61 protein-coding genes and 1 riboswitch (2 of these 62 running past the window's edge) are annotated in these 56,587 nt (G+C 54.5%); of the genes, 57 read left to right on the top strand and 4 right to left on the bottom strand.

Going from position 1 to position 56,587, the window contains the following annotated elements; translation table 11 throughout:
• The 13 genes from nusB to AB1S56_RS11195 form a co-directional block, all read left to right on the top strand.
• Positions 1 to 27: the final stretch of a transcription antitermination factor NusB gene (nusB, locus tag AB1S56_RS11135; RefSeq protein WP_340867766.1), read on the top strand. It extends 417 nt beyond the left edge of the window; only the last 27 of its 444 coding nucleotides appear in the window; the start codon falls outside the window, past its left edge; the stop codon is at positions 25 to 27.
• Between the two features lie 46 nt (positions 28 to 73).
• Positions 74 to 934 (top strand): bifunctional methylenetetrahydrofolate dehydrogenase/methenyltetrahydrofolate cyclohydrolase FolD, encoded by an 861-nt coding sequence (gene folD, locus AB1S56_RS11140; RefSeq protein ID WP_340867764.1) that lies wholly within the window; start codon positions 74 to 76, stop codon positions 932 to 934.
• An 8-nt stretch (positions 935 to 942) separates the two neighbouring features.
• On the top strand, positions 943 to 2,319 hold the full coding sequence (gene xseA / locus AB1S56_RS11145) for an exodeoxyribonuclease VII large subunit (protein ID WP_340867763.1): 1,377 nt from the start codon (positions 943 to 945) through the stop codon (positions 2,317 to 2,319).
• A complete protein-coding gene (gene xseB, locus AB1S56_RS11150) occupies positions 2,297 to 2,551 on the top strand; it encodes an exodeoxyribonuclease VII small subunit (protein ID WP_340867762.1) in 255 nt (84 codons plus the stop codon). Before xseA ends, xseB begins: the two co-directional genes overlap by 23 nt.
• Before the next feature lie 2 nt (positions 2,552 to 2,553).
• Positions 2,554 to 3,468 carry a polyprenyl synthetase family protein gene (locus tag AB1S56_RS11155; RefSeq protein ID WP_340867761.1) on the top strand — a complete coding sequence of 305 codons (915 nt, stop codon included), beginning with the start codon at positions 2,554 to 2,556 and terminating at the stop codon, positions 3,466 to 3,468.
• A 76-nt stretch (positions 3,469 to 3,544) separates the two neighbouring features.
• Positions 3,545 to 5,497, top strand: coding sequence for a 1-deoxy-D-xylulose-5-phosphate synthase (gene dxs, locus AB1S56_RS11160; RefSeq protein WP_340867758.1), 1,953 nt, complete (start codon positions 3,545 to 3,547; stop codon positions 5,495 to 5,497).
• A 16-nt stretch (positions 5,498 to 5,513) separates the two neighbouring features.
• Positions 5,514 to 6,338: a TlyA family RNA methyltransferase gene (locus tag AB1S56_RS11165; RefSeq protein ID WP_340868013.1), complete on the top strand. Its 825-nt coding sequence runs from the start codon at positions 5,514 to 5,516 to the stop codon at positions 6,336 to 6,338.
• A 154-nt stretch (positions 6,339 to 6,492) separates the two neighbouring features.
• Entirely contained in the window at positions 6,493 to 6,957 is a 465-nt protein-coding gene (locus AB1S56_RS11170; RefSeq protein WP_340867756.1) for a hypothetical protein, read from the top strand.
• Between the two features lie 22 nt (positions 6,958 to 6,979).
• Positions 6,980 to 7,429: a transcriptional regulator ArgR gene (argR, locus tag AB1S56_RS11175; protein WP_340867754.1), complete on the top strand. Its 450-nt coding sequence runs from the start codon at positions 6,980 to 6,982 to the stop codon at positions 7,427 to 7,429.
• Between the two features lie 29 nt (positions 7,430 to 7,458).
• A complete protein-coding gene (recN, locus tag AB1S56_RS11180) occupies positions 7,459 to 9,171 on the top strand; it encodes a DNA repair protein RecN (RefSeq protein WP_340867752.1) in 1,713 nt (570 codons plus the stop codon).
• Between the two features lie 123 nt (positions 9,172 to 9,294).
• Positions 9,295 to 10,632 (top strand): SpoIVB peptidase, encoded by a 1,338-nt coding sequence (gene spoIVB, locus AB1S56_RS11185; RefSeq protein ID WP_340867750.1) that lies wholly within the window; start codon positions 9,295 to 9,297, stop codon positions 10,630 to 10,632.
• Positions 10,633 to 10,910: 278 nt separating this feature from the next.
• Entirely contained in the window at positions 10,911 to 11,723 is an 813-nt protein-coding gene (spo0A, locus tag AB1S56_RS11190; RefSeq protein WP_340867749.1) for a sporulation transcription factor Spo0A, read from the top strand.
• 146 nt (positions 11,724 to 11,869) lie between these two features.
• Positions 11,870 to 12,967, top strand: coding sequence for a diguanylate cyclase (locus AB1S56_RS11195; RefSeq protein WP_367903462.1), 1,098 nt, complete (start codon positions 11,870 to 11,872; stop codon positions 12,965 to 12,967).
• A gap of 1 nt (position 12,968) precedes the next feature.
• Here the strand turns inward: AB1S56_RS11195 and AB1S56_RS11200 are convergent, their stop codons facing one another.
• Positions 12,969 to 13,133: a mechanosensitive ion channel protein MscL gene (locus tag AB1S56_RS11200; RefSeq protein ID WP_340867746.1), complete on the bottom strand. Its 165-nt coding sequence runs from the start codon at positions 13,131 to 13,133 to the stop codon at positions 12,969 to 12,971.
• A 136-nt stretch (positions 13,134 to 13,269) separates the two neighbouring features.
• The gene (locus AB1S56_RS11205) at positions 13,270 to 13,563 is read right to left on the bottom strand and encodes a DUF2627 domain-containing protein (RefSeq protein WP_340867744.1); all 294 of its coding nucleotides are present in this window, start codon (positions 13,561 to 13,563) and stop codon (positions 13,270 to 13,272) included.
• A gap of 233 nt (positions 13,564 to 13,796) precedes the next feature.
• On the opposite strand from AB1S56_RS11205, the gene lpdA reads away from it, so the two are divergent.
• The 42 genes from lpdA (at position 13,797) to AB1S56_RS11415 (ending at position 52,878) form a co-directional block, all read left to right on the top strand.
• A complete protein-coding gene (gene lpdA / locus AB1S56_RS11210) occupies positions 13,797 to 15,224 on the top strand; it encodes a dihydrolipoyl dehydrogenase (protein ID WP_340867742.1) in 1,428 nt (475 codons plus the stop codon).
• Between the two features lie 102 nt (positions 15,225 to 15,326).
• Complete coding sequence (locus AB1S56_RS11215; protein WP_340867740.1) at positions 15,327 to 16,364, top strand: thiamine pyrophosphate-dependent dehydrogenase E1 component subunit alpha; 1,038 nt, start codon at positions 15,327 to 15,329, stop codon at positions 16,362 to 16,364.
• Positions 16,364 to 17,347, top strand: a complete 984-nt coding sequence (locus AB1S56_RS11220) for an alpha-ketoacid dehydrogenase subunit beta (protein ID WP_340867738.1) — start codon at positions 16,364 to 16,366, stop codon at positions 17,345 to 17,347. The genes AB1S56_RS11215 and AB1S56_RS11220 overlap by 1 nt, the downstream gene beginning before the upstream one ends.
• Before the next feature lie 47 nt (positions 17,348 to 17,394).
• Positions 17,395 to 18,723, top strand: coding sequence for a dihydrolipoamide acetyltransferase family protein (locus AB1S56_RS11225; RefSeq protein WP_340867735.1), 1,329 nt, complete (start codon positions 17,395 to 17,397; stop codon positions 18,721 to 18,723).
• Between the two features lie 20 nt (positions 18,724 to 18,743).
• Positions 18,744 to 19,439 carry a lipoyl(octanoyl) transferase LipB gene (gene lipB, locus AB1S56_RS11230; RefSeq protein WP_340867733.1) on the top strand — a complete coding sequence of 232 codons (696 nt, stop codon included), beginning with the start codon at positions 18,744 to 18,746 and terminating at the stop codon, positions 19,437 to 19,439.
• A 210-nt stretch (positions 19,440 to 19,649) separates the two neighbouring features.
• On the top strand, positions 19,650 to 20,783 hold the full coding sequence (locus tag AB1S56_RS11235; RefSeq protein ID WP_340867731.1) for a M20/M25/M40 family metallo-hydrolase: 1,134 nt from the start codon (positions 19,650 to 19,652) through the stop codon (positions 20,781 to 20,783).
• Between the two features lie 48 nt (positions 20,784 to 20,831).
• Positions 20,832 to 21,395, top strand: a complete 564-nt coding sequence (locus tag AB1S56_RS11240; protein ID WP_340867730.1) for an NUDIX hydrolase — start codon at positions 20,832 to 20,834, stop codon at positions 21,393 to 21,395.
• Positions 21,396 to 21,544: 149 nt separating this feature from the next.
• A complete protein-coding gene (gene spoIIM, locus AB1S56_RS11245; protein ID WP_340867728.1) occupies positions 21,545 to 22,162 on the top strand; it encodes a stage II sporulation protein M in 618 nt (205 codons plus the stop codon).
• A 106-nt stretch (positions 22,163 to 22,268) separates the two neighbouring features.
• A complete protein-coding gene (locus AB1S56_RS11250; protein ID WP_340867727.1) occupies positions 22,269 to 22,730 on the top strand; it encodes a Fur family transcriptional regulator in 462 nt (153 codons plus the stop codon).
• A 142-nt stretch (positions 22,731 to 22,872) separates the two neighbouring features.
• Complete coding sequence (gene ald, locus AB1S56_RS11255; protein WP_340867725.1) at positions 22,873 to 23,991, top strand: alanine dehydrogenase; 1,119 nt, start codon at positions 22,873 to 22,875, stop codon at positions 23,989 to 23,991.
• An 84-nt stretch (positions 23,992 to 24,075) separates the two neighbouring features.
• Positions 24,076 to 24,309 carry a DUF4227 family protein gene (locus AB1S56_RS11260; protein ID WP_340867723.1) on the top strand — a complete coding sequence of 78 codons (234 nt, stop codon included), beginning with the start codon at positions 24,076 to 24,078 and terminating at the stop codon, positions 24,307 to 24,309.
• Positions 24,310 to 24,432: 123 nt separating this feature from the next.
• Complete coding sequence (gene xerD, locus AB1S56_RS11265; protein WP_340867721.1) at positions 24,433 to 25,323, top strand: site-specific tyrosine recombinase XerD; 891 nt, start codon at positions 24,433 to 24,435, stop codon at positions 25,321 to 25,323.
• A gap of 45 nt (positions 25,324 to 25,368) precedes the next feature.
• Positions 25,369 to 26,553 carry a phosphopentomutase gene (gene deoB / locus AB1S56_RS11270; protein WP_340867719.1) on the top strand — a complete coding sequence of 395 codons (1,185 nt, stop codon included), beginning with the start codon at positions 25,369 to 25,371 and terminating at the stop codon, positions 26,551 to 26,553.
• A gap of 51 nt (positions 26,554 to 26,604) precedes the next feature.
• Entirely contained in the window at positions 26,605 to 27,429 is an 825-nt protein-coding gene (locus AB1S56_RS11275) for a purine-nucleoside phosphorylase (RefSeq protein ID WP_340867717.1), read from the top strand.
• Positions 27,430 to 27,535: 106 nt separating this feature from the next.
• Positions 27,536 to 27,709 carry an aspartyl-phosphate phosphatase Spo0E family protein gene (locus AB1S56_RS11280; protein ID WP_340867716.1) on the top strand — a complete coding sequence of 58 codons (174 nt, stop codon included), beginning with the start codon at positions 27,536 to 27,538 and terminating at the stop codon, positions 27,707 to 27,709.
• 28 nt (positions 27,710 to 27,737) lie between these two features.
• Positions 27,738 to 29,063: a pyrimidine-nucleoside phosphorylase gene (locus tag AB1S56_RS11285; protein ID WP_340867714.1), complete on the top strand. Its 1,326-nt coding sequence runs from the start codon at positions 27,738 to 27,740 to the stop codon at positions 29,061 to 29,063.
• 244 nt (positions 29,064 to 29,307) lie between these two features.
• Positions 29,308 to 30,432 carry a D-alanyl-D-alanine carboxypeptidase family protein gene (locus AB1S56_RS11290; RefSeq protein ID WP_340868012.1) on the top strand — a complete coding sequence of 375 codons (1,125 nt, stop codon included), beginning with the start codon at positions 29,308 to 29,310 and terminating at the stop codon, positions 30,430 to 30,432.
• A 157-nt stretch (positions 30,433 to 30,589) separates the two neighbouring features.
• Positions 30,590 to 30,943 carry an anti-sigma F factor antagonist gene (spoIIAA, locus tag AB1S56_RS11295; RefSeq protein ID WP_340867712.1) on the top strand — a complete coding sequence of 118 codons (354 nt, stop codon included), beginning with the start codon at positions 30,590 to 30,592 and terminating at the stop codon, positions 30,941 to 30,943.
• Positions 30,940 to 31,386, top strand: a complete 447-nt coding sequence (spoIIAB, locus tag AB1S56_RS11300) for an anti-sigma F factor (RefSeq protein WP_340867710.1) — start codon at positions 30,940 to 30,942, stop codon at positions 31,384 to 31,386. Before spoIIAA ends, spoIIAB begins: the two co-directional genes overlap by 4 nt.
• A gap of 19 nt (positions 31,387 to 31,405) precedes the next feature.
• On the top strand, positions 31,406 to 32,161 hold the full coding sequence (gene sigF, locus AB1S56_RS11305) for an RNA polymerase sporulation sigma factor SigF (RefSeq protein ID WP_340867709.1): 756 nt from the start codon (positions 31,406 to 31,408) through the stop codon (positions 32,159 to 32,161).
• A gap of 107 nt (positions 32,162 to 32,268) precedes the next feature.
• The gene (locus tag AB1S56_RS11310) at positions 32,269 to 32,922 is read left to right on the top strand and encodes a stage V sporulation protein AA (protein ID WP_340867707.1); all 654 of its coding nucleotides are present in this window, start codon (positions 32,269 to 32,271) and stop codon (positions 32,920 to 32,922) included.
• Complete coding sequence (locus AB1S56_RS11315; RefSeq protein ID WP_340867705.1) at positions 32,915 to 33,343, top strand: stage V sporulation protein AB; 429 nt, start codon at positions 32,915 to 32,917, stop codon at positions 33,341 to 33,343. The genes AB1S56_RS11310 and AB1S56_RS11315 overlap by 8 nt, the downstream gene beginning before the upstream one ends.
• A gap of 60 nt (positions 33,344 to 33,403) precedes the next feature.
• Positions 33,404 to 35,047 (top strand): spore germination protein, encoded by a 1,644-nt coding sequence (locus AB1S56_RS11320; RefSeq protein WP_340867703.1) that lies wholly within the window; start codon positions 33,404 to 33,406, stop codon positions 35,045 to 35,047.
• A gap of 133 nt (positions 35,048 to 35,180) precedes the next feature.
• On the top strand, positions 35,181 to 36,512 hold the full coding sequence (gene lysA / locus AB1S56_RS11325; RefSeq protein WP_340867702.1) for a diaminopimelate decarboxylase: 1,332 nt from the start codon (positions 35,181 to 35,183) through the stop codon (positions 36,510 to 36,512).
• Positions 36,513 to 36,564: 52 nt separating this feature from the next.
• On the top strand, positions 36,565 to 36,996 hold the full coding sequence (locus AB1S56_RS11330) for a peptidylprolyl isomerase (protein ID WP_340868010.1): 432 nt from the start codon (positions 36,565 to 36,567) through the stop codon (positions 36,994 to 36,996).
• A gap of 33 nt (positions 36,997 to 37,029) precedes the next feature.
• Positions 37,030 to 37,234: riboswitch (FMN riboswitch) on the top strand.
• Between the two features lie 273 nt (positions 37,235 to 37,507).
• On the top strand, positions 37,508 to 38,638 hold the full coding sequence (gene ribD, locus AB1S56_RS11335) for a bifunctional diaminohydroxyphosphoribosylaminopyrimidine deaminase/5-amino-6-(5-phosphoribosylamino)uracil reductase RibD (protein ID WP_340867701.1): 1,131 nt from the start codon (positions 37,508 to 37,510) through the stop codon (positions 38,636 to 38,638).
• Between the two features lie 3 nt (positions 38,639 to 38,641).
• Complete coding sequence (ribE, locus tag AB1S56_RS11340; RefSeq protein WP_340867699.1) at positions 38,642 to 39,307, top strand: riboflavin synthase; 666 nt, start codon at positions 38,642 to 38,644, stop codon at positions 39,305 to 39,307.
• 64 nt (positions 39,308 to 39,371) lie between these two features.
• A complete protein-coding gene (locus AB1S56_RS11345; protein WP_340867698.1) occupies positions 39,372 to 40,607 on the top strand; it encodes a bifunctional 3,4-dihydroxy-2-butanone-4-phosphate synthase/GTP cyclohydrolase II in 1,236 nt (411 codons plus the stop codon).
• A 26-nt stretch (positions 40,608 to 40,633) separates the two neighbouring features.
• Positions 40,634 to 41,104: a 6,7-dimethyl-8-ribityllumazine synthase gene (gene ribE, locus AB1S56_RS11350; protein WP_340868009.1), complete on the top strand. Its 471-nt coding sequence runs from the start codon at positions 40,634 to 40,636 to the stop codon at positions 41,102 to 41,104.
• 32 nt (positions 41,105 to 41,136) lie between these two features.
• Complete coding sequence (locus AB1S56_RS11355) at positions 41,137 to 41,916, top strand: segregation/condensation protein A (RefSeq protein WP_340867696.1); 780 nt, start codon at positions 41,137 to 41,139, stop codon at positions 41,914 to 41,916.
• Positions 41,885 to 42,487 carry an SMC-Scp complex subunit ScpB gene (gene scpB / locus AB1S56_RS11360; RefSeq protein ID WP_340867694.1) on the top strand — a complete coding sequence of 201 codons (603 nt, stop codon included), beginning with the start codon at positions 41,885 to 41,887 and terminating at the stop codon, positions 42,485 to 42,487. Before AB1S56_RS11355 ends, scpB begins: the two co-directional genes overlap by 32 nt.
• Before the next feature lie 63 nt (positions 42,488 to 42,550).
• Positions 42,551 to 43,249: a DUF2953 domain-containing protein gene (locus tag AB1S56_RS11365; RefSeq protein WP_340867693.1), complete on the top strand. Its 699-nt coding sequence runs from the start codon at positions 42,551 to 42,553 to the stop codon at positions 43,247 to 43,249.
• Positions 43,222 to 43,704 (top strand): GerW family sporulation protein, encoded by a 483-nt coding sequence (gene ytfJ, locus AB1S56_RS11370; protein ID WP_340867692.1) that lies wholly within the window; start codon positions 43,222 to 43,224, stop codon positions 43,702 to 43,704. Before AB1S56_RS11365 ends, ytfJ begins: the two co-directional genes overlap by 28 nt.
• A gap of 158 nt (positions 43,705 to 43,862) precedes the next feature.
• A complete protein-coding gene (locus AB1S56_RS11375; protein ID WP_340867691.1) occupies positions 43,863 to 44,975 on the top strand; it encodes a D-alanyl-D-alanine carboxypeptidase family protein in 1,113 nt (370 codons plus the stop codon).
• 97 nt (positions 44,976 to 45,072) lie between these two features.
• Complete coding sequence (locus AB1S56_RS11380; protein WP_340867688.1) at positions 45,073 to 45,744, top strand: nucleoside recognition domain-containing protein; 672 nt, start codon at positions 45,073 to 45,075, stop codon at positions 45,742 to 45,744.
• A complete protein-coding gene (locus tag AB1S56_RS11385) occupies positions 45,737 to 46,273 on the top strand; it encodes a spore maturation protein (RefSeq protein ID WP_340868008.1) in 537 nt (178 codons plus the stop codon). Before AB1S56_RS11380 ends, AB1S56_RS11385 begins: the two co-directional genes overlap by 8 nt.
• Positions 46,274 to 46,328: 55 nt before the next feature.
• Positions 46,329 to 47,072, top strand: a complete 744-nt coding sequence (locus AB1S56_RS11390; protein ID WP_340867686.1) for a pseudouridine synthase — start codon at positions 46,329 to 46,331, stop codon at positions 47,070 to 47,072.
• A gap of 109 nt (positions 47,073 to 47,181) precedes the next feature.
• On the top strand, positions 47,182 to 47,712 hold the full coding sequence (locus AB1S56_RS11395) for a redoxin domain-containing protein (protein WP_340867685.1): 531 nt from the start codon (positions 47,182 to 47,184) through the stop codon (positions 47,710 to 47,712).
• Between the two features lie 12 nt (positions 47,713 to 47,724).
• Positions 47,725 to 49,395, top strand: coding sequence for a cytochrome c biogenesis protein ResB (locus AB1S56_RS11400; RefSeq protein ID WP_340867684.1), 1,671 nt, complete (start codon positions 47,725 to 47,727; stop codon positions 49,393 to 49,395).
• Positions 49,392 to 50,651 carry a cytochrome c biogenesis protein CcsA gene (gene ccsA, locus AB1S56_RS11405; RefSeq protein ID WP_340867683.1) on the top strand — a complete coding sequence of 420 codons (1,260 nt, stop codon included), beginning with the start codon at positions 49,392 to 49,394 and terminating at the stop codon, positions 50,649 to 50,651. Before AB1S56_RS11400 ends, ccsA begins: the two co-directional genes overlap by 4 nt.
• A 40-nt stretch (positions 50,652 to 50,691) precedes the next feature.
• Complete coding sequence (locus tag AB1S56_RS11410; RefSeq protein ID WP_340867681.1) at positions 50,692 to 51,408, top strand: response regulator transcription factor; 717 nt, start codon at positions 50,692 to 50,694, stop codon at positions 51,406 to 51,408.
• Positions 51,409 to 52,878, top strand: a complete 1,470-nt coding sequence (locus AB1S56_RS11415; protein ID WP_340867680.1) for an ATP-binding protein — start codon at positions 51,409 to 51,411, stop codon at positions 52,876 to 52,878.
• 180 nt (positions 52,879 to 53,058) lie between these two features.
• Here AB1S56_RS11415 and serA read toward each other — a convergent pair whose 3' ends face one another.
• Positions 53,059 to 54,651, bottom strand: coding sequence for a phosphoglycerate dehydrogenase (serA, locus tag AB1S56_RS11420; RefSeq protein WP_340867678.1), 1,593 nt, complete (start codon positions 54,649 to 54,651; stop codon positions 53,059 to 53,061).
• Positions 54,652 to 54,884: 233 nt separating this feature from the next.
• Positions 54,885 to 55,799: a hypothetical protein gene (locus AB1S56_RS11425; RefSeq protein ID WP_340867676.1), complete on the bottom strand. Its 915-nt coding sequence runs from the start codon at positions 55,797 to 55,799 to the stop codon at positions 54,885 to 54,887.
• A 72-nt stretch (positions 55,800 to 55,871) separates the two neighbouring features.
• On the opposite strand from AB1S56_RS11425, the gene AB1S56_RS11430 reads away from it, so the two are divergent.
• Positions 55,872 to 56,486 carry a type II CAAX endopeptidase family protein gene (locus AB1S56_RS11430; RefSeq protein ID WP_340867674.1) on the top strand — a complete coding sequence of 205 codons (615 nt, stop codon included), beginning with the start codon at positions 55,872 to 55,874 and terminating at the stop codon, positions 56,484 to 56,486.
• On the top strand, positions 56,464 to 56,587 hold the 5' portion of the coding sequence (locus AB1S56_RS11435) for a hypothetical protein (protein WP_340867673.1). It continues 113 nt past the right edge of the window; the window shows 124 of its 237 coding nt (coding positions 1-124); the start codon lies at positions 56,464 to 56,466; the stop codon falls past the right edge of the window. Before AB1S56_RS11430 ends, AB1S56_RS11435 begins: the two co-directional genes overlap by 23 nt.

The following is a 56,587-nucleotide window of genomic DNA, read 5'->3' on the forward strand; positions in this document are numbered from 1 at the left end:
CAAGAAGTGGACGAGCTGAAATCGTAAAGGCACAGGATTGGGATTCATATAGACAAAGGAGACGGGGAAACAGATGAGCGCATCCATTATCGAAGGTAAAAAAATATCGGACCTCATTCGCGTTGAGCTGAAGGATGAGGTTGTCGCGCTGCGGGAACGCCAAGTCGTGCCAGGACTGGCTGTTATACTTGTGGGGGAGGACCCGGCATCCAAGGTGTATGTGGGCTCCAAAGAGAAGGCATGTCAGCAGCTGGGCATCTACTCGGAGGTGCATCGTCTCCCTGGGGATACATCCGAAGCGGATTTGCTGGAGCTGATTGCGAAGCTTAACGGACAGGGAAGCATTAACGGCATTCTTGTTCAGCTGCCGCTTCCGGAGCATATTAACGAAAAAGCGGTTATTGACGCTATTAGCGTAGAGAAGGATGTGGACGGGTTCCATCCGGAGAGCGTGGGCAATCTGACAATCGGCGACGACAGCCTGCTGCCATGTACGCCGGCTGGCGTTATTGAGCTGATTAAGCGAAGCGGTGTAGCTATTGCCGGCAAACACGCCGTTGTTATCGGAAGAAGCAACATTGTAGGGAAGCCAGTCGCGATGCTTCTGCTTCGCGAGAACGCTACGGTTACGATCTGTCATTCCAGAACGGCGAACATGGAGGAGCTGGCGAAGCAGGCCGATATATTGGTTGTCGCCATTGGCAAAGCCAAAGCGATTGACAGCAAATATGTGAAGCCGGGTGCGGTTGTTATCGACGTCGGCATTAACCGTCTGCCAGACGGCAAGCTGGCTGGCGATGTTGATTATGAGGATTGCTTGGAAACGGCAGGCTATATTACACCGGTGCCGGGCGGGGTTGGACCCATGACGATTACAATGCTGCTTCAGAATACGGTTGCTGCAGCGAAGAGGGCTCACGGAATCGAGGTGTAGATCCCGGAATGTCGAATCAGCCGAAAATTTATTCCATTAAGGAATTGAACAAATATATTCGAATGAAGCTGGAATCCGACGCCGTGCTGGGAGACGTATGGCTGCGCGGCGAAATATCCAACTTCACGCATCACTCCAGCGGACATATGTATTTCACGCTGAAGGACAGCGACTCCCGACTGAAATGCGTCATGTTCGCCTCTCACAATGCACGGCTTCCCTTCATGCCGAAGGAAGGGACCAAGGTTATCGCAAGAGGGAATATATCCGTATTTGAGCGGGATGGCAATTATCAGTTTTACGTGATGGCGATGCAGCCCGACGGGATTGGCAGCCTCTATCTGGCATTCGAGCAGCTTAAGCGCAAGCTGGAGGAGGAAGGGCTGTTCGCGGCGTCGCGCAAGCGCGCCTTGCCGTCTTACCCTGGGGCGATTGGCGTCATTACATCGCCTACCGGGGCAGCGGTAAGGGATATCGTGACAACGCTTCAGCGCCGATATCCTCTTATTCCGGTATATATTTATCCAGCGGTTGTGCAAGGCAAAGGAGCCGCTCCGTCCATTGTAGGCGCAATCGAGGCGATGAACCGCTTCGCGGCCTGCGATGTGCTCATTGTCGGCCGCGGCGGCGGCTCGCTGGAGGAGCTTTGGGCGTTCAATGAGGAGACGGTCGCTAGAGCGATTGCTGCCTCCGATATTCCTATTATCAGCGCCGTGGGCCATGAAACGGATTATACGATCGCGGATTTTGTTGCGGACCTCCGGGCGGCCACGCCGACAGCGGCCGCTGAGCTTGCTGTACCGCATGTTGGGGAGCTGAAGCAGCAAGGGGAACGGCTGAAGCAGAGACTGTACGCAGCGGTGAGAACGCAGGCGCAAGCTGAGAAGGAGCGTCTAACGCGGCTCAAGCGTTCGCCGTTTTTCCTGCAGCCTAAACGTTATATGCTTGATCAGGCTCAGCGCCTGGACCGGCTTAGCGAGCAGCTTCACGTTCGGCTGCGGGGTACGGCCTCTCGTGAAAGCGCTCGTCTAGCTCGGCTGGAGACGAGGCTGTCAGGGCATCACCCTGGCGAAGCCGTTCAGTTCGCGGCGAAGCGGCTGCGCAGCGCGACGCGGGGACTCGAGGTGGCTTCGGGCGCCTTGCTTAAGGAGCATAAGCTGCGTCTTCATGCTGTTATGGGACAGCTTGACGCGTTAAGTCCGCTGAAAGTGATGGCTAGAGGGTATGGACTGGTATATGCCTCTGCGGACGGGGAGCTCATCAAGTCTGTGCAATCCGCCGGCATTGGCCAGCAGTTGACGGTGAAGCTGTCAGATGGTCAGCTTCATTGCAGCGTACATTCAATTGAAGGAGGAAGCGGCGATGAAACCGGATCAGCTCAATGAGCTTAGCTTCGAGGAAGCGATGCAGCGACTTGAAGGCATCGTGGCAAAGCTGGAGAATGGAGACGTGCCACTGGAGACGGCGATTGATTTGTTCCAGGAGGGAATGCAGCTTTCGCGTCTGTGCGGAGGCAAGCTGGAGCAGGTTGAAAGCAAAATCGAGCTGCTGATGGAAACCGAAAACGGCTTCCAGAAAAAACCGTTTGTTGCGGCAAACGAGGATAAAGGGGAATAACTTTGGACGTTGGCGTTGGCATTCGCGAATATTTGAAGACATGTGCAGAAGCGACGGAAACGGCGCTGAAATCCTCAATTCCAGCTCAATGGGACGTGCCCTCCGCGTTGCGGGAAGCAATGTTGTATTCGCTGGAAGCCGGTGGCAAGCGGATACGTCCCGCGCTTGTGCTTACCGCCGCCCAGGCGGTGAAGGGAGCCCCGCAGTCATGGGAGGCGGCGCTGCCTGTCGCGTGCGCGGTGGAATATATACATACTTATTCTCTCATTCATGATGATCTGCCCGCCATGGACGATGATGATTACCGGCGCGGCAAGCTGACAAACCATAAGGTGTTCGGAGAAGCGATGGCGATACTGGCGGGCGACGCGCTGCTTACACACGCGTTCCGTCTCATACCGCAAGCAGCCCGGGTTCACGGGGTCTCAGCCGATACCGCACTGGCCATTGTGGAGGAGCTGTCGACTTACGCCGGAGCTTCAGGCATGGTTGGCGGTCAGGCGGCCGACATGCTGGGCGAGCAAGGCATTACGACAGTAGAGCAGCTGGAGTATATCCATCTTCATAAAACAAGCGATCTCATTGTGTTTTCCGTGAAGGCGGGGGCTCGAATTGGCGGAGCGACAGATAGACAGCTGGAGCTCCTTGCTCTGTATGCCCGCAATATCGGACTGGCCTTCCAGATTCAGGACGATATTCTGGATCTCATCGGAGACGAAGCGAAGCTTGGGAAGCGGGTGAACAGTGATGTTGCCCAGGAGAAGGTCACTTATCCCTACTTGATCGGTCTGGATGCCAGCAAGGCTGCGGTGGCCCGTCTGACGAATGAAGCCAAGGATGCCATTGCGGAAGCAGGACTTGCCGAGCCGCATCGGCTTGGACAGATTGCCGATTACTTGGTGCAACGCGACCATTGATCCTCGCGTATAGAAGGTTGCGGTTCTTTGGTATGCGGCCGCAATTATGCTATAATAGGTAAAATGTAGACGTTTCATGGACGACAGTAAGCTGAGGTCGTTCTGTACAGCGGAAAGCGAGGAAAGCAACGTGCTGCTGAATCAAATTAACGGACCACTCGACTTAAAGGATTTGTCGATCGCCCAGCTCGAGCAGGCGGCTGAAGAAATCAGGCAATTTCTGATCGAGAAGCTGTCGGTTACGGGCGGCCATCTGGCCCCGAATCTGGGCGTCGTGGAATTAACCTTGGCGATGCATTATTTGTTCAATAGTCCCGAAGATAAGTTTATATATGATGTGGGCCATCAATCCTATGTGCACAAGATTTTGACGGGCCGCAAGGATCAATTCGATACGCTGCGCAAATACAAAGGCTTGTGCGGGTTTGTGAAGCGTGCGGAAAGCGAGCATGACGTCTGGGAGGCCGGACACAGCTCGACGTCGCTGTCCGCCGCAATGGGCATGGCGCTGGCCAGAGATCTGAAGGGCGGCAGCAATCGTGTTGTCGCGGTTATTGGCGATGGTGCATTAACAGGCGGAATGGCGCTTGAGGCGCTTAACCATATCGGTCACGAGAAGCGGAACATGATCGTCATACTGAATGACAATGAGATGTCAATCGCTCCGAACGTAGGCGCGCTGCATCATTATTTAGGCAAGATCAGAACGGATCGCCATTATCAGAAGGCAAAGGATGAGCTTCAGCATCTGCTGAACAAAATACCGGCGATTGGCGGCAAGCTGGCGAAGACAGCGGAGCGGTTCAAGGACAGCTTAAAATATTTGCTGGTCAGCGGCATTTTGTTCGAGCAATTCGGATTAACTTATCTAGGTCCTGTAGACGGACATGACTTGGAGGGCTTGCTCGACATTCTGAAGCAGGCAGATACAGTGCAGGGACCGGTGCTTGTTCATGTTCTGACGATTAAGGGCAAGGGCTACAAGCCTGCCGAGATTGACTCCCACAAATGGCACGGCGCGACGCCGTACAAGATTGAATCCGGACAAATGGTAAAGGCCGTAGGTCCGCCGATGTATACGACGATATTCGGCGATATGCTCATTGAGCTTGCCGACAAGGACGATCGCATTGTAGCGATTACGCCGGCTATGCCTGGCGGCTCGGGCTTGATGGATTTTGCCGCCAAATATCCCCACCGGATGATTGATGTTGGCATTGCGGAGCAGCATGCGGCGACGTTATCCGCAGCCATGGCTATGGAAGGCCTTAAGCCGGTGTACGCTGTATATTCCACATTCCTGCAGCGCGCTTACGATCAAGTCGTACACGATATTTGCAGGCAGAACGCCAATGTCGTGTTTGCGATTGACAGGGCGGGCTTCGTTGGCCCAGACGGCGAGACGCATCACGGGGTATATGATATCGCGTTTCTGCGCCATGTGCCCAATCTCGTGCTGATGATGCCCAAGGATGAAAACGAGCTCAGACGTATGATGAAGACGGCTGTCGATTATAATGACGGACCGATTGCGGTCAGATATCCCCGTATTCATGGTGTAGGCGTGGAGCTGGAGGCCGACCCGCAGCCCATTCCCATTGGCACTTGGGAGACGATTCGCTCAGGCGATACGTACGCGATTTTGGCGCTTGGCCCCATGATTGAAGTGGCGGAGCAAGCGGCTGAGGTGCTGAAACGGGAGGGGCTCAGCGCAGAGGTGGTCAATGCGCGCTTTATTAAGCCTCTGGATGAAGCTATGCTGGACCGAATTGCCGATGAAGGGAAAAAGGTGTTAGTGCTGGAAGAAAGCTCCCAGCAGGGCGGCTTTGGCAGCGCTGTGCTGGAATATTATTCACAGCGCAGCAGCTTTGATGTGCAAGTCAAAATTATGGGCGTGCCGGATCTGTTCGTGGAGCATGGCTCCATCGCGCAGCAGCGCGAGGAAGTCGGCTTAACGTCAGAACGTGTTGTGAGCGAGCTTCGCGGCATGATGCCCCGCATGATGAAACGCGCCACAGGGCATTCTTAGGACGCAAGGGAGCATGATGACAACGGCCGGTAAAGAACGTATTGATGTATTGCTGGTGGAACGCGGTTTTTTCGACAGCAGGGAAAAAGCCAAGAAGGCGCTGATGGCAGGTCTTGTGCTCGTGGATAACGAGCCGATTGACAAAAGCGGGATGAAGGTGCCGCGCCTTGCCGATATTAAGGTAAAGGGCGCGCTTCATCCTTATGTCAGCCGTGGCGGCTTGAAGCTGGAGAAAGCGATTAAGGTGTTCGGTCTCGATATGTCGAACAAGGTGATGCTGGATATTGGCGCATCGACCGGCGGCTTCACAGACTGCGCCCTGCAGCACGGAGCGTCCTTCGTCTATGCGATCGATGTGGGCACGAATCAGCTGGATTGGTCGCTGCGGCAGCATGACCGGGTTCTGGTTATGGAGAAAACAAACTTCCGTTACATGGAGCCGGACCAGCTGCAAGGTCCCGAGCCAGATTTCGCCAGCATTGATGTATCCTTTATCTCACTCAAGCTTATATTACCTACGCTGTCGAAGCTGCTTCCCCCGGGTTCAAGCGTCGTTGCGCTTATTAAGCCGCAATTCGAGGCTGGCAGGGAGAAGGTTGGCAAATCGGGTGTGGTTCGCGAGCCTGCCGTTCACCTTGAAGTGCTGGCCAGCGTGCTGGGCTTCGCTGCAGCGAGCGGCTTTCAGACGGAAGGCTTAACCTTCTCGCCCATTACCGGCGGAGAGGGCAATATCGAGTTTCTTGCCTGGTTACGCTGGAACGGCGGGGAGCTTGTCGATGCTCCAGATCAGGCGCGTCTTGCGGAGCTGGTCAAGGAAGCAAACGCGGTATTCAAATCTTAATCTCATAAGCTGCAACCAGGAAGGATGCCGATCAGTGATCAACTGTTGGCATCTTTTTCTTTACAGGGCGGTACTACTTTTGATACACTGAAAGCAAACAAACGTTCGCTTTGTGTACCGGCCAGCATTCCATGTGAGGTGGGGGATACAGGGGATGGGCAAGTATGGCGACTGGATCATAATGGGGATCGTGGGTATTCTGGCGGCTGTTTGGATTTATGGGGCATTCTATCGTTGGCTTCATGCGCCCGCTGCGACCAATGGCGTCAAGCTTGGGAAGGGCGGTGCAATTGCGGAGGGCGATCCCATTGCAGCGCTTCTTAAGAGGCAGGGGTACAGGGTCGTCTCAGGCAAGCATGTGCTTAGAATACCGGTTGAGCTGGATGATGTGCCCCTAGGCAACGGCACTCGGTTGTACATTGATTATGTGGTCGAGAACGGCGACCATACTTATATAGTGAAGACGGCAAGGGACAGAATGCCAATGGATTGGACAGCCAGCGGCGTGCGAGACCGGCTGCTCATTTATTCGCTCCTGCTGCCGGACTGCTCTGGCATCCTGTACGTGGACGGTCAGGAGGGCCGTATACGCAAGATTGTATTTCATATAGCCGATTAAGCGACGGAGGTCAACATTCACAATGAAGAGTATCCGGCAATTCAGAATTCGAGAAATTATTACCAATGGCGAAATCGAAACCCAGGATGAGCTGGTGGAGGCGTTGCGCGCCTCCGGCATGCAGGTGACGCAGGCTACTGTCTCCAGAGATATCAAGGAGCTCATGCTGATCAAGGTTCCCGTTGCCGACGGCCGCTATATTTATTCCATGCCGATTGAGCAGCGCCAGAACCCCGTGCACAAGCTGAAGCGGGCGATGCTGGATCACTTTGCTCATATCGACTTCACAGACAACTTAGTTGTGCTCAAATGCTTGCCTGGCACAGCGAATGCGATCGGCGCCCTAATTGACAATATGGAGTGGTCTGAAGTGATGGGTACGATATGCGGCGATGATACGATTCTTATTATTTGCCGAACCAAGGAGCAGAGCGCCCAGATCGTGGAGCGGCTTCTCGCTGTAATGAATTAAGCAACCCTTATCATAGAGGAGGACATGCCATGCTGCGTGAGTTATCGATCAGAAATTTAGCCGTTATTGAAGAGGTTCACGTTTCGTTCCATCATGGTTTTCACGTGTTGACCGGAGAGACCGGCGCGGGGAAATCTATCCTTATCGATGCGTTAAGCTTAATCGTGGGAGGTCGGGGCTCCGCAGACATGGTGCGTTACGGCTGTGACAGGGCAGAGATGGAGGCGTTGTTCGACCTCCCGGCTCAGCATCCGGTATGGGGGCAGCTGGACCGCATCGGGGTCCAGTACAATCCGGAGGAGATGCTTATTATCCGCAGAGAGCTGACGACCGCAGGCAAGAGCAGCAGCCGGGTGAACGGCCAACTGGTGACGATTACGATGCTGCGTGAGATCGGCGAATTTCTAGTCAATATTCACGGTCAGCATGAGCATCAATCGCTGCTTAAGACGGATCAGCATCTGGAGTGGCTGGATCAGTTCGGAGGGGATCTTCTGCTGGAGCGTAAGGCTCAGTATAGAGCGCTGTTCGACCAGCTCTCTGAGGTCCGGGGATCCATGCGGTCTGTGGAGGACAGTACCCGACACAATGCGCAGATGATGGATCTGTATCGCTTCCAGATCGAAGAGATTACGTCCGCTAAGCTGAAGCCGGACGAGGATGAGCAGCTGCTGGAGCAGAGGAGTAAGCTTCTGTATGCGGAGAAGCGCAAGGACGCTGCATCCGAGGCATATGCTTTGCTATATGGCGGCAAGGGACTGGATCTCATTAGCCGCGCGATCTCTAAGCTGGAGGATATCCAGAGCTATGATCCAAGCGTGCTTAACCCTCTTATGGAGCAGCTGCAATCCGCGTTCTATCAAGCCGAGGACGCAGCATTCCAGCTCAGGGATTACCGTGACGGCATTGAATCTGATCCGGAGACGCTGGCTTATGTGGAGGATCGGCTGGATTTAATTAACGGACTAAAAAGAAAATACGGTGAAACCATACCTGATATACTTGCTTATCTGGAACAAATCATGGCAGAACGAGATAAGATCGAGAATAGGGACGAGCTTCTGGAGGAATTAAAACGCCAGGAGAAGCGTCTGTATGAGGGGGCCTTGCAGCTTGCTCAGGATTTGTCCAAGCTCAGGCGTCATGCCGCAGGCCGTCTGTCCAGCGCTGTGGAATCGGAGCTCAGGCAGCTTCAGATGCCTGCCGCCCGATTCGAAGCGAATCTGGATGGTGGAGGCGGCGGGCAAGAAGAGGCGGCTCCAGTTAAGCTTACTGTGAACGGCATGGATGAAGCGATCTTCCTGCTGTCGACTAACCCGGGGGAACCGCCCAAGCCATTAAACAAGATTGCTTCTGGCGGAGAGATGTCTCGCATTATGCTCGCCCTCAAAAGCATCTTCGCGGAAATCGATCAAATCCCAACGCTTATATTTGACGAGGTGGATACCGGTGTGAGCGGTCGAGCGGCACAGGCTATTGCCGAGAAGCTGTCAAGTTTGTCGGCCAAGTGCCAGGTGTTTTCGATTACGCATTTGCCGCAGGTGGCGTGTATGTCGGATCATCATTATGAGATTAAGAAGCAGGTTACGAATAATCGCACTTCAACCTCGGTCACCGAGTTGATGACGGACTCCCGCATAGACGAGCTTGCTCGTATGCTGGGCGGGGTGGAAGTAACGGAAAAAACTCGTCATCATGCGCAGGAAATGCTTGATTTGGCACATGGCTTGAAGGGGGCGTAATGGAAGGTATTCAGGGAATGTTTTTGCGGACATAAAAGATGGGGTGCGGGGTAACTTAAAGGTACGCCAATGGCGAGACTACCTTTATCGTCATGCGATGGAATGACAGGGAGCGTGAAATCATTGAACTCCAATCCACGGAAACGATGGTTTGGGTTGATCCTCGTGTTCTTCGTATGCATCGTCGGTTTCTCCACCCCGTTTCAACAATTCGCCGCGTTTCCGAATGAACTACGTTTATTCTCTGGCCAAATGAAACGACTGCAATATGGAGTTCCTGTACATGCTGAAGTAACCGTGGATCCCCAAATGTTACAAGTGAACGGCACGGCAAAACCTTCTTTGTCCGTCAACTTGAACGAACCGCTGTCACTGCAACCGTATCAGAGCGGACAGACCAACATGAAAGTGAAATTATTTGGTAAAATTCCTTTTCGGACTGTTAAAGTGAATGTCGTACCTGATCTTCGGGTTGTTCCTGGCGGCCAGACGATTGGCGTCAAGGTGAAATCGGCAGGGGTATTGGTTGTGGGCCATCATCAGGTTGTAGACCAAGATGGCTCGAAGCAGTCTCCCGGGGTTGTCGCGGGCTTGAAGCTGGGGGATCTGATCGTAGACATTAACGGTGCGCCTGTTCATGAGGTTCATCGGGTAGGGGAGCTGTGCGAGCAGTTTGGCCTGAATCGCAAGCCCCTGGAGCTGACCTACAAGCGCAATGGGCAGCTGAACAAGACACAGATCAGTCCGGTATATGACGCGGATGACAGAGCATGGCGTCTTGGTCTCTATATCCGAGATTCAGCCGCAGGCGTCGGCACCTTAACATTCTACGCGCCGGATCAAGGGGTGTATGGCGCTCTGGGACATGTGATTACAGACATGGACACGCAGACGCCCATTGAGGTAGGGGAAGGGCAAGTGCTGCAGGCTAGCGTTACATCCATTAACAAAAGCCAATCCGGCGAGCCAGGCGAAAAAAGGGCGCATTTCGTCAAAGAAGGCAAGGTATTAGGCAACATCGAAAAAAACACGCCCTTTGGCATCTTCGGCAAGATGAACGAAGCGCCAACTCACAGCTTTAGCGCCAAGGCGCTCCCGGTGTCGTTTGCGGAAGATGTCAAGGAAGGTCCGGCTCACATATTGACCGTTGTCGGCGGACAGAAGGTGGAGCGGTTTAATATCGAAATTGTGCATGTGTCGAAGCAACCTGCCCCGGCAACCAAAGGTATGGTGATTAAGATTACGGATAAACGTCTCCTGAACAAAACCGGCGGGATTGTACAGGGCATGTCCGGTAGTCCCATTATTCAGGACGGCAAGCTGGTTGGCGCAGTTACTCATGTATTTGTTAATGACCCTTCATCCGGCTATGGCTGCTTCATTGAATGGATGCTTCAGGATGCAGGCGTGCTGCTGAAGTCGTCCTCGACGAAGGAAGAGAAGGCGGGAGATGCGGCTTAGCCTTTATACAGCAAGTGTCAGCTCATAAAGAACGCCATCTTCGTTGGATGGCGTTCTTTTATTTGGAATAGCCGCCGACTCATGTTCGACATCGTATTATGTCGAAGAAGGACGAATTAGAACTGTATGTGTAATAAATTCTTAATTATATCGAACTCCCACAAAAAAATAAAGAAAAAAGATTTTCGACAGAAGGAATTCCATAGCGAGTGTCGAAAACTTAAACTTAGACAGAAAAGAACGATGACATCAATATCATTTTAAGGGAGGATAACACTTTGCATAAGATCGAAGTATTATTGGCAGATGACAACCGAGAGTTTACAAACCTGTTATCGGAATATATATCCGAACAAAGTGATATGACAGTAAGCGGAGTCGCTTACAATGGAGAAGAGGTCATTCGTCACCTGGAGCAGTCCAGGAACGTTCCGGATATATTAATTCTGGATATTATTATGCCGCATCTGGACGGTCTGGGCGTACTTGAACGCTTGAGGGAAATGAATCTGTCGCCCATGCCCAAAATTATTATGCTAACGGCCTTCGGTCAAGAAAATATTACGCAAAAAGCCGTTCAGCTTGGCGCTTCCTATTACATATTGAAGCCATTCGATATGGAAATTCTAGCAAATCGGATTCGTCAGCTTGTCGGCAACTCGTCCTTCACTTCGTCCTCCAGCTACAGCACGGGCTCATCAACTGTGAAATCCAATGTGGTGCCGCTGGCCAAGGGCAAAAATTTGGACGCCAATATTACAAGCATTATTCATGAAATCGGTGTGCCAGCGCATATTAAGGGTTACCAATACCTGCGCGAGGCGATTACGATGGTATACAACAATATCGAAATATTAGGGGCTATTACCAAAACCCTGTATCCCGCCATTGCCGAGAAGTTCAAAACAACGCCTTCCCGCGTTGAACGTGCCATTCGCCATGCGATTGAGGTTGCTTGGACACGCGGCAATATTGACAGCATCAGCCATCTGTTCGGCTACACCATCAATATCAGCAAGTCCAAGCCAACCAACAGCGAATTCATCGCCATGGTGGCCGACAAGCTGCGCATCGAGCATAAAGTAAGCTAATTTCGAAATACCACCTGTGGCTTGGATTTCATCCATGTTAGGTGGTATTTTTGCTTGTGCCCCTATCGACAAAATGAATCAACTTTGCAGCAAATGTGATAAACTAGATGGATAATAGTGAGAACAGAAAAGGGCGCGAGCGGTCATTGAAGATTTTGAACACCTTACAGGACTTGATAGCCAATTTTGCAATCGTTACTGCCTATCTCTTCCTGGTGAATCAAGTTATACTTCGCAAACAACATAAAAACTTACCTTCATCATACCAGCTGAAGCTTCAGGTGGGCTTTATGGCGGGTATCCTCGGCATCATTCTTATGGTGTTCACCGTCAAGATGAATGGCACTTACGTTGATTTTAGACAAATTGCTATTATTCTGGCAGCTATGTTCGGCGGCATAATTCCTGCTGTGCTATCAGGCCTAATCATTGGCGGGGTGCGCTTATTGGCGTTTGGTGAAGTGACGACACCTACAATTGTTGCAGCCGCGAATACTCTGGTCATTGCCATGATGCTTGGGATGATCGGCAGGAGCTCCATGTCCTTCTGGAGCAAATGGACCTGGTCTCTGCTAGTATGCAGTGTCATGACTTCTGCCGTTTTTGTGATCAACACCGGTTATAACGGTATGATGACGTCCGCTGTATACATAACCATGATGGCGCTTGGCGGCGTATTCACCGCTTACTTGAATGAGTTTTTGATCAAAGCGAAGGCGCAATTTGAGAAAATCGAGCGGGAAGCGACTGTGGATTATTTGACAGGGCTGAACAACCACCGTACCTTTGATGAACGGTATCAGTCGCTGCTGCAATCAGCAACGGAGAAAAACGAATGCTTGTCCATCGCGCTGGTTGATATCGATTTTTTCAAACGAGTGAATGATCAGTATGGGCATGGCAATGGGGATTTGGTGCTGAAGCAATTGGGAGAAATATTGATGAAAACAACGAGATCCTTCGATACTGTATCCAGAAACGGAGGGGAGGAGTTTTCGGTCATTATGTATGATACGCCGCACAAGCATTCGCTCCAAATTGCGGAAAGATTGCGGCATGCCGTAAGCCGGCATCGCTTCCGTCTGAATGACGGTCGGACCATTCCGTTAACGGTGTCGATCGGGGTGGCGACATATCCCGATACAGAGCGTGAGCTGCTGCTGGATGACGCGGATAAGGCGCTTTATGCGGCCAAGCTGGGGGGAAGGAACACCGTGTGCTCCAATCAAACATCACAGATTTGAATCAGTATTCAAATCTGCGGTTGACATACACGTTGCTTCCGTATTTGCGGATAAGCCTAGCGGCTTCTTCCTTCATAAACGCTCGGATATCCTGCAGCTTTTGCTTGTCGGGCTTAATGGTCTCTTGCTTCTTGCCGTCTACGACGACATCGAACACGATCGTCATTCCGTATTGCCTCCTTCCATGGGGATGTCTCCATTGTAGGGCGGCAATGTTTGCTTGAAATGAATGTTAATCATAAGCCGTGTAAAATATGGACGTGATCATCATCGGCATGTAAAATAAGGAAGCGCCTTCGACGCTAAGCCTGGGGCTTGGGCGGTCGAGGGCGCTTCTCTTTGAATCTTGGCGCTACATAATTCCGTTTGCGGTCGCGGAAGAAGATCCAACCGCCAATAAAGCCGGCCCCTGCGGCGAACATAAGGACGCCGAGCAGAAAGGATAACCATTGGAAATTAGGGGTGACGGCATCGTTGCCAAACTCCGAAAAATAGATGAACAAGGCATCCTTTATTTTCAGAAAGCCGATGCAGGCCAGTACACCGGGAACAACGAGAAACAAAATAGCAATAAACCGGGATATTAACAATTTCATAGGGGGAGTAGCTCCTTGCTGCCTAAAGGTTCGTGTGATAAATAGGATGTCTCTATCATACCTTTTTCCGCGAAGAGTGTCTAATTTGCAAGTAGACGGTGAAATGGCAGGCAAAAAGCGTTACAATGATACTGCGGCTTACGAGCCGCGAGTGACATACATAGCAATCATAGGGTATGAGCATGATCCTTACGGACAAGCATATATTGTGTTAAATACAGGAGGCGACAATTGTGGCAATTACGGTAGACGTAGCCGTGCTTGGCGGAGGGCCGGGCGGATATACGGCGGCGATTAGAGCCGCGCAGGCGGGCAAAAAGGTGGCAATCGTCGAGATGGACAAGCTTGGCGGGGTCTGCTTGCACAAGGGCTGCATCCCGAGCAAGTCGCTGCTCAGAAGCGCTGAGGTATACCGCACCTTGCTGCATTCGGCCTCTTACGGGATTGATGTGTCCGAAGGGGCGGTATCGCTGGACTTCGGGAAGGTTCAGCTGCGCAAGGCGGCAACGGTTGAGCAGCTTCATCGCGGGCTGCAGGGCTTGATGAAAAAACACGGCATCGAGATTATTCGTGGCAGAGGAAGAGTGATCGGCCCCTCCATCTTCTCGCCCAAAAGCGGTTCGCTCGCGGTGGAGCTGTCTGATGGCGAGATGGAGTCTGTCGTGTCAACCAATCTCATTATCGCGACGGGCTCCAAGCCGCGTACGCTGCCCGGACTCGAAGCGGACGGCGAGCTTGTGCTGACCAGTGACGATGCGCTGCGAATGGAGTCGCTGCCGCGGTCCATCCTGATTGTTGGCGGCGGTGTAATCGGCGTAGAGTGGGCGTCCATGCTTCAGGACTTCGGCGTCGAGGTTACGCTCGTGGAGGCGGGAGCCAGGCTGCTGCCGGGGGAGGATACCGAGGTGTCGGCTGCTTTGACCAAGTCGCTGCGAGGCCGGGGCGTTCGGATTCTGACAAGCTTGCAGCTGGACGCACCCAGCTACACGGTGGAGCAGGATGGGGTCAGCATCAAGGCGTCAACCGCTGACGGTGAAGTAACGTTATCGGCGGACAAGCTGCTGCTGTCAGTTGGCCGGACGGCGAACATTGAAGGTATCGGCCTGGAGAATACGGACATTCGTACGACAAATGGCTTCATTGCTGCTAATGAATACGGTCAAACAACGGAGCCCCATATTTATGCCATTGGAGATGTGGTCGGCGGTGTTCAGCTGGCGCATGCCGCAGCGCATGAAGGCCTCATCGCTGTTGATCATCTGTGCGGAGGCAAGCCCGATCTCCTCCCGCATGTTATGATTCCCAGGTGTATCTACTCCAGCCCGGAGATCGCCTCATTCGGCTTGACTGAGGATGGCGCGCGAACGAAGGGCCATGAAGTGAAAATTGGCAAAATACCTTTCCAGGCAATTGGCAAAGCGCTGGTGCTGGGTGAAGCGGAAGGGTTCGTGAAGGTTATCGCCGACCGCAAAACCAATGATATATTGGGCGTACATATGATAGGTCCGCACGCAACGGATTTGATCTCCGAGGCTTCGCTGGCAGGCTGGCTGAACGCAACGCCATGGGAGGTGGGCTCCATGGTGCATCCGCATCCGACGCTCGCCGAGGCGCTTGGAGAAGCGATGCTGGCGGTAGACAACAAGGCGATCTCCTACTAATAAAGAGAGCATTTTCTTTTTGACGGAAGAGCGGTTATAATAGGTGTGACATGGTCTTAGTACCAGGTTATAATAGCGGGCATAATAAGGAGGAATACCTTGATGACTGGGACATCTTCTGCAAGTCAAAAGGTTCGCCACTTGGAATTAGGGCTTAGCGATGAGCAAGCTGTTGATATGTATACCATGATGGTCAAAGCAAGGAAATTCGACGAGCGGATGCTGCTGCTGCAGCGTGCGGGCAAGATCAACTTCCATGTGTCCGGCATTGGACAGGAGGTTGCGCAGGTAGCGGCTGCCTTCGCGCTTGACCGCGAGCAGGATTATTTCCTGCCGTATTACCGCGATTACGGCTTTGTGCTGTCTGTCGGCATGACGCTGAAGGAGCTGCTGCTTTCTGTATTCGCGAAGGCGGAGGACCCTAACAGCGGCGGGCGCCAGATGCCGGGCCACTTCGGGCACCGGAAGCTGCGCATCGTAACCGGCTCCAGTCCCGTTACGACTCAGGTGCCTCATGCGGTAGGCATTGCGCTGGCAGCCAAGATGAAGAAGAAGCCGTTCGTCAGCTTTGTGACCTTCGGCGAAGGCTCCAGCAATCAAGGGGATTTCCATGAGGGCTGCAACTTCGCTGGTGTACATAAGCTCCCGGTTATTCTCATGTGCGAAAATAATCAATATGCCATATCGGTGCCTGTTCATAAGCAGCTTGTGGGTCGGGTCGCTGATCGTGCGATCGGATACGGCTTCCCAGGCGTTCAGGTTGACGGCAACGACGCGCTGGAGGTCTATCGCGTCGTTCAGGAAGCACGCGCCCGCGCCGTTGCCGGTGAAGGCCCGACGTTAATCGAAGCGATGATGTACCGCTTGTCGCCTCATTCAACCTCCGACAACGATCTGGCCTACCGGACCAAAGAGGAAGTCGACGAGAACAAGGCAAAGGACGGCATTCCGAAGTTCAAGCAATATCTTCTGGATTGCGGCATTTGGAGCGAGGAGCGCGAGGAAGAGCTTCTGGCCCGCATTCGCAAGGAGCTCGACGAGGCAACAGAATACGGCGACAAGGCGCCGTTCCCGACGCCGGAATCAACGCTCGTTCATGTGTATGAAAACGATGATGCGGTGCAAAGGGGGAACCGTTAATGCCGGTCATGGATTATATAGACGCCATTAGGCTCGCAATGAAGGAAGAGATGGAGCGGGACGAGGACGTTTTTGTTCTCGGCGAGGACGTCGGCGTCAAGGGCGGCGTCTTTACGACGACCAAAGGCCTGCACGAGCAGTTCGGCGAATACCGCGCGCTGGATACGCCGCTGGCTGAATCTGCCATTGCGGGTGTGGCGATTGGCGCCGCGATGTATGGCATGAAGCCCATTGCGGAAATGCAGTATTCGGACTTTATGTTCCCTGCCACGAACCAGATCATCAGCGAGGCGGCCAAAATCAGATACCGCTCCAACAACGACTGGAGCTGTCCGGTGGTCATTCGCGCTCCAATCGGAGGCGGCGTATTCGGAGGCTTGTATCATTCCCAATGTCCAGAATCAGTATTTTTTGGAACGCCGGGCTTGAAGATTGTAGCGCCGTATCGTCCATACGATGCCAAGGGGCTGCTGAAGGCAGCGGTTCGCGACGCGGATCCCGTTATTTATTTTGAGAACAAAAAATGCTACAAGCTCATCAACGGAGACGTGCCGGAGGACGATTATATCGTGCCGATCGGCAAAGCGAACGTGCTTCGCGAGGGTGATGATATCACGGTCATTGGCTACAGTATGCCGCTACGCTTCGTGGAGCAAGCAGCCGAGGAGCTTCAGCAAGAGGGCATCAGCGCCCATATCCTGGACCTTCGCACGCTGCAGCCGCTGGACAAGGAAGCGATCCTGGAGTCGGTTCGCAAAACCGGGAAGGTGCTCATCATTCATGAGGACAACAAAACAGGCGGAGTCGGCGCGGAGGTATCCGCCATCATAGCGGAGGAGCTGCTGTATGAGCTGGACGCGCCGATTATGCGTCTGTGCGGACCGGATGTTCCGGCAATGCCGATTAATCCGCCGGGCGAAAAGTTTTTCCTGCTGAACAAAGACAAAGTGAAGGAAGCCATGCGCAATTTAGCTCTGTATTGAGGTGCGGCTAGCTGCAGCGCAGGCTTAATCCGTTGGGAGTTGATCCATTGAAGACGATTACTGAAATTGTAGTGCCGCAGCTGGCGGAATCGCTGGTGTCTGCCACAATCGACAAATGGTTGAAGCAGCCTGGGGATTTTGTTGATCAATACGAGCCGCTGTGCGAAATCCTGACTGACAAGGTGAACGCGGAGCTGCCCTCCACGGTATCAGGAAAGGTTGTTCAAATTTTGGTTTCCCCTGGTGAGACGGTGCCTGTCGGCACGCCAGTCTGCCTCATTGAGACCGAAGGCATAGCGGATACCGGCGTGGGAGGAACAGCCCCTCACGCCGCCGGAGCGGTCTCGACAGAGCCGTCCCTGTCGGCACAGCCTGCCGCCGCAGCTGCCGAAGCTAGCGCGGACGCGCCGATGCGCAACCGCTTCTCGCCGGCGGTGCAGCAGCTTGCCGCCGAGCACGGCGTCCGGCTGGGCGATGTGCAGGGAACCGGCCTGGGCGGTCGGATTACACGCAAGGATGTGCTCGCATTTGTGGCATCCGGCGCTCATAAGCGTCCAACAGGCGTAACGTCCGGGCCATCAACCGTTGATCCGCGGGCGCAGGTTCGGTCATCCGGCATCCATTTGTCGGAGACGCCGCGCATTCCCAAGATCGAGATTGAAAGCACGCTGCCTGGACGAGGCGAGACGTTTATCGATGTTACGCCAATTCGCAATACGATTGCGCGCAATATGCGCCAAAGCGTAAGTGAAATTCCGCATGCCTGGACGATGATCGAGGTGGACGTAACGAACCTTGTTGTGCTTCGCAACAAGCTGAAGGACGAATTCATGAAGCGGGAAGGCATCAACCTTACTTACCTTGCGTTTCTGCTGAAGGCTGTCGTCAACGCGATCAAGGATTATCCTATTATGAATGCAACTTGGGCCGTGGACAAAATTATCGTGAAGCGCGATATTAACATCTCGCTGGCCGTTGGCACAGAGGATTCCGTCCTGACGCCAGTGATTAAAAACGCGGATCACAAAAACGTGGCGGGACTCGCCAAGGAAATCGACGAGCTCGCGCGTAAAACGAGAGAAGGCAAGCTGACGCTGTCGGATATGCAGGGCGGCACCTTCACTGTCAATAATACGGGCTCTTTTGGCTCGATTTTGTCCTATCCCATTATTAATTACCCGCAGGCGGCGATTCTCACCTTCGAATCCATCGTGAAGCGTCCCGTCGTCATCAACGATATGATTGCGGTCCGTTCCATGGCGAACCTTTGCCTATCTCTTGACCATCGCATCTTGGACGGCGTCATCTGCGGACGCTTCCTGCAGCGGGTGAAGGATAATCTGGAGAGCTTTACGCTGGACAGCAAATTGTATTAATAAAGGAGAGAGAGTCTGTTATGGGAGATGCGGGAACTAGCGCGGAGCGCAGAGCGCTCGCTGCGAAGTACGTCGGCATGCTTCCCTACGCGGAGGCATGGGATATGCAGAAGGCCTACGTGAAGGAAATTGATCGGGAGGAGCGTCCAGAGACGCTGCTCCTTCTTCAGCATCCGCCGACCTATACCATGGGGTCCGACCGGCACCCGGAGCACCTGCTTCTGAACGAGGAGGAGCTTGTTGAAAAGGGTATTGACCTGTTCGAAATTGATCGGGGCGGCGATATTACGTACCATGGTCCTGGCCAGCTGGTGGGGTATCCGCTCCTGTATCTGGATGCGGTGGGCCTTGATCTTCACGCTTATTTGCGAAGCCTGGAGGGAGTCATTATGGATTGGCTCGCCACGTATGGTATAGAAGCGAGCAGAAAGCCGGAATATACAGGAGTGTGGGTCGGGGACCAAAAAATCGCGGCGATTGGTGTCAAGTTCAACAAGGCGCGCCATCGCAGAGGATTTATAACGAGTCACGGGTTTGCGCTTAATGTGAAGCCAGGCATCGCTTCGGAGGGCTTCACCGGCATCGTGCCTTGCGGCATTCAGCAGTACGGCGTGACCTCCTTCGGCGATCTGACGGGACGCGATATATCCGTTGAAGCGGCAGCCGAGGAGCTGCTTCCTTATTTCGTTAAGCGCTTCGGCTGCGAGCTGGTGTAGCTGTGGCGTGTACAGCGTCGGTACAGAGGCTGAATCAGCTCAGGAAGAGCGAGCCTATGCCGGCGAATACCGTAGTAATTAAGAGCGCGGAGGCCACGATAATCGCGACAATGCGAATTATTTTTTGCTGGCGCATGAAGCGGTTCTCCTTTCCGGATGGTATGGCTTATGCTCTATTGTAAACGAAACAGACGGACGGAGGAAACAGATATGGTGCAAAAAGATAGGCTTGTTCATGAATTTATGGAGCTCGTCCAAATTGACAGCGAAACGAAATACGAAGGCGAGATCAGCAAGGTGCTGAAAGAGAAGTTCGGCGCGCTTGGGCTTGCGCTTACCGAGGACGACGCGGCAGCGAAGACGGGCCATGGCGCCAATAACCTATTTGCAATGCTGGAAGCGTCAGGTGGAGCGGAGGACGCCCCCACGCTGCTGTTCACCAGCCATATGGATACGGTCACCCCGGGCCGAGGCATCAAGCCGCGTCTGGAGTCGGATGGCTATATCCGCAGCGACGGCACCACGATTCTCGGCGCTGACGATAAGGCAGGCCTCGCGGCGATGCTGGAGGCGATTCGCGTGCTGAAGGAGGGAGGAATCCCGCATGGCCGCGTGCAGTTCGTCATTACGGTTGGCGAGGAGTCCGGGCTGCTGGGCGCGCGTTCCATGGACGCGTCCAAGCTGGAGGCGGACTACGGCTTCGCGCTGGATTCCAACGGCTCTATCGGAGATATTGCGGTAGCGGCTCCGACACAGGCCAAGGTGACGATCAAGCTGTTCGGCAGGTCCGCGCACGCGGGAGTGAATCCCGAGGATGGCATTAGCGCCATCCAGGTCGCCTCCAAGGCAATATCGCGTATGCCGCTTGGCCGCATCGACTTCGAAACGACGGCTAATATCGGCAAATTCGAAGGCGGGGGCGCCACCAATATCGTTTGTGAATACGTCAAGCTGGACGCGGAGGCGCGAAGCCTGGTTCAGGATAAGCTGGACGCTCAGCTGAAGGCGATGAAGGACGCGGTGGAAAGCGCGGCGTCGGAATTCGGCGCGCGAGCGGAGTTCGAGAGCGATGTCATCTATCCTGCCTACAAATACGAGGATGGAGATGAGATCGTCGAGCTGGCCAAAGCAGCGATTATCTCCATCGGAGCGAAGCCTAAGACCTTCCATTCGGGAGGCGGAAGCGACGCCAATGTATTCAACGGTCTCGGCGTGCCAACCGTCAATCTGGCCGTTGGGTACGAGCATATCCATACGACCAAGGAGCAGATCAAGGCCGATGATCTTGTGAAGACGGCCGAGCTGGTTGTCGCGATTATTCGCCAGGCCTCCGGCCGCGAATAAGGGCATGAGGGCATAAGGTCCCATAACGGGAATTTGGGGGAATGTTGAATGGATTCATGTGGCAAGCCGCACATCTGGCGCGAAGAAACGATTAGCAGCGAGCCGATCTTCCAAGGGAAGATCATTTCCTTGCAGGTGGACACTGTGACGCTCGCCGACGGGCGCAGCGCGACTAGGGAGATTGTCCGCCATCCCGGCGCCGCAGCTGTGGTGGCGCTGCTCGACGGGAAGCTGCTTGTCGTGGAGCAATTCCGCAAGCCGCTGGAGAAATGCCAGATCGAGATTCCGGCAGGCAAGCTGGATGGCGATGAGGATCCGCTTGTCGCTGCAGCCCGGGAGCTGGAGGAGGAGACCGGCTACAAGGCGAAGGAGCTGAAGCTGCTGAACGCGTTTTATACGTCTCCAGGCTTCGCGGATGAGAAGCTGTATGTCTACTGGGCAACGGAGCTGGAGCCAGGGGAGCAGCAGCTAGACGAGGATGAGGATATCCAGGTGGAGGCCATAACGCTGGAGCAGGCGGAGGCGTACATTGCGGAAGGCCGCATCAGCGACGCCAAAACCATATTAGCGGTGTATGCCTGGAAGCTCCACCAGCTCACAGGCTCCATCTAGAGACACTAAAGACCCTGCTGCCGGGCGACATAAGCGCCCCCCTGCCGGCATACAATGAGAGGACAACCTCTTGCCCATGGCCATTCATTTGAATGCTGTGCAGGCGGAGGTCTGGCCACCATTATGCGCGGGTTGGGGGGCGTTGTGCTGTGAAGGTGCATATGAATCTGTATGTGTTTGTAGCCGTATTGTTCGTGGTTGGCGGCGTATTCGGCGTCATCCTGCTGCATGCGCTGACGCTTGAGCAGCAGCAGGACCTGTCTGACGAGCTGAGCGGCTATATGCGTTATATGAATATCGGAATCGACGCAAGCGAAAAGGAAGTGTTCTGGGATCGGTTCCTTGTCCATATGAAATGGCTGGTGCTTATCTGGTTATTAGGCGTGACGGTCGTCGGCATACCTGGCATTCTGGCCCTTAACTTCCTGAAGGGTACGCTGATCGGGTTCGCGCTGGCTGTGCTCGTCCAGCAATATGGATGGAAGGGTGTAGTCTTCGCCTTCCTCGCGCTTGCTCCGCAGAATATGATTGCGGTGCCTGCCCTGATTGTCGCAAGCGCCTTCTCTATTGCCTTCGGCATTTATCTAGTCAAGAACCGTCTCCTTCAGCAACGCGGCGAGCTCCTTCCGCAGCTGGGCACGCTGACCTCCATGGCGATCATGATGCTTCTGCTGCTGGCGGGAGCGGCATGTGTAGAGGCTTATTTGTCCCCTTCGGTCATAGGCTGGGCCATCCCTTATCTTTCTCCTTCTGATGGCATGTTCTGATGGCATGATCTGACAATCCGAGGTTTGACTTTCCGAGATGTTAGCCCCTATAATGAGAGAAAATCATGCTAGGCTACAGGCGCGGACATGCGGCAAGGGGGAGAACATGGAAGCCCGAATAGACAAGATCAAGCAGCAGCTGCAGTCGCAAGGCTACAAGCTGACCCCGCAGCGCGAGGCGACCGTTCGTGTGCTGCTGGAGAACGAGGAAGATCATCTCAGCGCGGAAGACGTATTCTTGCTGGTTAAGGACATCGCGCCAGAGATCGGACTGGCGACAGTCTACCGCACGCTGGAGCTTCTAAGCGAGATGCATGTCGTCGAGAAGCTGAACTTTGGCGATGGCGTGGCCAGGTACGATCTCAGAACCGACAGCAGCAAGCATCATCATCATCATCTCATTTGTGTGCAGTGCGGCACGATGGACGAGATTAAGGATGATTGGCTGCTGCCTCTTGAAGAGCGGCTGGAGTCGGAGTACGGCTTTTTTGTTGTGGACCATAGGCTCGACTTCCAGGGCGTCTGCAGAAGATGTCGGGAGAAGCACGAACAAGGCAATCCCATATAGCGGCTCTGTCCTCCACTCAGTGGGGACAGGGCCGTATTACGTTTCGGAGCAAGGCAAGGCTGATTGCCTCTAGGCGCACATAATTTATGCTCATGCTGGAGAAGGTACGTTTTAGTAAGTATCTACCTAGGAGGCGTAGCAGATGATTATAGGTGTGCCGAAGGAAATCAAGCAGAGCGAATATCGTGTGGCGCTGACGCCGGCGGGCGTAACCATGCTGGTCGCTGCTGGACATCGCGTGCTTGTTCAGACCGGAGCGGGGGAGGGCAGCGGCTTTGAGGACGAGGACTATGTGAGAGAAGGTGCACAGATCGTCCCTGCCGCTGCTGCTGCCTGGGGCGAAGCGGAGATGATTATGAAGGTGAAGGAACCGCTTCCGGAGGAATTCGGCTACTTCCGCAAGGGCATGCTGCTGTTCACTTATCTTCATCTGGCCGCCGCGGCTGAGCTGACGAAAGCGCTGGTGGACAATGAGGTGACGGGAATCGCATACGAGACTATTCAGCTTGACAACGGCAGCCTGCCCCTTCTCACTCCAATGAGCGAGGTGGCGGGCCGAATGGCTGTGCAGGTCGGTGCCCAGTTCCTGGAAGCGTTCAACGGAGGCAGGGGTGTCCTGCTTGGAGGCGTGCCAGGGGTGCCGCCGGCAGAGGTAGTGGTCATCGGCGGAGGCATAGTGGGCACCAACTCAGCTCGGATGGCGCTTGGACTGGGAGCCAATGTGGTCATTATCGAAAAAAACGCCGACCGTATGAGGTATCTGGATGAGGTGTTCGACGGCAGAATTCGTACATTAATGTCCAGTCCGCTCCATATCGCGGAAGCCGTGTCCCAAGCGGATCTCGTCATTGGCGCTGTGCTTATTCCGGGTGCCAAAGCGCCGCATCTCGTAACGGAGGATATGGTGAAAAAAATGAAAAAGGGCGCCGTCATCGTTGACGTAGCCGTGGATCAGGGCGGCTCCATCGCCACCATTGACCGGCCCACGACACACAAGGACCCCGTCTATGTGAAGCATGGCGTTATTCATTACGCCGTCGCGAATATCCCGGGAGCGGTTCCGCGCACCTCAACCTTTGCCTTAACGAATGTCACCATGCCCTATGCGATGGAGCTGGCGCGGGAGGGTCTGGGAGCCCTTAGAAGAAGCGCGCCTCTGCAGAGGGGCGTCAACACCTATGGCGGTCATGTGACGAACGAAGCCGTCGCGGCTGCAACAGGCCTGCCCTATACGCCAGTTATGGAGGCGCTGGAGGGCTAGGGAGTAACGAACATAATTAGGACAGCCTTCTCATAAGGTGATAGGGGCAGAGCCTTGCCTATGCTGAACCGAGGAGGCTGTATTATGGTATTTTCATTACGCGGCTGGGGAAGCCGCCTGTTGTTCTTGGTTGTATTTGCTGTGCTCCTGTTCATCGCTGCAGGGGGCTACGGATGGCTCATGGAGGCCGTATCGCCCGTTCAGCCGTATCGAGTGCCCAAAGGCGAAGCGATGAAGGTTACCGCCAAGGAGCCTTACACGCCGGACAGCGCAAGCGGTGCAGAACGGCTAAGGTGGTTTTATTGGTATGGAGAATAAGGTCCCGAACGGTAAGTCTTGTAAGGAATTGCCGCACGCAAGCAGGATTATGCTCGGCTCTTGTTGAATCTTGTTGAAGATTAACAGGATCAAAGCTGCGGTTATGCCCGAAAGGAAGTTGCAATGAAAGCTCAATTGGAACAATACATGTCTTACTTGCAGCTGGAGAGGCGACTGTCGCCTAACTCGCTCTCCTCATATGAGCGGGATCTTCAGCAATTCTACAGCTACATGGCTGCTCAAGATGTAACGGAGTGGACGGAGGTGCAGCGCGGGCATCTGGCCAGATATATGCTGCTTCTGAAGGAGCAGGGGCGCAAGGCCGCGACCATATCCCGCCATATCGTGTCGGTGCGAGCCTTCTTCCACCATTTGTCGGTGCGCGGGGTGATTCTCTCCGACCCGTCCATTCATATGGAAGCGCCCAAGCAGGAACGGAAGGCTCCCACCGTGCTGACCGTTGACGACACCAACATGCTGCTGGATTGTCCCAAGACGTCAAGCTGCGCTGGCAAGCGGGACAAGGCCATGCTGGAGCTGCTGTACGCGACCGGCATTCGTGTGACGGAGCTTGTGTCGCTGAACGTCGAGCACCTGCATTTGCATGTGGGTTATATCGAATGTGTCGGAGCGGGGCAGAAGGAGCGCATTGTGCCGTTCGGCAGCCATGCGAAGGCAGCATTGACGGTATATATGGAGGAGGGCAGGAGCGGTCTCCTCACTGGCCGGGAGCCGGCCTCGGCCCTGTTCCTGAATCATCTGGGCACACGTATGACACGCCAAGGATTCTGGAAGATGCTGAAAAAATATGCCAGGGAAGCCGGAGTCATGGAGGCGATTACGCCGCATACGCTCCGGCATTCGGTCGCTTCGCATATGCTGGACAACGGAGCGGACGTGCGGGCTGTGCAGGAGCTGCTGGGGCATTCCGACGTGGCGACTACGATGAAATATACGCAGTCCGCAAGAGGCAGGCTGAAGGACGCTTACGTCAGCGCCCATCCGAGAGCATAACGATATAACGATCTGATTCGCAACAAGAGAAGAAGGGATGATTGGATGAAATTTGAACGAATCGCAGTAATCGTTCTGGACAGCGTAGGGATCGGAGAGCTGCCGGACGCCGAGGCTTACGGCGATGTCGGCTCCCATACGCTTGGACATATCGCGGAACGGGTGAAGGACCTGTCCCTGCCGCATATGCGGAGGTGGGGACTGGATCGGATCGCGAGCATCTCCGACTGGAAGCCTGAAGCTGAGCCGCCTGCCGCTTATTATACGAAGATGGCGGAGGTGTCAGTGGGCAAGGATACGATGACCGGCCACTGGGAGCTGATGGGTCTGAAGCTCACTGTGCCGTTCCAGACGTTCCCCGAGGGTTTCCCGCCTGAGCTGATCGGGGCTTTCGAGGAGAGGACGGGTCGCAAGGTCATCGGCAACAAATCCGCCAGCGGAACGGAAATATTGGACGAGCTTGGCGAGGAGCAGATGAGGACCGGTGCTTGGATCGTCTACACCTCTGCCGACAGCGTCTTTCAGATTGCGGCGCATGAGGATGTAATCCCGCTTGAGGAGCTGTATCGCGGCTGCCAAATCGCCAGGGAGCTGACGATGGATGAGCGATACGCGGTGGGACGGGTCATTGCAAGGCCGTATATAGGCCAGCCCGGAGCCTTTAAGCGCACTCCGAATCGTCACGACTATGCGGTTAAGCCGCCTCAGCCAACGGTGTTAAACGCGCTCCAGGATGCGGGCTATGACACGATCGCGATTGGTAAAATTAACGATATATTCGACGGCGAGGGCATTGGCGAGTCAGAGCCGACCAAAAGCAACGCGGACGGCATTGAACGTACGATTGCTCGGCTAAAGCTGCCTTTCCAGGGACTTCTATTCACCAATCTGGTTGATTTCGACTCCTTGTACGGCCATCGTCGTGATCCTGAGGGCTACGCTCGCGCGCTGGAGGAGTTCGATCGGGCCATTCCCGAGCTGGAAGGGACGCTTGGCTCCAAGGATCTGCTCATTGTAACGGCCGATCACGGCAATGATCCCACCCACCCAGGGACGGACCATACCCGGGAATATGTGCCCATCATGCTGTACAGCCCGGCGTTTAAGGCTTGCGAGGAGCTGCCCGTTATGGCGACCTTCTCTGATCTGGGCGCAACCATCGCCGACAATTTCGGAGCCGCGGCTCCGCCGAATGGACGCAGCTTCCTGGAGCTGCTGCGGACGGAATAGCTGTTATTTGCGAACAAAACAAATGAATTTATGAATATAGGGGGAAGCAGCATGGAACAACTTACAGCAGCTCACATTAAGGAAGCAGCGGCGTACATAGAGGGGAAAATTTCCAGCCAGCCAGAGATCGGTCTCATTATGGGCTCCGGGCTTGGCGTGCTTGGCGACCATATCGAGAATGCCGTCGTCATCGACTACCAGGATATCCCGCATTTCCCGATATCGACTGTGGAGGGCCACGCGGGCGAGCTTCTGATCGGCACGCTGTCAGGCAGACCGGTCCTGCTGATGCGGGGCAGATTCCATATGTACGAGGGCTACGGGCCAGAGCTGACGGCATTCCCGGTTCGCGTCATGAAGGCGCTTGGCGTAAAGAGTCTGCTGGTAACGAATGCGGCTGGCGGCATTAACCTGAGCTTCGCTTCGGGCAATCTGATGCTGATCTCGGATCACCTGAATCTGACAGGCAAAAATCCGCTGATTGGTCCCAACGACAATGAGCTAGGCGTACGATTCCCCGATATGTCGGAGGCATACAGCAAGCGGCTGCGCGCCATTGCGCAGGAGGTAGCGGCTCAGCAGGGCATTAATGTGCAGGAGGGCGTCTATGCGGGCTTGCTTGGCCCTTCGTATGAGACGCCGGCTGAAATCCGCATGCTTCGCACATTAGGCGCAGATGCTGTCGGAATGTCGACTGTTGCAGAGGTTATTGCGGCCCGTCATTCCGGCATCGAGGTGGTTGGCATCTCCTGCATCAGCAACATGGCTTCCGGCATTCTGGATCAGCCCTTGTCGCATGAGGAAGTTATGGAAACAACTGAGCGTGTCAAGTCCCAATTTCTGGGTCTCGTGACGAGTTTAATCGCCAAAATGTAATGGTTTTTGTAACAAAATTGTAATAAACTCCTCGACTGAATGTGACAGTGTTTGTTGCGGCGATCGTCGTATAATGTCCATGATTACAGAACGATGGAGTGAAGGTATGATGGACAAGCAATTATTAATGGAGCTGGAGCAGCTGCGCAACGAAATGGTGGAAACGGCAATCACCCAAAAAAATTTGTTGCATCGTGACGTGCTGGTGCTCAGCCAATCATTGGACGAGATCATCGTTAGGGTGCAGGCTGAACGCCGATTGCTGGCTCGCACAACATAGCTGCCGCAGCCGCCGAAGGGAGAAAGCGATGAGAGCGGTAGATCTCATACAGAAGAAGCGGGACGGGAGGGAGCTCACCACGGAGGAGATCCAGTTCCTGATGCAAGGATACAGCAACGGAGAAATACCTGACTATCAGATGTCAGCATGGGCGATGGCGGTGCTGCTTCGCGGCATGACGGCTCCGGAGACGGCGGCGCTGACTCTTGCAATGGCCGGCTCGGGCGATAGGGTCGATCTGTCCCCGATCCATGGCATCAAGGTAGATAAGCACAGCACCGGAGGCGTTGGCGACAAAACGACATTGATTATCGGGCCGCTGGTGGCGTCCCTTGGAGTTCCGGTTGCCAAGATGTCAGGGCGCGGCCTCGGGCATACCGGAGGCACGATCGACAAGCTGGAGGCTATTGAGGGCTTCCATACCGAGCTGAGCAGGGAAGCGTTCATCAAGCAGGTAAACGATATCGGACTGGCGGTTATTGGCCAGAGCGGAGACTTGGCGCCAGCCGACAAGAAGCTGTACGCGCTTCGCGATGTGACGGCAACGGTGGAATCCATTCCGTTGATCGCCAGCTCCGTGATGAGCAAAAAAATCGCGGCTGGCGCTGACGCCATCGTGCTGGATGTCAAAACCGGCAGCGGCGCCTTTATGAAGACGGTGGCCGACGCCGAGAAGCTGGCGGAAGCCATGGTGGCCATTGGCACGGAGGTTGGCCGGCAGACAGCGGCTGTTATCAGCGATATGGATCAGCCCCTCGGCTACGCCATCGGCAATGCGCTGGAGGTTGCGGAAGCCATCGACACGCTGAGCGGCCGGGGACCCCAGGATTTGACGGAGCTGTGCCTGGCGCTGGCCGCGCATATGGTCGTGCTGGGCGGCAAGGCGGCCGAGATCCAAGAGGCGAGGTCGATGCTGGAAGCGAAGCTGGCGAGCGGCGAGGCGCTTGGGAAGTTCCGCGCGTTTATTGAAGCGCAAGGCGGTGACGGAGCCATCGCGGATCACCCCGGGAGGCTGCCTCAGGCGCCGCATCGGGTAGAGGTGAAGGCGCAGGAGGCGGGTTATGTCGCCGCGATTGAGGCGGAGCAGCTCGGACTGGCGGCTATGCTGCTGGGGGCGGGCCGCGCCACCAAGGAAGCCCAGATCGACTACGCTGTTGGCCTGATGCTGAACAAGAAGGTGGGCGATTTCGTTAACCAGGGCGATACGCTGGCTACGCTTCATGTTAGAGCGTTGAACGAGACAGCTTCCCAGGTGGGGGATCGGGTAAGGAATGCCTATTCCATTCGTGCCGAGCGGCCGGACGTCAGGCCGCTGCTCCTGTCCGTGGTGACGGCGGAAGGCATCCAGCGCTAGAACGGCAATCCATCCTTACTAAAAGGTGTTCGATTTATAATCGAACGCCTTTTTTGTCGTTTTTCTGTAGAGCTGCCGGAATAATTTACCGTCTTGCCGTCAACACTGGAATAGAAAATAGCACCGTTTTGCCCAACACGATCCAAACACGATCCAAACACTATCCATCAGGAGGGACCATTCTTTGAAAACTTCAGTCACAGCATTTGTTGCTTTTGCTTTAGCCTGCACGTTGGCTCTGCCTATGGGGGCATATGCAGAGGAGGCGCCGGCCCAGCCGAATGGCGCTGCCGCTATCGATCTTGCGCCTTCCGCGCTGTCCGCGATTCTTATGGACGCCGAAAGCGGCACAGTTATCTTCGAGAAGAACAGCCACGACAAGCTGCCGCCGGCCAGCATTACCAAAATTATGACGCTTCTGCTCATTATGGAGGCGCTCGACGACGGTACAATCAAGCTGACCGATAAGGTCCAAACCAGCGAAAACGCGGCTTCCATGGGCGGCTCGCAAATTTTCCTGGAGCCTGGCGAGGAAATGACAGTCGAGGAAATGATCAAGGGCATCGCGCTTGCCTCGGGCAACGACGCTTCCGTTGCCATGGCGGAGAAGCTTGGCGGCACGGAGCAAAACTTCGTGGCGATGATGAACGAGAAGGCGAAGCAGCTTGGCATGAACGACACACATTTCGTCAATCCAAACGGCTTGCCGGTAGAAGGGCATTTCTCCTCCGCGCATGATATTGCCGTTATGTCTCGCGAGCTGCTGAAGCATAAGGAAGTGACGCAATATACAGGGATGTATCAGGACTACCTGCGCAAAACATCGGACAAGCCGTTCTGGCTGGTCAACACGAACAAGCTGGTCCGCTTCTACAGCGGCGCCGACGGTCTTAAAACCGGCTTCACCAGCGAGGCCAAATATTGCTTGTCCGCCACCGCCAAACGCGACAATCTTCGTATCATTGCGGTGGTGATGGGCGAGCCCACCACGAAGCAGCGAAATACCGAGGTATCCCAAATGTTCGATTACGGCTTTGCCCAATATATGAATTATCCCATCGTTGGCGAAGGCGAGTCTATCGGCATGGCCCGAATTGAGAAGGGGATGGAATCCCAAATCGAGCTCCTGGCGGACCAGTCTTACAGCATCCTGCTGAAAAAAGGCAGCTCGACGAAGGATATCCGGTATGAGCTGAAGCTGGAGGATAAGCTGCAGGCGCCGATCAAGCAGGGCCAGCCGATCGGAAAGCTGATCGTCTATCAAGGGGATGGGATGGTCAAGGAATTTGATGTCTCGGCTCCGCAATCCATCGACAAGGCAACCTGGTGGAAGCTGCTGAAGCGTTCCGCAAGCGGCCTGTTCCACTAGGAAACGCTTCAAAACCGCGCGATTCTGCGTCTTTTGTCAGCTTGTAGCGGTATGCTTCTAGTTTTGTCGGCGTGCAGGAATCGGTCCTGCAATTGGAGAATTGCTTGTTCTATCTCGGCGAGTGTAACCATTACCCTGAAGGAGATGAACAGCGATCATGAGTCTGCAAATCGAATTGGAGCATTACCGCAACATGCTGATCGTTCGCCTGCATGGCGAGCTGGACCACCATACCGCGGGCGTTGTCCGTTACAAGATGGAGGAAGCGCTCTTGCGAGAAAATGTTAATCATGTTGTTCTCAGCCTGAAGCAGCTGGAATTTATGGACAGCTCCGGTCTCGGCGTCATACTGGGACGGTACAAGCAAGTGAAGGCCAAAGGCGGGAAGATGGTTGTCTGCGACGTGAATCCCAGCGTGCGAAGATTGTTCGAGCTGTCTGGCCTGTTCAAAATTATCGGGGTGCACGACAGTGAACGCAGCGCGATAACGAGTTTGGAGGTGGTATCATGACAAGCCACAACGAGATGAAACTTACGTTTAGCGCAAGGTCGGAGAATGAAGCGTTCGCCCGCATCGCGGTTGCGGCCTTTGTATCCCAGCTCGATCCCACGCTGGAGGAGCTGAACGATCTGAAGACAGCGGTATCCGAGGCTGTGACCAACGCCATTATTCACGGCTATGACAGCGACGCGGCGAAGCAGGTGACGATCGAGGCCTCCATCGACCTCGACGTGGTTCGGATATCGATTCAGGACGAAGGGAACGGCATTGAGGACGTCGAGCTGGCGCGGCAGCCGCTGTATACGTCCAAGCCTGAGCTGGAGCGCTCCGGCATGGGTTTTACGATTATGGAAAACTTTATGGACCGCTTCGAGGTGAGCAGTACGCTTGGCGGCGGGACGCGGGTAGATATGCAGAAGAGAATAGAGTCGAAAAAAGCGCTATACAACTAGGGCAGGGGGGCCAAGCCTCATGGATGTGAATTTGAAGCAAACCGCCCAGCCGTATCTGGACGACGCGGAAGTCAAGCGTCTGATCGCCCTGAGCCAGTCCGGAGACAGCGTTGCAAGGGACACCTTGGTCAATTGCAATATCCGGCTTGTATGGTCCGTCGTGCAACGGTTCATTAATCGCGGATATGAGCCCGAGGATCTGTTCCAGATCGGGTGTATCGGACTTCTGAAGTCGGTGGACAAATTCGACTTGTCCTACGACGTGAAGTTCTCGACCTACGCGGTGCCGATGATTATTGGGGAGATTCAGCGCTTCCTTCGGGATGACGGGACGCTGAAGGTGAGCCGCTCGCTCAAGGAAACCGCGAACAAGGTCCGCAAGATGAAGGACGAGCTGTCCAAGACGTTGGGCAGGCTGCCCACAATCTCGGAGGTGGCGGAGCGACTTGGCATTACGCCGGAGGATGTTGTGTTCGCGCAGGAGGCGAACAAGCCCCCGACGTCCATTCACGAGACGGTATTCGAGAACGACGGGGACCCCATCACGCTGATGGATCAGATCGCCGACGATTCCCAGGAGCGATGGTTCGACAAGCTGGCTCTTGTGGAGGCGATTGAAGGGCTCAGCGAGAGGGAGAGGCTCATCGTATTCCTTCGCTATTACCGGGACAAGACGCAGTCCGAGGTTGCCAGCAGGCTGGGCATATCGCAGGTGCAGGTATCGCGCCTGGAGAAAAAAATATTGCAGTCCATCAGGGACCAAATCGCGCAATAGCGGTTTGGTTCTTTGCTTTTTTGGAACTTTGCTGAGTATCCTTATGCTCCTTATCCCATAATAAGAGAGAAAGGGTAGGCCAAGATCAGGCGGGAGGAATGATTGCGATGGGTGCATTCAGCCATTCGGTCCTCTATCTGCGGCTCAAGAAAAGAATTTATATCCGGTCGAGCCATACGGTGACGCTGGGCCAGGTCGCGAGGCTGATGACCGACGATGACGAGCTGGAGCGGGAGCTGAAGGATTTGCCGCTGTACAAGCATAAGGAGCACGATGGCAACCGGGTTGTAGTGGATCTGCTGCAAATTGTGAAGTCCATCCGGAAAACCTATCCGGAAATGACGGTGGAGGCCTACGGCGACCCGCAGGTGCTGCTTATGATTGCGGATAAGCCTATGAAGCCGCGCTACGCGCTGCTGGCGGTCGCTTGGCTGCTGTTGTTTTTTGGTGCGGGCTTGGCCATTATGAACTTCCATACTGACGTCAGCATGAAGGAGGTTCATATCCGTATTGTCGAGCTGATAACCGGAGAGAGAACGGAGCATCCGTTATGGTTCCAAATTCCGTATTCGTTCGGGGTAGGGCTCGGGATGGTGCTGTTCTTCAATCATTTGTTCCGTAAACGGTTCAATGAGGAGCCCAATCCGCTGGAGGTCGAGCTGTTCATGTATCAGGAGAATATCAACGAATACGTGATTGCCGACGAGATGCGCAAAAAAGCGGATTACGACCAGATTCATGGCGGAGGAAGCCATGAGTAGCGTGCTGACTCATCTGTTCGTGGCCGTGCTGGGCGTAGCCGGCGGGCTGGCGGTCGGCAGCGGGCTTGTGGCGCTGCTGATCGTGTTCGATCTGATCCCCAGACTGGCGCAGCTCACCTATGCGTATAAGCTCTCCATATGGTTCGAGACGGCCATCATATGCGGGGCGCTGTACTGGACGTTCGCCGACTTCCTGGACTGGCGCCTGGCGTTGCCGGCACACTGGTTCACTCCAATTGCCGGCCTGTTCGACGGCCTGTTCGTCGGCATGCTGGCAGCCGCGCTCACGGAGGTCATGAACGTGCTGCCGATTCTGGCCAAGCGTATGAGGCTGTCCCGCTATATGGTGGGGCTTGTGATGGCGATGGTGCTGGGCAAGACAATTGGCTCTTTGTTTGACTGGCTGTATTTTCAATGGTGATTTCAATGGTGATTTCAAAGGTGAGAAGGAGATCAATTCTAGCGTGGAGGTAGACACATAATGAGCAATGGGCAGAGAGAAGACGATGTGCATGCGAGGGGCGAGGACAACCCGCCCACCTTCCTGATTGAGGAGCAGCTTCAAGAGGAATCGCGTATGGAGGGCGCCTCAAGCGAACAGGAGCATGGCTTTGTTCAGCTGGAAATGGCGATATCCCAAGGGGCAGAGGCGTCGACGGAAAACGTGAAGCACCAAATTCCCTTCAAGCTGGACGAGGTGCTGGATAAACTGGAGGAGGTTGGCTACAAAAAAAGCTTCGACATTGTTGTGAGGGAAATGACCTTTGGCGAGCGCCGTACAGCACTGTTCTGTCTAAACGGTCTGGTGAAGGACGAGCTGCTGACAGAGGTGCTGAAGCGTCTAACCTATCTGGAGCCCGATAATGTCGACAGTGACGCGCTGCATTCATTCCTCGACTTGTACGTGCCGGCGGCACAGGTGAGCGAGGAGAAGGATTGGACGAAGCTGATGGAAGCCGTACTGGCAGGAGCTACCGCCTTGTTCATTGACGGCGAAGGAAAAGCGCTGAAGATCGACGCCAAAAGCTTGCCTGGCAGGGGGCTGGAGGAGCCATCCCTGGAGAAGGTGGTCCGCGGCGCTAGGGATGGGTTCGTCGAGACGCTGATGATCAATATTTCGCTTGTCCGCAGGCGCCTTAGAGACCCCAAGCTGCGATACGAGCTTGTTCAGGTCGGCGAGCGGACGAAGACGGATGTGTGTATCGCCTATATTGATGATATTGTCGACAAGGAGCTGCTGCAATCGATCAAAGACAAGATCGCAATGATCAAAGTGGACGGTTTGCCGCTCGCTGACAAACAGCTGGAGGAGGCGACAATCAAGCGGGGCTGGAGCCCGTTCCCGCTCGTTCGATATTCAGAGCGTCCGGATACGGTGTCCTCGCATCTATTGGAAGGCTCGGTCGCCTTATTCGTCGACACATCGCCAAGCGTCATGACGCTGCCGACGACGTATACCGATCTGCTGCAACACGCCGAGGAGAACCGACAGACGCCATTCATCGGCACCTATCTGCGCTGGATTCGGTTTATTGGCATCTTCGCGTCCCTGTTTATGCTGCCGCTGTGGCTGCTGTTCGTCATGCATCCGGAGTTTAAGCCGCCCATGCTAGAGTTTCTGGGGCCGGACAAGACGGGAAAAATTCCGCTCGTCGTGCAGTTCATTCTTGTCGAAATCGGAATTGACCTGCTGCGAATGGCGTCTATACATACGCCTACCTCACTGGCCACTGCGATTTCGCTCGTCGCCGCGATCTTGATCGGTGACGTAGCAGTCCAGACCGGGCTGTTCATCAACGAGGTTATTCTGTATATGGCGATTGCCGCCATAGGCATGTTCGCGACGCCAAGCTATGAGCTGGGGCTGGCCAATCGTATCGTCCGGCTCATACTGCTGCTCGCCGTGGCTGTGTTCAATGTGCCAGGCTTTATGGTGGCATCAACCATTATTCTCATCTATCTCGCCTGCGAGCGTTCACTGAATCGTCCGTACCTGTGGCCGATTATCCCATTTGACGCCAAGGCTCTGATGGGGCTCATTATTCGTAATCCGCTGCTGTACAACCGGACGAGACCTAATGTGCTCAAGCCGCAGCAGCGGGACAGAATGCCAAGGGCGGAGTAGAATTCGTAAAAATACAAATGAAATGTGAAATTATCCATTTCGGAGGCAACCCTCTTGCGTTATACTGATGCTATAGTAGCAATCAATTCAAGTCTGCTTCGGGTTCGAAGCGGAAGAAGGGCGAGGGGACATAATGTATCTGCATGGAACGAGCAATATAAACGATAAAGGCCGCTTGGAAATCGGAGGCTGCGATGTCACGGAGCTGGCGAAGGAATTCGGAACTCCGCTGTACATTGTTGACGAGGCGCTTGTCCGTCAGCGCGCAAGCGAATATGTGGAGGCGTTCAAGGCATCCGGCCTGAAATTCCAGGTTGCATACGCCAGCAAGGCATTCAGCGTCATGGCGATGTGTGCCATCGCCGAGCAGGAAGGACTATCGCTTGACGTTGTATCCGACGGCGAGCTGTATACGGCTCTGCAAGCGGGCTTCCCGGTTGAGCGTATCCACTTCCACGGCAACAACAAGACGCCGGACGAAATTAATATGGCGCTGGACGCTGGCATCGGCTGCTTTGTAGTGGACAATTTCGACGAGCTTGCACTGCTGAACGCGCTGGCGGGAGACAAGGGCAAGAAGGTTAATATTCTGCTGCGCATTACGCCAGGCGTTGAGGCGCATACACATGATTACATCTCGACGGGCCAGCAGGATTCCAAGTTCGGCTTCGACCTGGGCAACGGCGCAGCCAAGCAAGCGCTGCAGGATGCCATGAGCCTTGGCAATCTGAACATTCTAGGCGTTCATTCCCATATTGGCTCCCAGATTTTTGAGGTGGAAGGCTTCCGTATGGCAGTTGACAAGGTGGCTTCGTTCGCCGTGTCGATCCGCGAGGAGCTGGGCCTGACGTTCAAGGTGATCAACCTGGGCGGCGGCTTCGGCATCCGTTATGTGGAGGGCGACACTCCGCTTCCGATCAGCGAATATGTAGGCGCCATTACAGACGCCATCAAAACAAACTTCTCCAACGCGGACTATCCGCTGCCTGAGATTTGGGTAGAGCCGGGCCGCAGCATGGTTGGCGATGCAGGCACAACGCTGTACACGGTTGGGACAAGCAAGCATATTCCGGGCGTTCGCAAATACATTGCGGTTGACGGCGGTATGACGGACAACCCGCGTCCGGCGCTGTATCAATCGCGTTATGAAGCTATCCTGGCGAACCGCGCGAATGATGCCGTGGAAGAGACTGTATCCATCGCCGGCAAGTGCTGTGAGAGCGGCGATATGCTGATCTGGGATCTGGAGCTTCCCAAGGCGGAAAGCGGCGATCTGCTGGCGGTATTCTGCACAGGCGCATACAACTACGCTATGGCGAGCAACTACAACCGCATCCGTCGTCCCGCTGTCGTGTTCGTGAAGGACGGTCAAGCGGACCTTGCCGTGAAGCGCGAATCGCTGGACAATATCGTATGCAACGACGTCATTCCGGCAAGACTGCAGAAATCCCCCCTTGCGAAATAAGGGGAGAATTGGTAACGTAGTCTTATTCGGTTAAGGAAAGGTAGATGCAATGATGGCAAAACAAGCAAAAATCAAATTGGCAAGCGGCGGCGAGGTACAGCTGGAGCTGTTCGACCAAGACGCGCCCAACACAGTTGCGAACTTCGAGAAGCTGGCGAACGACGGCTTCTATAACGGTCTGACATTCCACCGCGTCATCCCGGGCTTTGTTGCGCAAGGCGGCTGCCCGACTGGGACTGGCACTGGCGGACCCGGCTACAAAATCGACTGTGAGATTAACCCTAACAAGCATGAGCGAGGCACCCTTGCGATGGCACATGCTGGACGCAACACAGGCGGAAGCCAATTCTACATCTGCTATCAGCCGCAGCCTCATCTGGACGGCGGACATACCGTATTTGGCAAAGTGACTAAGGGTATGGAATTTGTCGACGCACTCAAAAACGGCGACAAGATGGAGACGGTTGAAGTTTCGGAAGTTTAATGCTAAGATAGTCACTATACAATTGTAAGTTATGCTTTCCTTCGGGGCAGGGTGAGATTCCCAACCGGCGGTGATCGGAGCGCGGAGCCATGCGTTGTTGTGCATGCTGCTCGCGCTTCCGTCAGTCCGTGACCCGGATCAACGGCTTTTGCCATCTCTTCATTGAGGGGGCGCGTTGGACGGTGGACCTGGTGCAAATCCGGGACCGACAGTAAAGTCTGGATGGGAGAAGGAGAAGCTTCGGTTTGCGGCGCAGATTATTGTGCTTGTTTGATTGTGCATTATTTCACAATGGAAACGGGACAATATTCTGCGACTATGGGAAGAGGCCGTCTAAACACGGTCTATTTGTGAGCGATTGTTCAGGATTGTTGTCATGGCAGGGCGTATTCGCTTTCTGTGACCCCTTCTTTTTCTTTCGCCCATGCAGGGCTTCTTCCCCGTGCCGTTGTTCTCGCACTTCTCTCACCCCCCTGTCGGCAAGCTTGCCGGGAAGGGGGTTTTTGCTTTGATGCTGGATGTATTGAATGACGAATATTATATGTCGCTTGCGTTGGATATGGCAGCCAAGGCGGCCGGCCAGACCGGTATTAATCCCGTCGTTGGCTGCGTAATCGTCAAGGAAGGCCGAATTATCGGCATCGGCACGCATTTGAAGCGCGGCGAAGGCCATGCGGAGGTGCATGCGCTGCGGATGGCAGGCGCGGAAGCCGAAGGCGCTACGGCTTATGTGACGCTGGAGCCCTGCAGCCATTATGGGAAAACTCCGCCATGCTGCGAGAGGCTGATCGAAGCGAAGGTAGCCCGGGTCGTGACTGCGGCCACGGATCCCAATCCCGTTGTATCAGGCAGGGGCCTGGCCCGCTTGCGTGAGCAGGGGATACAGGTAACAGAGGGGCTGCTTGCCGAGCGTTCCCGCGCCATGAACGAGAAATTTAACAAGTTCATTACGACGGGCATGCCTTTCGTCACGCTCAAGACGGCAAGCACGCTGGATGGCAAAATCGCAACCGTGGAGCATCACAGCCGATGGGTTACCGGCGCCGTCGCAAGGGAGCAGACACATACGCTGCGGCATCAGCATAATGCCATTATGGTCGGGATTGGTACGTTGGAGGCCGATGATCCGCTCCTGACGACCCGCGCCGAGGTGCCCGCGCTGCATCCCGTCAGAATCGTAGTGGACTCCAAGCTTCGTATTTCGCTTCAAGCTCGGGTCGTAACGGATCGCACAGCACCAACGATTGTTCTCACGACAACGGGTGCCGAGGAATCCAAGCGGCTGGCGCTGGAGGAGGCGGGAATAACGGTTATCTCATGCGGCGACGGACCCTCTGTAGATTTGTCCGCCGCCATGAAGGAGCTTGGGGCAAGGGACATCGGCTCAATCTTGCTGGAGGGCGGCGGTAAGCTGAATGGCGCAATGCTGGACGCGGGGCTTATCGACAAGATGATTCTGTATTACGCGCCAAAGCTGATCGGCGGCGATCTGGCCCCCGCCAGCTTCTCCTTTCCGGGCCGCAAGCTGATGTCGGAAGCCATTATGCTTGACGGCGTTCAGGTGGAGATGGCCGGTGAGGATATATGCGTGACGGGTTATCCCCGAAATCGAGCCGCCAACAGCGCAATTATGGAGGGGTAAATCATGTTTACGGGTCTTATAGAAGAAGTCGGGCGCATGCAATCTGCGTCTAAGCAAGGCGAAGCGATGGTGCTGACGATAGCGGGAAGCGTCGTGCTGCAGGATGTCAAGCTGGGAGACAGCATCGCGGTGAACGGCGTATGCCTGACCGTAACCTCCTTCAATAGGAGTTCCTTCTCCTGCGACGTCATGCCGGAAACGTACCGCCGCTCCAGCCTTCACCGGCTGAAGCCGGGAGATCCCGTCAACCTGGAGCGCGCCATGCTGGCAGGAGGTCGATTCGGCGGACATATTGTGCAGGGTCATGTCGACGGCACCGGCACTATCGTCTCCCGCGAAGCAGACGCCAATGCGGTTGTGTTCCGGATAGCTCTCGACGATGCCGAACAGCTTCGTTATATTTTGCCCAAGGGCTCGGTCACCATTGACGGGATCAGCCTGACAGTCGTTGACACAGGCTCTGACAGCTTCGCCGTCTCTATTATCCCTCATACACTGGCAGAGACGGCGCTTCAGCATCGACAGCCTGGGGCGGTCGTCAATATTGAGACGGATATTATCGGCAAATACGTGGAGCATCTGCTTCAATTTCGTCAAGGAGAGTCGTCGAGGTCTGGGGCTTCCTCCAGGCTGACGGCCGGCTTTCTGTCCGAGCATGGATTTATTTAAATAATAGAAAGTACAGGACGGCGAAGCCGTTTACGCTTGGATTAACGAATAGGAGCTGAGCATAATGAGCCAATTGGAAACTGAACAGCCTTTCGATACCGTTGACGACGCTATTCGGGAGCTGAAGCTGGGACGTTCGGTTATCGTGGTGGATGATGAGGACAGGGAGAACGAAGGGGATCTGGTTGCGCTGGCGGAAATCGCCACACCGGAGATGATTAACTTTATGATCGCGCAGGCAAGAGGTCTGGTATGCGCGCCCATTACGCAGGAGCGAGCGGAGGAGCTGGAGCTGCCGCCTATGGTTGCGCATAATACCGACTATCACGGAACGGCGTTTACCGTTTCGGTCGACCATGTTGCAACGACCACCGGCATATCGGCAGCCGAACGGGCGATGACCGCAAGGGCGCTTGTAGATCCAGACGCGAAGGCGTCGGATTTCCGCAGACCGGGACATATTTTCCCCTTAATCGCCAAGCCCGGCGGCGTCCTTCGGCGAGCTGGACATACGGAAGCGGCGATTGACCTGGCCGTCCTGAGCGGCTATAAGCCGGCAGGTGTCATCTGTGAGATTATTAAGGAAGACGGCACGATGGCGAGATTGCCGGACTTGATCGAATTCAAAAAGAAGCATGGCCTTGTTCTGATTACGATTCAGGAATTGATTCGTTACCGCAATGAAAAGGATAAACTTGTTGAGCGCGCCGTTGATGTGAAGCTTCCGACGGATTTCGGCGAATTCCGGGCGGTCGCCTACACGAATCAAGTGGATCAGAAGGAGCATGTGGCCTTGGTTAAGGGCGATATTATGCCGGATGTGGCGACGCTCGTCCGTGTTCATTCCGAATGTATGACCGGGGATGTCTTTCATTCCCACCGCTGCGATTGCGGGCCCCAGCTTGCTGCAGCGCTGAAGCAAATCGAAGAGGCGGGCAGCGGGGTGCTGCTGTATATGCGCCAGGAAGGCCGCGGTATCGGCCTTATTAATAAATTGAAGGCATATGAGCTGCAGGAGCAGGGATTCGACACGGTGGAAGCGAATATGAAGCTAGGGTTTGGTGCGGATTTGCGGGAATATGGCATCGGCGCTCAAATCCTGAAGGATCTTGGCGTAACGAAGATGAAGCTCTTAACGAATAACCCTCGCAAAATTAAGGGGCTGGAGGGCTACGGCCTGGAAGTGGTTGAGCGAGTGCCGATACAGATGGAAGCTAATGACAGTAATCGTCATTATTTGCGGACGAAGCATGACAAGCTGGGCCATATGCTGAAGCTGGACCGCCTGGAGCAGGGCTAATACACAAACTTGAGGAGATGACTATGATGACAAAATATTACGAAGGCCATTTAGTATCGCAAGGATTAAAATATGGGGTCGTTGTGGGACGATTCAACGAATTTATTTCCGGCAAGCTGCTTAGCGGCGCCTTAGACGCATTCAAGAGACATGGCGCCGAGGAATCGGATGTTGAGGTGGCGTGGGTGCCGGGCGCATTCGAAATTCCGCTGATTGCCCAGAAGATGGCAGCCAGCGGCAAATATGATGCGGTCATTACGCTTGGCGCGGTTATCCGAGGCTCAACTCCGCATTTCGATTATGTGTGCAATGAAGCGGCCAAAGGCGTTGCTGCTGTAGGATTGAAGACAGGCGTTCCAACCGTATTCGGCGTATTGACTGTTGATTCCATTGAGCAAGCGATCGAGCGCGCCGGCACCAAAGCGGGCAACAAGGGCTATGAGGCGGCGGTTACGGCAATCGAGATGGCGAATTTGACAAAGCAGCTGGAAGGCTAATGTTACGCTTTGGACGCGGGAGGTCGCGATAGGTGTCTGTGCTTTACAAGCTTGAAGCGTTTGAAGGTCCGCTCGACCTGCTGCTTCACCTCATCGACAAGGCTGAGATCGACATTCATGAGGTGTCCATTAGTGAAATAACCGTGCAATACATGGGCTACCTGGATGCTATGAAGGAGCTGGAGCTGGAGGTGACAAGCGAATTTCTTGTCATGGCCGCCACTCTCCTAGCCATTAAGAGCAAGCAGCTGCTGCCGAAGCCTCCCGTATTCGAGGATCACTTCGACGATTGGGAGGATGACGGCGCGGATATGCAGGATGAGCTGATTCAGCGCCTGATCGAATACCGCAAGTTCAAGCTGATCGCCGAGCAGCTTCGAGAGAAGGAGATCGAAAGAAGCCTGGTGTTCTCCCGGGAGCCTGAGGATATGTCGCCGTTCCAGAAGGAAGAGAAGGTTAATCCCGTTGAAGGGCTGCATGTATCCGACCTGGTGCATGCCTTTCAGAAGGCGCTGCGAAGAGCAGCCAGGCGCAGCGTCATTGCAACCGTGCAACGCGATGAAATATCGGTCAAGGATCGAATTAAGGATATCGTGGATGTGCTGAAGCAGTATGAGACTGTTCGGTTCTCGAGGCTGATCCGCGAGAATATGGACCGTCACGAGATCGTCGTTACTTTCCTCGCGATTCTGGAGCTTATGAAGATGAAGCATATTAGATGCTTCCAGCATTCGCTATTTGACGATATCGTCATTCATTGGAGAGGAGAGGCCGGCGAAGATGGATTATCAGAAATTGAAGTCGATTATTGAAGGCCTGCTGTTTATGGCGGGAGACGAAGGGCTGACCAAGCGGCAGCTTGGCGACATCCTGGAGCTGGACCCCGAGTTCGCCTCGGAGCTTGTCTACGATCTTCATCGCGACTTGCTGCGTGAGGGGCGAGGCGTTCAAATCGCGGAGGTGGCGTCGGCTTACCGGATGACAACGCATCCCGAGCATGCCCCCTATTTCGAGAGGATGGCCTATACGCCGACCAGAGCCCAGCTTTCGCAGGCAGCGCTGGAGACGCTGTCGATCGTTGCTTACAGACAGCCCATTACGAGGATCGACATTGAGGAAATTCGAGGTGTCAAAAGCGATCGAGCCATTCAATCCCTCGTTTCGAAGGATCTCATTGAAGAGGTTGGCCGCGCGGAGGCGATTGGAAGACCTATTCTATATGGAACAACGAAATCATTCCTGGATTATTTCGGACTGGCTTCCATCCGCGAGCTTCCAGAGCCTAAGCATGTGGATGTGGAGGACGCGCTGGACGAGCAGACGCAGATGCTGTTCGAGCGATTGGACGGCCGTCAGATGACAATTGACGAATTAAAAGAATGAGTTTTGGCCGCCAGGTCATACTATATCCAACCATCAGCAATGGGAAACGGAGGAAGCAGGCCAATGCTTGAAGCCCCCTACGGTTGGATATGGGCCGGCGGTTTTTTTGTTGTTCTTTTAGCCGCAATGGCGGTTGTGATGTCACCGATCGTGGTCAATGGCTATGTGAAAAGGGTGGGCCGCAACAATGACGACGAAGCGATTATTCGTGTCCGAGCTTTATACGGCCTTCTGCAGTTCAAGTATAAGGTCCCCATCATGAAATGGACGGGCACGGCCGTGAAGATGGAGGAGCAGATCAGCGCCAAAAGCGCAGGCATTGACACCTGGAAGCAGTTCGAGGACGAGATTAACGCCGATAAGGTCGCCCGATCGATTGACAGACTGAGAGATATTTTACATATGGTGCGGGATTTAACGGGCTTGATTCGGAAGACCATGTCGCATGTCAAGCTTACCGATTGGCGCTGGACGACTTCGGTAGGTACAGGTGACGCGATGTGGACGGCGATGGCGACGGGCGCGGTATGGTCGATCAAGACGTCTATATTAGGCGTGCTGTCCCAAATGGTGCAAATCAAAAACAATCCAAGCGTGAGCGTCAATCCAAGCTTCAACCATCCTGCATTTACAACGGAATGGTCGTGCATAGCTCAAATCCGCTTAGGATATGCTATCCTTGCCGGGCTACAGCTATTAGTTCGCATGAAGAGATGGAAGGGAGGCGTCAAAGCATGGCAGAACACCCTATTCAAGGCTTAATGCAGACCGCTATGGAAAATATTAAAGAGATGGTTGACGTCAACACGATTGTGGGCGATCCGGTACAGACGCCGGACGGCAGCGTCATTATGCCAATCTCCAAGGTTGGCTTCGGTTTCGTCGCCGGAGGCAGCGATATTCGGATGGGCGAAGAGAAACCAGGGGGAGCAGACGCGCATAACGCGCAGGTTGCTCTTCCGTTCGGCGGAGGCAGCGGCGGAGGCGTATCCATTACGCCAATCGCGTTCCTGGTAGTGGGAACACACGGCGTCAAGATCGTGCCGCTTGATAATCAGACCCATCTGATGGAGAAGGTTATCGATTCCGCTCCGAAGGTATTCGACAAGATTCAGACGATGATGAAGAAGTCGTCCGGCCATAATACGGAGTATGTTGAATCCAGCACGACAATTATTGATGAGGATGTGCAGCCATCCGTTCATGGGCAAGGCTAAAGGAAAGCAAAGGAAAGCAGCAGAGAAACTGCCCGCAAGGGCAGTTTTTTATTTTACAGGAATCGGCTCGTCTACCGTGGACGGTACAAGCATATACTAAGGCAGATGAACAACCAACTATTGCTTACGTCAATGCATCAGGGAGGAGTTTGGACAGCATGAAAGTCGGAAAGCAAGGCAGGCATCGGAGGTTTATGCTGCTCGCGCTGGCGGGCATTCTTATGACGCTGTATGCGGTCCCTGCTCAGGAGGCGGCTGCGGCCCCTTCAGGCATCGGTACCCATGCAAGAGCTTCTGCGCTGATTGACGTGGAATCCGGCAGGCTGCTGTACAGCAGCAACGGGGATACATCGATGCGAATCGCCAGCCTAACCAAGATCATGACGGCGATTGTCGCCATTGAGCACGGCCATTTGTCCGATACGGTCAAGGTATCGAAGCGGGCGGTAGGCAAGGAGGGCTCCTCCATTTATTTGAAGCTGGGGGAGGAGATGAGCTTGTCCAATATGCTGTATGGCTTAATGCTGCGGTCCGGCAATGACGCGGCTACGGCGATCGCCGAGCATGTTGGAGGCTCCGAGGAAGGCTTTGTATACCTGATGAACCAGAAGGCTCAGGAGCTTGGCCTTGTGAACTCTCATTTCATGAATCCGCACGGATTAGATGAGGAAGGCCATTATTCCTCTGCCAATGATTTGGCCAAGCTGACGGCTTATGCGCTCAAAAACAAGGCGTTCGCCGAGATTGTGGGCACCAAGCAGAAAAGCGCGCCGAATCCGCATGAGAAGTGGGATTACCGCTGGCACAACAAAAATAAAATGCTGTCCATGTACGAAGGCGCGGACGGCGTCAAGACAGGCTATACTAAAAAAGCTCTGCGCTGCCTGGTCAGCTCCGCCACAAGGAATGGCCAGAAGCTCGCTGCCGTTACCATTAATGACGGGGATGATTGGGCGGATCACCGCAGGCTGCTGGATTGGGGCTTTCGCCACTACCCGCTAAGGGCTATTGTCAACAAAGGCGACAACATTGCGGGATATCCGTACGCGGTTGGACAGCATTTCTATTATCCGCTGGAGGACAGCGAGGCGGGAAGCATTCATACCGCGCTTCACCTTATCGATCCGCTGACGACGGCATATGCCCTTGGCGAGAGGGGCTCGTTAGTCATTTCGCTGGGCGATCGCAAGCTTGGCTCTGTCCCTGTATATGAGCAAGGCAGCATCAGGCTGAAGCTGCAAGAGCGTACGGATCGCAGCAACATACGCTGAAGCAATTGCATGAAAGCAGCATCCATCGTTCGAGGGATTGGGAGAGTCGCTCGAACGGTGGAGCAAGTGTCATAGGTGTCATGGGGGAGGAAGGGCAATGGTTAATTGGATCTGGTTGTTTTTTATCGTAATAAGCGTAGTTGTCGCCGCTGTGACCGGTAAGATGGATACGGTCACGCAAGCCGCCTTCGATGGCGCAAAATCCGGTGTTACAGTCAGCTTTGGCCTAATCAGCATAATGGTATTCTGGCTCGGCATGATGCGAATAGCGGAGGATGCCGGCTTGCTGGCCAAGCTGGCCAAGGCGCTGAGGCCGATTGTCAGATGGCTGTTCCCGGATGTGCCCAAGGATCATCCCGCTCTCGGATATATTATGAGCAATCTGAGCGCCAATTTGTTTGGTCTCGGCAATGCGGCTACGCCGATGGGTATCAAGGCGATGCAGGAGCTTCAGAAGCTGAATCATGACAAGGATACGGCTACGCCGGCTATGTGTACGCTGCTTGCGCTCAATACGTCCAGCATTACGATAGTGCCGACTACGCTGATTGCCATTCGAATGAATTATGGCTCTGCCAATCCCGCCGAGATTATTGGCACTACGCTGGCGGCCACCTTCGTGGCCACTGCTGCTGCCATTATGGCGGACCGCTGGTATCGCAGCCGCTCAACTCCTCCAGCCAAGCCTCCTGCCCATACAAGCGGCAATTCCGCTACTGCTATGAATGGGGGTATTAATGGAGCAGCGGGAGGTGGCGGCCTTGTATGAGCTGTTCTCCAAGCTGTCCATGTGGATGATTCCCGCCATCATTGTGTTTATTCCGCTATACGCCGCGCTGCGGCGAAGGATGCCCGTGTATGAGACCTTTGTGGAGGGGGCCAAGGATGGCTTCGGCACCGCCATCTCCATCATTCCACATCTGGTTGGCATGATGGTCGCGATCAGCATGTTCCGAGCCTCCGGCGCCATGGAGCTTATGCTGTCTGCGGTGCGTCCTGCATTCGACTGGCTTGGCATACCCAGCGAGGTGCTTCCGCTTGGCGTGCTTCGACCCTTGACCGGTGCGGGCTCGCTTGCGTTTACCGCCGATCTGATTGGGACGTATGGGCCCGACTCCATGATCGGGCGTATCGCCTCTACGATCCAGGGCAGCACGGACACGACCTTCTATGTGCTAACCGTTTATTTCGGGGCTGTCGCTGTGCGGAAAACAAAATACGCGTTGAAGGTAGGACTCTTTTCCGATATTGTCGGTTTTTTTGCCGCTATTTTTATTTGCTTATACATATTTGGATAGAGCTTGCTTGTGCTTTGCGCCCTATATCGTTATGATGTAGAGTGAGGTGAAAGCAGTGGAACGTTTACAAAAAATATTAGCCCAAGCCGGCGTCGCTTCCAGACGGAAATGCGAAGAGCTTATTTTGTCCGGCGTTGTCGAAGTGAACGGAGAGAAGGTAACGACGCTTGGCGCCAAGGCGGACCCGGCGGCCGACGTTATTACGGTGAGCGGCAAGCCGATCCGAAGCGAAAAGAAGCTGTATCTGATGATGAATAAAGTGAAGGGCGTCATTACTAGCGCCAAGGACCCGCAGGGCAGAAAGACCGTCACCGATTTTTTGCCGGGCATCAAGGAGCGGGTCTATCCTGTAGGCCGTCTGGATTATGACACAGAGGGTTTGCTTCTGCTGACCAATGACGGCGAATTCGCCAACCTGCTGACCCATCCCAGCCATCATGTGCCGAAGACGTATCTGGCGACGGTTAAGGGTGTTCCGCACGGCTCCGCGCTGGAGCAGCTGCAGAAGGGGATTCAGCTGGAGGACGGCTTGACGTCGCCCGCAGAGGTTGAATATCATGACGTGGATACGGAGAAAAACGAAGCGACCATCACAATTACGATTTATGAAGGACGCAACCGTCAAGTCCGTCGGATGTTCGAGGCAATCAACCATAAGGTCATCCGGCTGAAGCGGATCAAATTCGGCGATTTGGGGCTGCAGCAGCTTCCCAGGGGCAAGTATCGGCATCTGACGCCGCAAGAGGTACAGGAGCTTCTCGCGTCGGCCCGCAAGACACATAAAGTTCATAAAAAGTGAGCGGCGGCGGCATTTATTGCCGTCGACTTTTCGTTATAATGAAGCTGAAGGAGCTGCCCCGTCTCATTAGGGTGCAGCCGTTTATGTTATATTGGTGGTGGATACATAGATGGGCAAATCCCGCAAAACGATTCAAATTATTATTCTATTCGCTGTTGTTCTGCTAGGCGGTTACGCGATATGGACGGCACTCTTCGGCCAGGAGGGCTCCGGCAAGACGGAAGCGGGGGACAAGCCTCCGGCGTTCTCGCTTGCGGATACTTCCGGCAGCATTGTAAGCTTGTCGGACTTCGAGGGGCAGCCTGTCGTCATTAATTTCTGGGGCTCCTTCTGCGAGCCTTGCGTCAGGGAAATGCCGGAGTTTGAGCGCCAATATGTGAAGTGGAAGGATCAGGGGCTGACGATACTGGCCATCAATCTAAGCGAGGACACGCTCACCGTCAACAACTTTGTGAATCGCTTCAAGCTGACGTATCCCGTACTGCGCGACGTTGACCGCAGGGTTGAGCGTCAATATGGCTTGCGGCAGTATCCGACCACCTTCTTCGTGAAGCCTGACGGCTCCATTATGGAGGTTGTGGTCGGCGGCATGCTGGAGAGCGACATCAACCAACGAGTGGAACGTTTGCTGGAGCTGTAGGAGGTTAAGCTAGTGCTGGCTGTAGAGAATACCAAATGCGAATGCGGGCATCAGAACGGCGTCGGTACGGTGCTGTGCGAGTCCTGCGGGAAGCCGCTGGATGATCAGTTATCCAACGAACCGCTGGAGATGCGTTATGACGGCGTCGCCCGCAAGTCGCAGAAGAGCAATCCATCGATTATTGACCGTATCTGGAACTTCTTTTCATCCGTAAAAATCGCCATTTATCTCATTATTGTCACGTTCGTTACGGCTATGCTGGGAACGATCTACCCCCAGGAGGGCTCCTTCATTAATCAATTCGACGGGGCCGCCTATTACGAGCAAACCTATGGCACGCCCGGCAAATGGTATTATGAGCTGGGCTTGTCGCATACCTACGAGAGCTGGTGGTTTATCGGCCTGCTCGTTATGATCGGCACCTCGCTGGTCATATGCAGCCTGGACCGAGTGCTTCCGCTGTATCGCGCCCTGAACAAGCAGCAAATTCGGAAGCATCATCAATTTATATTGCGGCAGAAGACCGTCTATCGCGCAGAGATCGCAGGAGACCCCAAGGAATGGGTACAGCGGTTCGGGGCGGAGCTGAAGCGCAAGGGCTACAGGCTGCATGTGGAGCAAGGGACGGGCACAGCCCTTCTGGCTGAGAGGAACAGATTCAGCCGATGGGGGCCTTACATTAACCACATTGGTCTTATCCTGTTTCTGCTGGCTGTGCTGGCTCGGAGTATTCCCGGCTGGCAGATGGACAGCTACATTACCGTCGCGGACGGCGACACTGTACCGATTCCGGGAACGCCGTATTACGTGAAAAGCGAGAAGTTTAACGTCGAATTTTATACCGACGATGAGCTGCCAGAGGAGCTTAAGGGAACGGTTCGCGCCAAAAAATACGAAACGCAGGCGTTGCTGTATGAATGCACAGCTCAGTGCGAGGATCCGCTACAGGAGCCGGTGCTGCAAGAGGTGAAGCGTCATAACATTCAGGTCAATGATCCGCTGGCCCACAAGGGCCTCAAGCTGTTTCAGTTTGATTTCAACCTGACGCCTCGTTTGAATGCGGTTCATCCTATTCTGGTGGACAAGCGCACCGGAGAAGAGTATGGACCATTCTATCTGCCTATGAAAAATCCGGAGCTTCAGCATCAGCTAGGACCGTTTACGCTGGAGCTGCGAGCGAATTACATGGAGTTCGCGCTGAACAGCGAGGGCAAACCAACGACCTTGTCGAGGGAGCCGAACGCGCCCGCATTTATTTTCTCCGTGAAGGGCCCCGGCCTGGCGGAGGAAGGCGAGCCGTATATTTATTTCCCGATGCAGAAGGACAAGGTGAAGTTCTCGCAGGATACCATCAATAGAGAGCTGGCTGATCAAATAGAGATTCGGGTGGATGGCATGGAGAATGTAGATTTCTCCGAAGCGACAACTCATCTGAATGTCCGTATGGACAAGGCGTTGCCATACCTTTGGGTTGGCGCGGTATTCTCAATGGTGGGATTAATTATGGGCTCTTATTGGCAGCATCGCAGAATTTGGCTGAGAGTTGACGGCACCGAGCTCGCGCTTGGCGCCCATACGAATAAAAACTGGTTTGGCATGCGCTCGGACGTAGCAGGCGCCCTGAAAAAAATCGGCGTAGACATCGATCCGAAGACGTTGGATAACGGAGGGAATAACGCGTGAGTTTAGTGGAGTTCAGCGGAGATATATTTTTGGCCGCGTTTTTTCTATATTGCTTCTCATTTCTATTCTATGTCATTGCAGTAACGGGGAAGCGTTGGAGCGGACGCCAGCCGCACGAGCATGAACGGCGCTGGGGCACTATCGCGTTTATCGTGTCACTGGCGGGCCTGGCCTCGCATCTGGCGTTCTTCTTCACCAGATGGGCGGGCAGCGGACAAATTCCAACCAGCAATATGTATGAGTTTATGACCTTCCTTGCCATGGCGATCATGATTGCCTTCACGATTGTGTTCGCCATCTATCGCAAGCCGTTGCTGGGCATGTTCGCGGTGCCGCTGACCATTATTATTGTTGCGTACGCGTCCGTGTTTCCTAGCGAGGTGCAGCCGCTTATACCGGCTTTGGACGATATTTGGCTGAAAATTCACGTGACGACAGCCGCTCTTGGTGAAGCGTTTTTTGCGGTAGGCTTTGCCGCAGGCCTGATGTATCTGCTGCGGGTCGTTGATTTCAAGGATCGGTCCGAGCGAGGGAGAAGGGCGCAGCGCTGGGTTGAATTTACGCTTTATACGATTCTTGTTATTATCGGCTTTCTTATCGCCGTATTCGCTTTCCGCGGCGCTGGCTACGAAGCAAGCTTCACTCAGGAGAAGCTGGAGATCGACAATCAAGGCCAGCAGATAGAATCAGTAAACAATGTAAATTATTATTTGCCGCCTATCGTACAACCTTACAACAGCCAAGCGGTTCATGTAGAGTCGTTCCTCGGCATGGACAAGCCGCTGTTCGAAGCCCCTTACTGGATGAACGGCGTCAATGCGGGCCGCAAGCTGAACACCGTTCTATGGTCAATTATCTCGGGTACGCTGCTGTACGGTCTGCTAAGGCTGGTGTTCCGCAAGCCGATCGGCGCGGTCATTCATCCCGCGCTGGAGGGTGTGGATCCCGAGGATCTGGACGAGATCAGCTATCGCGCCATTGCGATTGGCTTTCCGGTATTTACGCTGGGCGCGCTAATATTCGCGATGATCTGGGCGGAGAAGGCGTGGGGAAGATTCTGGGGCTGGGATCCCAAGGAGGTGTGGGCGCTTATCACTTGGCTGTATTACAGCGCCTACCTGCACTTCCGGCTGTCCAGAGGCTGGCAGGGACTGCCTTCCGCATGGCTGGCCGTGATCGGCTTCGTTATCGTTTTGTTTACGCTGATTGGGGTTAATCTTGTTATTGCAGGGCTGCATTCATATTCCGGTGTATAGCGGGTACCGATAGGTTATCAATAGAGAGGAGCTGACAAGCATGTCCGATTTTGGCAATCGCATATTGGTCGTTGATGATGAAGAACGGATTCGCCGTCTACTGAAGATGTACTTGGAGAAGGAAGGTTATTCGATCGACGAGGCTGAAGACGGCGAGACCGCTCTTCGGCTTGCCTCCAATACGGATTACGCGTTGATTCTGCTCGACGTGATGCTGCCCGGCATCGACGGCGTCGAGGTATGCGCCAGGCTGCGCCAGGTGAAGGCGACGCCTGTTATCATGCTGACGGCCAAGGGCGAGGAGATGAATCGCGTACAGGGCTTCGAGGTTGGCGCCGACGACTATGTCGTCAAGCCGTTCAGCCCGCGCGAGGTGATCTACCGCGTCAAAGCGATTCTTAGACGCTCCTCGGCCACGGCGTTTCTGACCAAGGAGATGAATACGAGCAACAACATCGTATTCCCTCATCTCGTCATCGAGCATGACGCGCATCGGGTGACGGCAGGCGGGCAGGAGGTCAGCCTGACGCCGAAGGAGTATGAGCTGCTCCATTATCTCGCCGTGTCGCCCGACAAGGTGTTCTCGCGCGAGGAGCTGCTGAAGGATGTGTGGAATTACGAATTTTTTGGCGATCTCCGCACAGTCGATACTCATGTCAAGCGTCTGCGGGAGAAGCTGAACAAGGTATCCTCGGAGGCGGCCTCAATGATCACGACCGTATGGGGAGTCGGCTATAAGCTTGAGGTGCCGAAATAAATGAAGGTGTGGGATCGGCTGGCGCGTCTGCTGTGGCACAGCGTCGTCGGCAAGCTGTGGGCCACCATCATGCTGCTTGTCGCCGTTGTGCTGCTTATTCTTGGTGTGTTCCTGCTGCAGTATATTGATATCTGGTTTGACCAGAAAAATTCGCATAGCATCAAAGTGTTATTTGTCGTTACAGCGATTATCGGGTTTTTAATGTCTACGTTTTTTGCGTTTTTTTTGTCGGCCAAAATTCAACAGCCTCTCCTGCAGTTGAAGAATGCGGCAGATTCCGTCTCGCAGGGCGATTACAGCACCCGGGTGCCGATCCGCTCCTCCGACGAGATTGGACAGCTCGCCAATACGTTCAACCATATGACGGAGCAGCTGGAGAAGCTCATCTATGACCTGAACCACGAAAAAAATCATTTGGCCAGCGTGCTGAGAAGCATGGGGGACTCCGTCATTACGTTCGACGCGGAGGGCAAGGTCATTCTAACCAATCCAAGTGGGCATCTGCTGATCGCTGGCTGGTCCGCGCTGGAGGATGCATGGGAGGAGGAGCCTTCGGATAACGCGCCTACCTACTCCGGAGTGCCTATGCCGCTTCGCTACCTGTTCCAGCAGGTGATGAAGGAAGGGAAGGACCAGACCGAGAAGCTGCATGTGCATAGCAGCGTATGGTCGGTTGTGATGGCTCCGCTGGAATCAGGAGGCGTCATTCGCGGCGCGGTCGCGGTTATCCGCAACGTTACGGAGGAGCATAAGCTGGATAAGCTCCGGCGTGACTTTGTCGCGAATATATCCCATGAGATCCGAACGCCGCTCTCCATGCTTCAAGGCTACAGCGAGGCGCTGCTTGACGACATAGTTGCGTCTCCCGAGGAGCGACGCGAGCTGGTGCAGGTCATCCATGATGAGTCGCTGCGCATGGGACGGCTTGTGAATGACTTTCTGGATATTGCCAGAATGGAAGCGGGACATGTCGACATGCATTATCAGAAGGTGGATCTGCGACATGTTGTACGGAGAGTGCACCGTAAATTTCAGGTGTACGCCAAGGAGCGAGAAGTCGCCCTCTATGCAGAACTGCCGGAGGATCGAGAGCTGTTGATGGAGCAAGCCGATGAGGATCGTCTGGAGCAGGTGCTGACCAATCTGATGGACAATGCGCTTAGACATACTCCTGCGGGCAAGTCCATTACGATAAGCGGAGAAGCGCAGGTTGTCAGCGGCAAGGCCTATATTCAGCTGAAGGTGATCGACGAGGGAATCGGCATTCCGCCGGAGGACGTGCCTTATATATTCGAGCGCTTCTACAAAGCGGATAAGGCCAGGAAGCGGGGAGATTCCGCGGGTACGGGTCTCGGACTGGCCATCGTCAAAAATTTGATTGATCTTCATCATGGCAAAATAAATGTAGAGAGCTTCGGCGGGGCCGGCACGACCTTTACACTGCTGCTGCCAGTCGAAGGACAAGAATAATGTCAGACACTGTCCAAAGCCGTTGAAATGACGCTGGGGCGCTCCCGACAAGGAGCGCCCTTTTTGTTGAACATCAGCGATTAATCTTGTTGTTCGTGAAACATTATGACCAGGTACGGGTCATTTCGCTTGATCGTTGAATATAGAAAAAGCTGCTCCGGCTTGGAGCAGCTTTTCGCTTTATGGCAATTTAATTTCTTTGGCTGTGTTCAATTCCGGCATATTCGTCAGCTGCGCAAGCACTTCCTTCGGCGTGCCTTTGTCGACGCGCAGTACCATGATGGCGGAGCCGCCCTCAAGCTGACGGCCAACCTGCATGGTTGCGATGTTGACGTCGTTGCTGCCGAGAAGGGTGCCGACACGGCCGATAATGCCCGGCTTGTCGTTATGCGAGATCAGAATCAGGTTGCCTTCCGGCGTAACGTCGACAGGGAACTTGTCGATCTGGACAATGCGCGGACCATAGCCCGTCAGCAGCGTTCCGGATACCACATGCTCTTCCTTCTTCGTGCGGAGAGCGACAGTTACCAGATTCGTAAAGTCCTTGGAGGTAGACGACTTCTGGATGACGATATTAACATCGCGAAGCTTGGCAAGGTGCATGGAGTTGACCACATTCACCTGCTCCAGGCCCAAGTGATGCGACAGCACGCCGCGAACGACATAACGGGTAAGCGGCTGGGTGTCCAGCTCGGCCAATTCGCCGGAGTAGCTGACGACGATTTCTTGTACAGCGCCTTCTGTCGATTGGGCGATAAAGCTGCCCAGCTTCTCTCCAAGCGCGAAATAAGGCTGCAGCTTGCTCTGAAGGTTGGCAGGAATCGGCGGCATATTAACGGCGTTGGAGAACGGCTCGTCGCGAAGAATATGCAGCACCTGCTCCGAGACGTCGATCGCGACATTCTCTTGCGCCTCAACCGTAGATGCGCCAAGATGCGGCGTTACGATAATTTTGGGATGGGTCAGGAATGGATGGTCCGCTGCTGGCGGCTCAACCTCGAATACGTCGAACGCCGCGCCGGCTACAATGCCCTCGTCGATTGCGTCTACCAGGGCGATTTCGTCAATGATGCCGCCGCGCGCGCAGTTGACAATTCTCATGCCCGGCTTCATAACCGCAAATTGCGCTCTGCCGATCATATGGCGCGTTTCCGGAGTAAGCGGCGTATGCACGGTCATGAAATCAGCGGAACGCACAATCTCATCCACGCTGGCCAGCTTAACGCCCAGCTTCTCTGCGCGTTCCTCCGTCATAAAGGGATCGTAGCCCATAATGTTCATGCCGAAGGCTTTGGCGCGTTTGGCGACTTCGCTGCCGATACGGCCCATGCCAAGAACGCCAAGCGTCTTGTTGCGAAGCTCAACGCCTAGGAACGATTTGCGGTCCCAAGTGCCGCCCACCGTTTTGGCGTAGGCTTGCGGGATGTGGCGGGCAACCGCCATCATCATAGCAAAGGTATGCTCGCAGGTTGTAATCGTGTTGCCATCCGGCGCATTGATGACGATGATGCCGCGCTGGGTAGCGGCTTCCAGATCAATATTGTCGACGCCTACGCCAGCTCGTCCAACGACCTTCAGCCCTTTGCCGGCCTCCATAACGCGTGCGGTTACGCGAGTCTGGCTTCTAACGAGAAGCGCGTCGTATTGGCCGATAATGGCTACCAGCTCGTCCTCGCTGAGACCTGGGTTTTTGTCGACGATGACGTCGTTTGCTTCGACAAGCTGTTGGATCCCGAGATCGCTGATGGGATCGGATACTAACACTTTGAACATGTGTAACAAGCCTCCTAGGATTTAACGCCGCAGAAGCTGTAAGCTTAGCTGCAACGCTGAAATATGTACAGAAAAACTCTCGGCCCGCGCGGCTTGAAGCACACGGGACAAGAGTTCACTCCACGAACGAATAGGACTTTACTATTTTATAGCATCAACGCGGTTCATTGCAATCCTCAAACTTGCTCATTTTTGAAAATTTCGTTATGATTCAAGCACAACATTCGACAAAATTATGGCTGCGAGTAGAAGAACGGCAGCTGCGGCAGCGTCTCCGCGTCATAATAACGCGCGCGATTGGGTGCGAAATCGCCGGGATCCACGGCGCGAGTGTTCAGCAGAAGCTCCACAATGCTGTTCATGGTCTGCAGCTTCATCTTGGACGCTTGGCCGGAATAAATAAATTCATCCACACGGCTGGTCAAATCATGGGGATAGAAGCTGTACAACTCCTTCCGATCCGCCAAATATTGGCCAATGACATAGTTCTTAACCGTTAGCGGAAGGCTGCTCCATTCCTTGATGCTGAGCGTAGCCGGCGTCTTGTATTCGCCTGCAATGTTCAAATCAACGGTCGCCGCCCACTTAAGCATCGCGTGGTAATAGGCGTTCTGTCCCGCCAGCGCGGCAGTTACGGCGGCTTGATAAGCGCTGCCCTCCTGTATGTCCTTGAGCAGCGCGGCATGATCCGAGGCTCCGGAGTCGGCGGCCTTGTTGGCTGCTTCCTTGAATTTGTTCATACTGCGTATGTACGCGACCTGGGCATCGCCAAGCAAGGGCGATTTCTGCATATTGAAGGAGCTGGCTTCCTCCGCCTTCGCGGCCGCGAGCTTCGAGAGGCTCTTGAATGCCGATGGGGCATCCACGCTGGCGCCGCGCGACAGCTTGTCCGTAACAGACAGCCATTCCGTCTGAAATTCACGGTAGGAGGAGAATACGGTAAGATAGAAGGATACGAGATCCTGCTGCTGATAGGGCACTGCGGACTCGTCTATGGCGCCTTCCCCCTCCATGGCTGCCGAATACTTGGCTTCCATGCGCTCGGAGCCGAGCTGCACGCCGTAGAAGAATGCTCCTACCGCGACGACAAGCATAAATACAAATCCGACGCTGAATAACATGGCTGAGATCGTTAATCGTTTTTCCATCGTCAAACTCCTTCTCTATTTCTATGGATGAAAAGATTGTATCACAACATTACGAGAGCGGGGCATGCAGCTATGAAAAAATTCGACATACGCAATATTAAGGTGCGCAAGGTCAGCGTTGACGAAATTGATGACCGCATGCTACTAATAAACTTATACGCCACACAAGCCCTTACTCTTATTATCGGTCTCATCTGGATTTTTTTTCAGCGCCAAAATCTGCTGCAGCTATTATCCATTCCAAGCACGGCCAGCTTCATATGGTGGGGGTTCGGACTGGCGGCTGCCGTTATCGCTGTTGATCTGCTGATCTCGCGCTGGGTGCCGGAGGAAGCGGCGGACGACGGCGGCGTCAACGACCGCATTTTCCGGAATCGCGCCATATGGCATATCGCGGTCATCTCATTTGTGGTGGCCGTCTGCGAGGAGCTGCTGTTCCGTGGAGCCGTCCAGCATGCCATTGGCCCGTATTGGACGAGCATCATCTTCGCGGCCATTCACGTCAGGTATCTCAAGCACTGGATACCGACCGGTCTCGTATTTTCCATCAGCTACGGGCTGGGCTGGATTTACGAGCAGAGCGGATCGTTATGGGCGCCCATAATCGCCCACTTTGTGATCGATCTCGTTATGGGCTTGATTATTCGTTTCAGGAGGGACAATCATGAGCAGGAAGCTGAGGCATAGCCGCTCGCGGCGGTCGCCATACGACATCCTGGAGCCACAAGGCGACGCTCCCCCCGCAATGGAAGGGGAAGAGCCGCTGAAGCTGCCTCCAAGACGCAAAA

It is taken from the genome of Paenibacillus sp. PL2-23, assembly GCF_040834005.1.
GTDB lineage: Bacteria > Bacillota > Bacilli > Paenibacillales > Paenibacillaceae > Pristimantibacillus.

What these genes read in the sequence shown, in the direction of transcription:
- AB1S56_RS11415 (WP_340867680.1), top strand. Translation starts at nt 51,409, where the DNA reads ATGAAGGTGTGGGATCGGCTGGCGCGTCTGCTGTGGCACAGCGTCGTC.
- AB1S56_RS11215 (WP_340867740.1), top strand. Translation starts at nt 15,327, where the DNA reads ATGACTGGGACATCTTCTGCAAGTCAAAAGGTTCGCCACTTGGAATTA.
- AB1S56_RS11375 (WP_340867691.1), top strand. Translation starts at nt 43,863, where the DNA reads ATGAAAGTCGGAAAGCAAGGCAGGCATCGGAGGTTTATGCTGCTCGCG.
- AB1S56_RS11320 (WP_340867703.1), top strand. Translation starts at nt 33,404, where the DNA reads ATGAGCAATGGGCAGAGAGAAGACGATGTGCATGCGAGGGGCGAGGAC.
- AB1S56_RS11330 (WP_340868010.1), top strand. Translation starts at nt 36,565, where the DNA reads ATGGCAAAACAAGCAAAAATCAAATTGGCAAGCGGCGGCGAGGTACAG.
- AB1S56_RS11280 (WP_340867716.1), top strand. Translation starts at nt 27,536, where the DNA reads ATGATGGACAAGCAATTATTAATGGAGCTGGAGCAGCTGCGCAACGAA.
- AB1S56_RS11235 (WP_340867731.1), top strand. Translation starts at nt 19,650, where the DNA reads ATGGTGCAAAAAGATAGGCTTGTTCATGAATTTATGGAGCTCGTCCAA.
- spoIIAA (WP_340867712.1), top strand. Translation starts at nt 30,590, where the DNA reads ATGAGTCTGCAAATCGAATTGGAGCATTACCGCAACATGCTGATCGTT.
- AB1S56_RS11275 (WP_340867717.1), top strand. Translation starts at nt 26,605, where the DNA reads ATGGAACAACTTACAGCAGCTCACATTAAGGAAGCAGCGGCGTACATA.
- AB1S56_RS11205 (WP_340867744.1), bottom strand. Translation starts at nt 13,563, where the DNA reads ATGAAATTGTTAATATCCCGGTTTATTGCTATTTTGTTTCTCGTTGTT.
- serA (WP_340867678.1), bottom strand. Translation starts at nt 54,651, where the DNA reads ATGTTCAAAGTGTTAGTATCCGATCCCATCAGCGATCTCGGGATCCAA.
- spoIIAB (WP_340867710.1), top strand. Translation starts at nt 30,940, where the DNA reads ATGACAAGCCACAACGAGATGAAACTTACGTTTAGCGCAAGGTCGGAG.
- sigF (WP_340867709.1), top strand. Translation starts at nt 31,406, where the DNA reads ATGGATGTGAATTTGAAGCAAACCGCCCAGCCGTATCTGGACGACGCG.
- lysA (WP_340867702.1), top strand. Translation starts at nt 35,181, where the DNA reads ATGTATCTGCATGGAACGAGCAATATAAACGATAAAGGCCGCTTGGAA.
- AB1S56_RS11170 (WP_340867756.1), top strand. Translation starts at nt 6,493, where the DNA reads ATGGGCAAGTATGGCGACTGGATCATAATGGGGATCGTGGGTATTCTG.
- AB1S56_RS11285 (WP_340867714.1), top strand. Translation starts at nt 27,738, where the DNA reads ATGAGAGCGGTAGATCTCATACAGAAGAAGCGGGACGGGAGGGAGCTC.
- ald (WP_340867725.1), top strand. Translation starts at nt 22,873, where the DNA reads ATGATTATAGGTGTGCCGAAGGAAATCAAGCAGAGCGAATATCGTGTG.
- xseA (WP_340867763.1), top strand. Translation starts at nt 943, where the DNA reads ATGTCGAATCAGCCGAAAATTTATTCCATTAAGGAATTGAACAAATAT.
- AB1S56_RS11395 (WP_340867685.1), top strand. Translation starts at nt 47,182, where the DNA reads ATGGGCAAATCCCGCAAAACGATTCAAATTATTATTCTATTCGCTGTT.
- AB1S56_RS11310 (WP_340867707.1), top strand. Translation starts at nt 32,269, where the DNA reads ATGGGTGCATTCAGCCATTCGGTCCTCTATCTGCGGCTCAAGAAAAGA.
- AB1S56_RS11315 (WP_340867705.1), top strand. Translation starts at nt 32,915, where the DNA reads ATGAGTAGCGTGCTGACTCATCTGTTCGTGGCCGTGCTGGGCGTAGCC.
- folD (WP_340867764.1), top strand. Translation starts at nt 74, where the DNA reads ATGAGCGCATCCATTATCGAAGGTAAAAAAATATCGGACCTCATTCGC.
- AB1S56_RS11165 (WP_340868013.1), top strand. Translation starts at nt 5,514, where the DNA reads ATGACAACGGCCGGTAAAGAACGTATTGATGTATTGCTGGTGGAACGC.
- AB1S56_RS11410 (WP_340867681.1), top strand. Translation starts at nt 50,692, where the DNA reads ATGTCCGATTTTGGCAATCGCATATTGGTCGTTGATGATGAAGAACGG.
- deoB (WP_340867719.1), top strand. Translation starts at nt 25,369, where the DNA reads ATGAAATTTGAACGAATCGCAGTAATCGTTCTGGACAGCGTAGGGATC.
- recN (WP_340867752.1), top strand. Translation starts at nt 7,459, where the DNA reads ATGCTGCGTGAGTTATCGATCAGAAATTTAGCCGTTATTGAAGAGGTT.
- AB1S56_RS11365 (WP_340867693.1), top strand. Translation starts at nt 42,551, where the DNA reads ATGCTTGAAGCCCCCTACGGTTGGATATGGGCCGGCGGTTTTTTTGTT.
- ytfJ (WP_340867692.1), top strand. Translation starts at nt 43,222, where the DNA reads ATGGCAGAACACCCTATTCAAGGCTTAATGCAGACCGCTATGGAAAAT.
- AB1S56_RS11345 (WP_340867698.1), top strand. Translation starts at nt 39,372, where the DNA reads ATGAGCCAATTGGAAACTGAACAGCCTTTCGATACCGTTGACGACGCT.
- AB1S56_RS11200 (WP_340867746.1), bottom strand. Translation starts at nt 13,133, where the DNA reads ATGACGATCGTGTTCGATGTCGTCGTAGACGGCAAGAAGCAAGAGACC.
- AB1S56_RS11290 (WP_340868012.1), top strand. Translation starts at nt 29,308, where the DNA reads ATGGGGGCATATGCAGAGGAGGCGCCGGCCCAGCCGAATGGCGCTGCC.
- argR (WP_340867754.1), top strand. Translation starts at nt 6,980, where the DNA reads ATGAAGAGTATCCGGCAATTCAGAATTCGAGAAATTATTACCAATGGC.
- ribE (WP_340867699.1), top strand. Translation starts at nt 38,642, where the DNA reads ATGTTTACGGGTCTTATAGAAGAAGTCGGGCGCATGCAATCTGCGTCT.
- AB1S56_RS11430 (WP_340867674.1), top strand. Translation starts at nt 55,872, where the DNA reads ATGAAAAAATTCGACATACGCAATATTAAGGTGCGCAAGGTCAGCGTT.
- dxs (WP_340867758.1), top strand. Translation starts at nt 3,545, where the DNA reads ATGGACGACAGTAAGCTGAGGTCGTTCTGTACAGCGGAAAGCGAGGAA.
- AB1S56_RS11250 (WP_340867727.1), top strand. Translation starts at nt 22,269, where the DNA reads ATGGAAGCCCGAATAGACAAGATCAAGCAGCAGCTGCAGTCGCAAGGC.
- xseB (WP_340867762.1), top strand. Translation starts at nt 2,297, where the DNA reads ATGAAACCGGATCAGCTCAATGAGCTTAGCTTCGAGGAAGCGATGCAG.
- scpB (WP_340867694.1), top strand. Translation starts at nt 41,885, where the DNA reads ATGGATTATCAGAAATTGAAGTCGATTATTGAAGGCCTGCTGTTTATG.
- xerD (WP_340867721.1), top strand. Translation starts at nt 24,433, where the DNA reads ATGAAAGCTCAATTGGAACAATACATGTCTTACTTGCAGCTGGAGAGG.
- lipB (WP_340867733.1), top strand. Translation starts at nt 18,744, where the DNA reads ATGGGAGATGCGGGAACTAGCGCGGAGCGCAGAGCGCTCGCTGCGAAG.
- AB1S56_RS11220 (WP_340867738.1), top strand. Translation starts at nt 16,364, where the DNA reads ATGCCGGTCATGGATTATATAGACGCCATTAGGCTCGCAATGAAGGAA.
- ribE (WP_340868009.1), top strand. Translation starts at nt 40,634, where the DNA reads ATGACAAAATATTACGAAGGCCATTTAGTATCGCAAGGATTAAAATAT.
- AB1S56_RS11240 (WP_340867730.1), top strand. Translation starts at nt 20,832, where the DNA reads ATGGATTCATGTGGCAAGCCGCACATCTGGCGCGAAGAAACGATTAGC.
- AB1S56_RS11260 (WP_340867723.1), top strand. Translation starts at nt 24,076, where the DNA reads ATGGTATTTTCATTACGCGGCTGGGGAAGCCGCCTGTTGTTCTTGGTT.
- ribD (WP_340867701.1), top strand. Translation starts at nt 37,508, where the DNA reads ATGCTGGATGTATTGAATGACGAATATTATATGTCGCTTGCGTTGGAT.
- AB1S56_RS11425 (WP_340867676.1), bottom strand. Translation starts at nt 55,799, where the DNA reads ATGGAAAAACGATTAACGATCTCAGCCATGTTATTCAGCGTCGGATTT.
- AB1S56_RS11380 (WP_340867688.1), top strand. Translation starts at nt 45,073, where the DNA reads ATGGTTAATTGGATCTGGTTGTTTTTTATCGTAATAAGCGTAGTTGTC.